General features: G+C 39.3%; 34 protein-coding genes, 2 tRNA genes and 1 pseudogene. 26 read left to right on the top strand and 11 right to left on the bottom strand.

Annotated features, from left to right (window positions below):
- Window positions 1-1,020: 1,020 nt before the first annotated feature.
- The 16 genes from glyQ to lepA all read left to right on the top strand — a co-directional run bounded on the left by glyQ (window position 1,021) and on the right by lepA (window position 16,451).
- On the top strand, window positions 1,021-1,932 hold the full coding sequence (glyQ, locus tag ACWIX0_RS08055; RefSeq protein ID WP_454173472.1) for a glycine--tRNA ligase subunit alpha: 912 nt from the start codon (window positions 1,021-1,023) through the stop codon (window positions 1,930-1,932).
- Window positions 1,933-2,059: 127 nt separating this feature from the next.
- A complete protein-coding gene (locus ACWIX0_RS08050; protein ID WP_454173470.1) occupies window positions 2,060-2,860 on the top strand; it encodes a Nif3-like dinuclear metal center hexameric protein in 801 nt (266 codons plus the stop codon).
- Between the two features lie 10 nt (window positions 2,861-2,870).
- On the top strand, window positions 2,871-3,644 hold the full coding sequence (locus tag ACWIX0_RS08045; protein ID WP_454173469.1) for a zinc ribbon domain-containing protein: 774 nt from the start codon (window positions 2,871-2,873) through the stop codon (window positions 3,642-3,644).
- A gap of 51 nt (window positions 3,645-3,695) precedes the next feature.
- Window positions 3,696-4,157: a hypothetical protein gene (locus tag ACWIX0_RS08040; protein ID WP_454173467.1), complete on the top strand. Its 462-nt coding sequence runs from the start codon at window positions 3,696-3,698 to the stop codon at window positions 4,155-4,157.
- Window positions 4,158-4,228: 71 nt separating this feature from the next.
- Window positions 4,229-5,743 carry a 3-deoxy-D-manno-octulosonic acid transferase gene (locus ACWIX0_RS08035; RefSeq protein ID WP_454173465.1) on the top strand — a complete coding sequence of 505 codons (1,515 nt, stop codon included), beginning with the start codon at window positions 4,229-4,231 and terminating at the stop codon, window positions 5,741-5,743.
- Between the two features lie 39 nt (window positions 5,744-5,782).
- Complete coding sequence (locus ACWIX0_RS08030) at window positions 5,783-6,820, top strand: RluA family pseudouridine synthase (RefSeq protein ID WP_454173463.1); 1,038 nt, start codon at window positions 5,783-5,785, stop codon at window positions 6,818-6,820.
- Window positions 6,774-7,439, top strand: a complete 666-nt coding sequence (locus ACWIX0_RS08025; RefSeq protein ID WP_454173461.1) for a hypothetical protein — start codon at window positions 6,774-6,776, stop codon at window positions 7,437-7,439. The genes ACWIX0_RS08030 and ACWIX0_RS08025 overlap by 47 nt, the downstream gene beginning before the upstream one ends.
- Window positions 7,440-7,447: 8 nt before the next feature.
- Window positions 7,448-7,882, top strand: coding sequence for a hypothetical protein (locus ACWIX0_RS08020; RefSeq protein ID WP_454173459.1), 435 nt, complete (start codon window positions 7,448-7,450; stop codon window positions 7,880-7,882).
- A 69-nt stretch (window positions 7,883-7,951) separates the two neighbouring features.
- The gene (gene lgt / locus ACWIX0_RS08015) at window positions 7,952-8,869 is read left to right on the top strand and encodes a prolipoprotein diacylglyceryl transferase (RefSeq protein ID WP_454173457.1); all 918 of its coding nucleotides are present in this window, start codon (window positions 7,952-7,954) and stop codon (window positions 8,867-8,869) included.
- A 157-nt stretch (window positions 8,870-9,026) separates the two neighbouring features.
- Window positions 9,027-11,267, top strand: a complete 2,241-nt coding sequence (locus ACWIX0_RS08010; protein ID WP_454173455.1) for a polyribonucleotide nucleotidyltransferase — start codon at window positions 9,027-9,029, stop codon at window positions 11,265-11,267.
- Between the two features lie 87 nt (window positions 11,268-11,354).
- Window positions 11,355-11,720 (top strand): F0F1 ATP synthase subunit C, encoded by a 366-nt coding sequence (locus ACWIX0_RS08005; protein ID WP_454173453.1) that lies wholly within the window; start codon window positions 11,355-11,357, stop codon window positions 11,718-11,720.
- Between the two features lie 147 nt (window positions 11,721-11,867).
- A tRNA-Leu gene (locus ACWIX0_RS08000) sits at window positions 11,868-11,952 on the top strand.
- Between the two features lie 120 nt (window positions 11,953-12,072).
- A tRNA-Leu gene (locus tag ACWIX0_RS07995) sits at window positions 12,073-12,159 on the top strand.
- Window positions 12,160-12,238: 79 nt separating this feature from the next.
- Complete coding sequence (locus tag ACWIX0_RS07990; RefSeq protein ID WP_454173451.1) at window positions 12,239-13,300, top strand: methionine ABC transporter ATP-binding protein; 1,062 nt, start codon at window positions 12,239-12,241, stop codon at window positions 13,298-13,300.
- 641 nt (window positions 13,301-13,941) lie between these two features.
- The gene (locus ACWIX0_RS07985) at window positions 13,942-14,619 is read left to right on the top strand and encodes a methionine ABC transporter permease (RefSeq protein WP_454173478.1); all 678 of its coding nucleotides are present in this window, start codon (window positions 13,942-13,944) and stop codon (window positions 14,617-14,619) included.
- Between the two features lie 38 nt (window positions 14,620-14,657).
- Window positions 14,658-16,451 (top strand): translation elongation factor 4, encoded by a 1,794-nt coding sequence (lepA, locus tag ACWIX0_RS07980; RefSeq protein ID WP_454168463.1) that lies wholly within the window; start codon window positions 14,658-14,660, stop codon window positions 16,449-16,451.
- Between the two features lie 334 nt (window positions 16,452-16,785).
- On the opposite strand, the gene ACWIX0_RS07975 is transcribed toward lepA, so the two are convergent.
- The 6 genes and pseudogenes from ACWIX0_RS07975 to ACWIX0_RS07950 form a co-directional block, all read right to left on the bottom strand.
- Window positions 16,786-17,565: a hypothetical protein gene (locus ACWIX0_RS07975; RefSeq protein ID WP_454173449.1), complete on the bottom strand. Its 780-nt coding sequence runs from the start codon at window positions 17,563-17,565 to the stop codon at window positions 16,786-16,788.
- A gap of 90 nt (window positions 17,566-17,655) precedes the next feature.
- Entirely contained in the window at window positions 17,656-20,742 is a 3,087-nt protein-coding gene (locus tag ACWIX0_RS07970; protein WP_454173447.1) for an efflux RND transporter permease subunit, read from the bottom strand.
- Window positions 20,743-21,039: 297 nt separating this feature from the next.
- Window positions 21,040-21,759 (bottom strand): annotated as a pseudogene (locus tag ACWIX0_RS07965) (efflux RND transporter periplasmic adaptor subunit); the annotation flags it as partial.
- Between the two features lie 75 nt (window positions 21,760-21,834).
- Window positions 21,835-23,334 (bottom strand): TolC family protein, encoded by a 1,500-nt coding sequence (locus ACWIX0_RS07960; RefSeq protein WP_454173445.1) that lies wholly within the window; start codon window positions 23,332-23,334, stop codon window positions 21,835-21,837.
- 510 nt (window positions 23,335-23,844) lie between these two features.
- Window positions 23,845-25,125: a citrate synthase gene (locus ACWIX0_RS07955; protein WP_454173443.1), complete on the bottom strand. Its 1,281-nt coding sequence runs from the start codon at window positions 25,123-25,125 to the stop codon at window positions 23,845-23,847.
- Window positions 25,126-25,426: 301 nt separating this feature from the next.
- Window positions 25,427-26,320: a M48 family metallopeptidase gene (locus ACWIX0_RS07950; protein WP_454173441.1), complete on the bottom strand. Its 894-nt coding sequence runs from the start codon at window positions 26,318-26,320 to the stop codon at window positions 25,427-25,429.
- A gap of 179 nt (window positions 26,321-26,499) precedes the next feature.
- Between ACWIX0_RS07950 and rplI the strand changes: the two genes are divergently transcribed.
- From rplI to ACWIX0_RS07900, 10 genes are all read left to right on the top strand, one after another.
- Complete coding sequence (rplI, locus tag ACWIX0_RS07945; protein ID WP_454173440.1) at window positions 26,500-26,949, top strand: 50S ribosomal protein L9; 450 nt, start codon at window positions 26,500-26,502, stop codon at window positions 26,947-26,949.
- Between the two features lie 71 nt (window positions 26,950-27,020).
- Entirely contained in the window at window positions 27,021-27,575 is a 555-nt protein-coding gene (hslV, locus tag ACWIX0_RS07940; protein WP_454173438.1) for an ATP-dependent protease subunit HslV, read from the top strand.
- A 40-nt stretch (window positions 27,576-27,615) separates the two neighbouring features.
- Window positions 27,616-28,938, top strand: coding sequence for an HslU--HslV peptidase ATPase subunit (gene hslU / locus ACWIX0_RS07935; RefSeq protein WP_454173476.1), 1,323 nt, complete (start codon window positions 27,616-27,618; stop codon window positions 28,936-28,938).
- Between the two features lie 137 nt (window positions 28,939-29,075).
- On the top strand, window positions 29,076-29,291 hold the full coding sequence (locus ACWIX0_RS07930) for a hypothetical protein (protein ID WP_454173436.1): 216 nt from the start codon (window positions 29,076-29,078) through the stop codon (window positions 29,289-29,291).
- Window positions 29,284-29,553, top strand: coding sequence for a type II toxin-antitoxin system YafQ family toxin (locus tag ACWIX0_RS07925; RefSeq protein ID WP_454173434.1), 270 nt, complete (start codon window positions 29,284-29,286; stop codon window positions 29,551-29,553). Before ACWIX0_RS07930 ends, ACWIX0_RS07925 begins: the two co-directional genes overlap by 8 nt.
- 54 nt (window positions 29,554-29,607) lie before the next feature.
- A complete protein-coding gene (locus ACWIX0_RS07920) occupies window positions 29,608-32,493 on the top strand; it encodes a hypothetical protein (protein WP_454173433.1) in 2,886 nt (961 codons plus the stop codon).
- Window positions 32,494-32,496: 3 nt separating this feature from the next.
- Window positions 32,497-33,549, top strand: a complete 1,053-nt coding sequence (gene era, locus ACWIX0_RS07915; protein ID WP_454173431.1) for a GTPase Era — start codon at window positions 32,497-32,499, stop codon at window positions 33,547-33,549.
- Between the two features lie 100 nt (window positions 33,550-33,649).
- On the top strand, window positions 33,650-34,801 hold the full coding sequence (locus ACWIX0_RS07910; protein ID WP_454173429.1) for a L,D-transpeptidase family protein: 1,152 nt from the start codon (window positions 33,650-33,652) through the stop codon (window positions 34,799-34,801).
- Window positions 34,802-35,126: 325 nt separating this feature from the next.
- Window positions 35,127-35,831, top strand: a complete 705-nt coding sequence (fliP, locus tag ACWIX0_RS07905; protein WP_454173474.1) for a flagellar type III secretion system pore protein FliP — start codon at window positions 35,127-35,129, stop codon at window positions 35,829-35,831.
- A gap of 141 nt (window positions 35,832-35,972) precedes the next feature.
- A complete protein-coding gene (locus tag ACWIX0_RS07900; RefSeq protein ID WP_454173427.1) occupies window positions 35,973-36,740 on the top strand; it encodes a TSUP family transporter in 768 nt (255 codons plus the stop codon).
- Between the two features lie 348 nt (window positions 36,741-37,088).
- Here ACWIX0_RS07900 and ACWIX0_RS07895 read toward each other — a convergent pair whose 3' ends face one another.
- The 5 genes from ACWIX0_RS07895 to ACWIX0_RS07875 form a co-directional block, all read right to left on the bottom strand.
- Window positions 37,089-37,259 carry a hypothetical protein gene (locus ACWIX0_RS07895; protein ID WP_454173425.1) on the bottom strand — a complete coding sequence of 57 codons (171 nt, stop codon included), beginning with the start codon at window positions 37,257-37,259 and terminating at the stop codon, window positions 37,089-37,091.
- A gap of 92 nt (window positions 37,260-37,351) precedes the next feature.
- Window positions 37,352-39,700 carry a TonB-dependent receptor domain-containing protein gene (locus ACWIX0_RS07890; RefSeq protein ID WP_454173423.1) on the bottom strand — a complete coding sequence of 783 codons (2,349 nt, stop codon included), beginning with the start codon at window positions 39,698-39,700 and terminating at the stop codon, window positions 37,352-37,354.
- Window positions 39,701-39,768: 68 nt separating this feature from the next.
- Window positions 39,769-39,957, bottom strand: a complete 189-nt coding sequence (locus ACWIX0_RS07885) for a hypothetical protein (RefSeq protein ID WP_454173421.1) — start codon at window positions 39,955-39,957, stop codon at window positions 39,769-39,771.
- 403 nt (window positions 39,958-40,360) lie between these two features.
- On the bottom strand, window positions 40,361-40,786 hold the full coding sequence (locus ACWIX0_RS07880; protein WP_454173419.1) for a hypothetical protein: 426 nt from the start codon (window positions 40,784-40,786) through the stop codon (window positions 40,361-40,363).
- A 235-nt stretch (window positions 40,787-41,021) separates the two neighbouring features.
- On the bottom strand, window positions 41,022-42,499 hold a 1,478-nt coding region (locus ACWIX0_RS07875; protein ID WP_454173418.1), incomplete at its 5' end, for an autotransporter outer membrane beta-barrel domain-containing protein.

Genomic DNA, 42,499 nt, shown 5'->3' with positions numbered 1-42,499 from the left:
TATCGTGCTTTGGAGGCTTGTTTGTAGCTTGCCTTTTGTGTAGCGATTTTGCTAAAAGTTTTTGCGTAGTTTTGTGCTAGATTCTTTTTTGTTTTTGTGTCAATTTGTGCAGAGGCATTAAGGATTTTTGCTAAAAATCGCAAGAAAATAAAAAGCCATTAGCTTTTTGATGATTTTGCAGATTTTAGAATAGCTTTTTGCCTAGCTCATAAGCTACTTGTTAAAAAGCGTTTGTGTCAAACTCTTTGCTTTTTGCTATTTTTTTAGCGAGGGCGATGAGTTTTTTTTAGTCGCGTTTGTGTCAAATTTTGTGGCAATTTATGCAAAATCAAAAAATCTTACTCCCCATTTTACGCTTCTTTAACCGCTTAAAAACTTCAAAAAGAAATATCTCTATTGGCGTTTTTAGATTTTATAAAGAAGCTACGCTTTGAGATACTTCGGTTTCTTGCGAAACCTAAGTCCGACAATGGTTAATGTTTTGGATGCTTCGCGCACACGCCCTAAGACCGACAAGGATTTTTTGTATGACAAAGAAACCTACCCCCTTAATCCCCCTCCGCAATGGAGGTGGAAATAATGCTGTCATTGCGAGCGTTGCATTTTATTAAAATACAACGCGTGGTAATCTACTTTCTTTGCATTATGATATGGATTGCCACGAATCTAGTTTTTTTTTAACAAAAGCCTAGATTCTCGCAATGACGATAAAATGTTGGATTGCCACGCTTAACTAGCGTTGCCACGCCTTGTGTTTTGATAAAATGCAAGGCTCGCAATAACTACAAAAACAACAAAAACACAATTCTTAGATTTCAAAGTTTTGTATGTTTCAAGTTTTTACAAAATCTAAAAATAAATATATCAAATAAACACATTTCAAAATCAAAATCAAATATTAAGCATTTTTTTATACAATTTAGGGTTTATTTTTTCAGTGATTTTTTTGCGTTTATATTTTTGCTTTTTTGCATATTTAGGCATTTTTCCGCATTGCAAGTAAGCATACAAGGACATCTCGTGCGAAGTTTTTCAGATATTTTATTGGCGTTGCAAGATTTTTGGGCAAAGCAGGGTTGTTTGATTGTCCAGCCTTATGACATTCCTGCGGGAGCTGGGACATTTCACCCTGCGACTTTGCTTAGGAGTTTGGATTCTAAGCCGTGGAGTGTCGCGTATGTCGCGCCATCGCGCCGTCCTACTGATGGACGCTATGGGGAGAATCCAAATCGCTTAGGGAGCTACTATCAGTTTCAAGTGCTTATAAAGCCAAATCCTAGTAATATCCAAGAGCTGTATTTGGAGTCGCTAAAGCAACTTGGCATCGATACGACTAAGCACGATGTGCGCTTTGTGGAGGATAATTGGGAATCTCCTACGCTTGGTGCGTGGGGGCTAGGCTGGGAGGTGTGGCTAGATGGTATGGAGGTTACGCAATTTACTTATTTTCAGCAAGTGGGTGGGCTACCCTGCGAGCCTGTGTCGGTGGAAATCACTTATGGTGTGGAGCGACTTGCGATGTATATTCAAGGCGTGGAGAGCGTGTTTGATATTTTTTGGGGGCTAGATTCTCTTAAACAGCGCGTGTATTACAAAGATGTGCATAAAGAAAGCGAGTTTGAGTTTAGCAAATATCATTTTGAAGTGGCAGATACTGCTATGCTTTTTGGTGCGTTTGAGAGCGCGCAGGGCGAGGCGAAGCGGTGCTTAGAGGCTAAGTTGCCATTGCCTGCGTATGATTATACTATGCTTTCAAGCCATTATTTTAATGTGCTTGATGCGCGCAAGGCTATTTCAGTCGCACAGCGACAAAACTATATCCTAAAAATCCGCGAGCTTGCCAAAGCGTGCGCTATGCTGTATAAAGAGCAAGAGGACGAACGAGAAGCACGGATAACAAATGCAAAATCTAGCGTGGCAAGTTCTAGCTAAAATCTACATTTAAAAACATAGATTTTTACCAAAATAGATTTTGCTAGCAGAATCGATTTTGTATAAAACGATACCAATAAAACCAAAAAATGAGTAAAAATAGCCCAAAAATTAAAAAGAAGCGACAATGAAACTACAAGAAATATATGAGATTTTAGATAGCATTAGCCCCTTTGCCTTGCAAGAATCGTGGGATAATAGCGGAATCAATCTAGGAAATCATAGCCAAGAAATTAGCGAGATTTTTATAAGCCTTGAAGCGGATTTAGACATTGCTACAAATCTATCGCCAAATAGTCTGCTTATCACGCATCACCCGCTTATTTTTTCCCCTCTTAAATGTTTTGACACTTCAAGTTATCCAGCTAAAATCCTACGCCTACTTATCCAAAAAAACTGCGCCCTAATCGCAATACATACAAATTTTGATAAAACCCACTTAAATGAATATTTTGCAAAAGAGATTTTAGGCTTTAGTAATGCTAGCGTGTGTAGTGATAATCTCACTTATTTTTGCGCCACTGCGCCTACGCCTATCGCCACTCTAGCAAAGCAGGTAAAATCTAAACTAGATTTATCACATATCGCATATAGCGCACCAAAAGAGGATTTTATGGTATCGCAAGTGTATTTTGTCTGTGGCAGTGCGGCTAGCTTTTGGAGCAAAATCGCAAAAGGCGAGATAAAGCCAGATTTTACTCCAAATGCAAAATCCACGCCACAACATACCCAAGATAAAATCTGCCTAATCACTAGCGATATAAAATACCACGATGCGATGAGCGCAAAATGTGCCAATATCGCTTTGATAGACGCTACGCATTATGCTAGTGAGCGACATTTCGCAAAAATATTGCATAATCATTTGCAAAATAAACGCCTTAATTGTATAATGCTAGAGAATTTTTCCCCATTTTCTTATGTATGAAAGGAACACGATGAATAAAAATCTAACCCAGCTTATCGCCATAGCACAAATCGACAAAGAAGCAGACGCGCTAGACCCACAAGTGCAAGAAAGACAGGCAAAACTAGACAAACTACTAACCGACAAAGCAAAGCAAGAAGCTAGACTTCGCGCCATAGATGAAATGCAAGAAGAAGCAAGGCTAACTATCACGCGCAATGAAACCATCATCAGCGATAATTCTAAAAAAATAGAGGACATTCAACAACGACTAATCGAGCCTCGCTCCGATAGAGAAGCACGCACTCTAGCCATAGAGGAAGATTTGGCAAAAGAGCAGATTCGACATTCTAATAACGAAATAGAGCGACTAAACAAAGAAATAACTAGCAGGGAAGCTCAGATAAATGAGATAAATGCCGAGCTTGAAAAACTAAGCGCAAATATCAAAGAAACCAAAGAAGTTTGCGAAAAAGAAATCAGCCAAATCAAAGCCCAACAACAAGAAATTTTTAAGAAAAAAGAGGTGCATATCGCCTCCATCGACCAAAAAGTCATCACTTTTTATGAAAAAATACGCCGATGGGCAAAAGACTCAAGCGTAGTCCCTGTCAAAAAACAAGCCTGCGGAGGATGCTTTATCCGCTTAAATGACAAGCTGTATTCAGATATTTTGCAAAGTAGCGAAATCATAAACTGCCCACATTGTGGCAGGATTTTATACATTACCGAGGGTAGCACAGTATCTGCCCCTGAAGCAAGCAAGAAAAAAACAAAAAGCAAGGCAGAAAAACAAGAAGCATAGCATAATGCGCAATGAAACATTAAAAAAAGATTGCGTTTTAAGAGGGTGGAAATGAGTTTTTTGCGCCTGTTTGGGTATATCATCATTGTTTTAGTGTTTAATTTAGCAGGGTTAATCTTTGTGTGTTTTTTAGAATCTAGGCGAGTGCAAGCGGAGGGTGGAAGTAGTTTTTTAGCAAGTTTATGGCATTTATTTGCGGGGGTAGTGAAATTTATCATCGCTATTTTGCTAATTATTTTGGCATTTTATTCATTTTCGCGGTGGAGTTCTAGCGACAAACCAAACACAGCACAAAGCACAAATAGCGCAAAGCCAAAATCCACACAAAAGCAAACACAAAAGCAAACAGACAAACAAGACGACAAAAAAGCAGACCCGCTTAGCAAGCTAGAATCTAGCGAATTAAGGGCTATGTGGGAGGTAAGCGCACACGATGAGGATTTGCGAAAAAGAATCGATAAGATTTTGATAGAGCGGGCAAGAAAACAAGAAAATGAACAAATAAAAAAATAAGCAATCCAAACAAACAAGCAAAAATCTAAAACCACACCAAATCCATAAAATCCAAAAAATAAGGGGCAACATTGCGCTATTTTTATTTTTTTGCGTGTTTAGTTTTGTATGTTGTTAGTTTGCCCCTGTTAGTTTTGACAAGTTTGAAGCGCAAGCATAGATTGTCGATTCCGCGCAGATTTTTTCCGTTTGTTTTTCCTGTATTGCGATTTTTGGGGCTAAGCTCTGCGCAGAGATTTTGTGAAAATTTCACCCCGCAAGTGTGGCTACACGCCTGCTCCTATGGCGAAGTAAAATCGCTAGAATCCATTATGGCATTTCTTTTGGGCAAAAATCCTAGCCAGCGCGATAAACAAACACAACCAAATTTTACAAACAATGATTCTGTAAAATCTAAAAATCCAACATCACAACACAAAAATTTACAGATTTTGCTTACCACCATCACGCACACAGGCTACACGCTAGCAAAGCAAACCTACGCAGACAAAAAAAATGTGCGTGTGGAATTTTTGCCTTTTGAAATCTTTTTGCCATTTTTTGCTAAATGTTTTTTTAGCAAAAAATCTAGCAAAAAAAACGACATAAAATCTCACAAAGTCGCTAGCAGCCCCATTTCATCACTACAATTACTTTGCGTATTTGAAGCAGAGCTATGGCTAAATCTTTTTGCCCTAGCCAAAAATCTAAGCGCAAAAACAATGCTAATAAATGCTAGAATCTCTTCTCGCTCACTCCCTCGCTATCGTAAGTTTGCCTTTTTTTATCGCCATATTTTTGCACTCATTGATAATGTGTTTGCCCAAAGCGATGAGGATAAATCTCGCTTAGAACTACTAGGGGCAAAAAATATCCACGCCATAGGCAACCTAAAAGCGCACAATCCCCCGCAAATCACTCGTAATTATATGAAGCCAAAGGGGGTGTTATTTTTGGCAGCTTCCACACATAGTGGCGAAGAAGAAATCATCTTGCAAGCCTTTATCAATGCGTTTGGCAAGGATTTTAATGACAAAGATTTTGCAAGCAAGGATTTTAAAGAGGGGGATTTTGAAAATAAAGATTTTGAAGCAAAAAAGGGATTGCAAAATACGCTAGATTCTAAAGAAAATCGAGCAAATGCTCTAAAATCTAGCGATAAATTTCTAGCCATTATCCCGCGCCACCCAGAGCGATTTGGCGAAGTGGCAAAACTGCTAGAATCCAAAAATCTGCATTTTACGCGCTTAAGCGAGGGGTATGAAAAAGCATTCAAAGGGGAGGCAAAAATATTGCTTGTGGATATGCTAGGAGAGCTAAACAACCTCTACAAAATCGCAGATATTAGCATTTTAGGTGGCGCATTTAGCAAAAATGGCGGGCATAACCCATTAGAGCCAGCGTATTTTAAAAATGTGCTAATAAGCGGGGAGCATATTTTTAATCAAAAAGCCCTTTTTTCGCAAGTGAAAAATGCCTATGTCATCGCGCAAGATAGGCTAGAATCCAACCTCAAAAATTATCAATCGTTGCAAAAAAGCTATATTGATGATTCTAAGATTTCATTATCAATCTTGCTAGAGTCCATAAACAACGCGTTGCGCTAAAATCGCGCTAAACAAACAAAAAACTAAAAAGACAAAAAAATGCAAAAAAAAATACCAAAAAAAACCATAAACAAAACAATAAAAAAGGCGACAAAAAAAACTAACACAAAAGCCCAAAAGCAGACAAAAACATTTGCAAAAAAAGCAAAATCTACCCAAATAAATTCACCAAAAAATCCTCAAAAACGCGCACCAAACAGCACGCAAAAAAGCCCTCAAAAATATGTGCAAAACACTTCACAAAATACACGCCAAAATCAAGAACAAAAAGCCTACAAACTCCTAAGCGAGCAATTAAACATTTCCAACGCAAAATCAAAAGCACTCATTGATAGAGGGCTTGTAAGCGCAAATGGAAAAAAGCTAACACTTGCTAGAATCCCCCTGCCAAAAAGCACTAAATTTCACATAGCACAAATCCAAAAAATGCAGATTCTCTACCAAGATAGTCATATTTTGTGTGTGGATAAGCCCGCATTTATGGATAGCTATGAAATCCAAGAGCAATGCCAAGCAATGCAAGATATTTCACAAAATGCTTCAAAAAATAGCCAATGGGTGCTACTTCATAGGCTAGATAAACAAACAAGTGGCTGTTTGCTACTTGTAAAAAGCGGTAGCGATTTTGCTAAAAAAGCCATAGAAGAGTTTGCCAAAAATCGCGTTTATAAACTCTACACCGCCATTGTGAGTGGAATCATCAATGATGAATGCCAAATATCACTGCCCCTGCTAATCAAAAAAGGCAAATCTGCAAAATCCATAGCGATAATCCCAAAATCCACCACAAAAACCCCAAACAAAGACACAAAGCACCATACAGAGCTAAAATCTGCTACCACACGAATAATGCCTAAATTTATACAGGGCAAAAAAACACTGCTTGAAGCACAAATAATCACAGGGCGCACACACCAAATCCGCGCCCATCTACAAGCCATAGGACACCCTATTTTAGGCGATAGCCTCTATGGTGGGCTGAATGCTTCAAGGCTTATGCTACACGCTAGCGAGATTAGGATTTTTGAGTATGTTTTTACCTCTGCGTTGCCTAGTGAATTTGCGCTTAGAAGCTAGCTTTGTAGGGCTAGAAAATGGGCTAGAAACCCTCTCAAACAAACTAAAAACACATAGCCCATCTAATCTATCAAAATCTACAAGCGATGATATATATGCGCTACTTTGGGAGCTAGGGAGCAATGTAGTAAAATATGGACTAAAAAAATCTAGCCAACGAAAAAATCGTGATTTTGCAAACCTTTGTGATTTGACAAACCCCAAAAATGCAAAATCTACAAAATCTAAAAAAATAGATTCTAGCAAAATCTGCTTGCAAGCCTTTGTTTATAGCGACTTTGTAGAAATATCACTGCATTATAAAATAGGCTTTACACTGATAAATATTCGCACCAAAAATGACGCAAAAAATCTCACCAAAAAAAACACAAAAAATGCAAAATCTAATATGCCGATTTTTATTTCTACAAACCCGCCACAAATGTATTTTTTGCGCTACGATGAGCTACTATCACGCACAAAAGATTCTATCCATATAGATTCTAGCCTTCTAGGCAACAAAGTCATTGCCTATCTTGCAGAAAAAATCTGCTATGATACACCCAAAATCTTTTTTAAAAACGCAAGAGAGCGGATTTTGCGCGTGAGGATCCTACCCCCAATTTTAGAGCATATTTAGGAGCAGTAATGGTAAGTGTCGTGCTAAAAGATGAGAGGCTTTATGTATGCTGGGTTGGGCGAGTAAAGAGCCACGAGGAGTTTTTGCTTTTTAAATCCCAACTAAATAACGCATTAGAAAAATTTATCGACAATCCACACACCCTGCCTATGCCAAAAAGCAAAGACACAACTTCTAAACCAAAAGATGAAAAAGAAATAACACCTATCCAAAAATATACATTTTTTAGGCTTATGCTTGTAAATGCCTATCCGTTTAATACCCACGCACTAGGCTTTATTTTAAAGCTAAAATTAAACAACAAATATGATTTTGACATAGCCACTGATCATTATCGTTTGCTAAGTATGCTAGAGTATATCGAGTTTAACAAAGTTTTTACGATAAATATCGACACCGACCCTAGACTTACCACAAAGGGCAAAGTCTTAGATTCGCAGTAGATTTTACGCCAAATCAAAAACTAGCTTTCACACTAGATTTTACGCACAACTACACGATAAGGAGCAACTTTGAACATAGATTTTAATCAAGCAGATTTTAGCTTTTGGAACACGATTTATTCACAATTTGACCCTGTGGCGTTTAGCATTTTAGGGCTAAAAGTGCATTGGTATGGTATCGCTTATGCGTGCGCGCTAATTTTAGCGTTTTTTATCGCAAAATTTTTTATTCGCCGCTATCCTACTCGTTTTAACATTGCAGAATCTACCATTGATAGCTATTTTTTGTGGGCAGAAGTGGGCGTGATTTTGGGTGCTCGTATAGGCTATGTGCTGATTTATGATACAAACACAATGTATTATCTAAGAAATCCGCTAGAGATTTTTAGCCCTTTTGATAGTTATGGCAATTTTGTTGGCATTAGCGGTATGAGTTTTCACGGCGGGGCAGTGGGATTTTTGCTTATGTCGTGGCTTTTTTGTCGCTTCAAAAAACAGGGCTTTTTACCGCTAATGGATTTGTTAGCCATTAGCGTCCCGCTTGCTTATGTTTTTGGTAGGTTAGGCAATTTTTTAAACCAAGAGCTTTATGGCAGAATCGTGCCAAATGATGATAGCTTCGGGCAAATAATAGGCATACTTGTAAATGGCGAACTTCGCTACCCAAGCCAGCTTTTGGAGAGTTTTTTAGAGGGGATTGTGCTATTTTTTGTGGTGGCATTTTTTGCTAGATTTTTGCGCAAAAGTGGTGCGCTTATCGCCATTTATGGCATAGGCTATGGAGTGGCACGATTTATCGCGGAGTATTGGAGAGAGCCAGATGTGCAAATGGGGCTTTATTTTAGCGTAGATGGAGTGTTTAGTGGATTTAGTATGGGGCAGATTTTGTGTGGCATTATGATATTTGCAGGATTTTGCATTTTGTTTTATGTGTATTTATGGGATAGCATAAAAGATAGAATTTGTGCCAAAATTAACAAAAAATAGTAAAAATACATTTTTATATGTAAATAAAATGAAATTTTCAAAATAAAGACAGAATTTATTGTGATTTTTTATGCAATCATAAAATAAATTTAAGTTTATGCTTGCTAAAATAATGCGTTTTTTTGTTGATAAAAATTAGAAGTCAAAAAGGAGCAAAATGCACGCAAAACCTCAAACGCAGGCAAAATCCATAAAAGTATCTCTGCAAAATTTAGATGAAAACTACAAGCTAGATTATGTCGCTAAGCAAGCTTGTGGAAGTGTGTGGTATGAGTCAAAAAAAACCATTATGCTAGCTGTTGTTGCGATAGATGATGAAGCAAGACAAGAAGAATTTTTGCCACTCACAGTGCAATATATCCATAAATCCTATGCCATAGGCAAAATCCCCGGCGGCTTTATGAAGCGTGAGGGCAAGCCTAGTGAGTTTGAGATTTTGACTTCTAGGCTTATAGACCGCTCTTTGCGCCCGCTTTTCCCTAAGGGCTATTATTATCCAACCCAAATTAGCATTTTTGCGCTTAGCTATGAGGGGGAGAGCGATTTGCAAGTGTGTGCTTTGCACGCAGCGGCAAATGCACTGCTAATATCGGGGCTAGATTTTATCCCTGCGGTAAGTAGCGTGAGGGTTGGCAAAATCAATGATAAATTTGTGATAAATCCTAGCAATTCTCAAATGCAAGATTCTAGCCTTGATTTGTATGTATCAGGCAGTGGCAAAGATGTGCTAATGATAGAAATGAAAGGCAAAAAAAATTCTAGCGAATCTAGCCCATACATCGATGAGGATTCCCTCCTTGAAGTTATCGCACTAGCACAAAACACCATACAAAAAGACTGCAAACAATACGAAAAACTCCTAAAACCACACAAAGCCCCTACTTTAGACCTCCCTATAAAACCAACGATTGCAGATGAATCTATTTATGAGCTAATCGCCAAAGATTACCAAAAACCCGTGCTAGAAGCGATAAAGGCGATGAGTAAATCTGAGCGAAGTAGCGAGCTAGAATCTATCGCCAAACAAATCCTAGAATCTAAAATCTTAGAATCCAAAAACGCAGGCAAAGAGCTAAATGAAACCCAAACAAAGGAGCTAAAATCCTGCATAAAAGAAATGCTAAATCTCTACAAAAAACAAGAACTGCGCAAAATGGTGCTAGAGTCTAGTATCCGCGCTGATGGCAGGGGGCTAAAAGATGTGCGACAAATCAGCATTGAGACAAATATTTTGCCCTGCGTGCATTCTAGCGCGCTTTTTACGCGAGGTGAAACACAAGCCCTTGTTACTTGCACGCTAGGTGGCGAAAATGACGCACAAACATTAGATGATTTTAGCGGTGTAAATGCCTCTCATCAACCTCAAAGCACCCCTGCAAAAGAAAAATTTAGCTTTCATTATAATTTCCCTAGCTTTAGCGTAGGCGAGGCAAGTATGATAGGAGGAGTGGGCAGACGCGAGCTAGGACACGGCAACCTTGCCAAAAAAGCATTAGAATCTAGCCTGCCAAGCAATAAAACAAACCGCAATATCATTCGCCTAGTCTCTGAAATCTTAGAATCAAACGGAAGCTCATCTATGGCAAGCGTATGTGGTGGGGCGATGGCACTAAGGGCGTGCGGGATAGAAAATGAGCTAGTCGCAGGTGTGGCTATGGGGCTTATATGCGATGAAGCGCAAACAAAATCTAGCGCAAAATCTAGCAAAAAAGATTCCGCTAAATCCACAAATGCGTCAAAAAAATACGCGATTTTGACAGACATTATGGGACTAGAAGACCACGATGGTGATATGGATTTTAAGGTAGCAGGAAGCATAAATGGCATAAGCGCAATGCAGATGGATATAAAACTAGGTGGATTAGATTTTAGCATTTTAAAAGAAGCATTGTATCAAGCAAAAGAAGCAAGGGAGCATATTTTAGGCATTATGCAAGAGGCGTGCAAATCTATCAAAATCCAAGATGAGATTTTGCCAAAAAGTGAATTATTTGCCGTGCCAAGTGCCAAAATCGCTGATGTCATCGGGCAAGGCGGAAAGACGATAAAAGAAATAACAGAACGATTTGGGGTAAGTATTGATATTTTTAGAGACAAGGGCGAAATCCAAATAAACGCGCTAGATTCTATGGCTATTAGCAATGCAAAAGCGTTTATCTTAGCACTTATCACGCCTAAGGAAACTTATACTCAAGGCGAGATTTTTAATGGCATAATCAAATCTGTGGCAGATTTTGGGCTATTTATCGAGCTACCAAAAGGCGGCGATGGTTTGCTGCATATTAGCAAATTGCCACGCGACAATACGCCACTAAAAGAGCGATACTCTCAAGGGCAGATTCTAAAATGCGTGGTTGTAGAAACTTTTCGTGGCAAAATCGGGCTAGCTTTAGCGTAATTTTAACTTTGTTTTGGCATAATCGCTTTTGCACATTCAAAAAGCGCGAGTAGGGGATAAATCCGAAAGGCTAGAAAGGAGAAACGAATGAAAGCACTTGGAATTTTGTTTTTTGGAATTGTAGGCTTTGCTTTTGCAGGCGATAGCGTATTTAGCGGTAGTGATTTATCATTGCTTATGGCGTTGTCAGTGGCAGGTGGCGTGGTAGGACTTGGTATCGCTGCACTTGGTGGTGCTATCGGTATGGGAAATGCCGCTGCTGCGACTATTTCAGGCACAGCGCGAAATCCGGGAATCGGTGGTAAGCTACTAGGAACAATGTTTATTGCGCTAGCACTTATCGAAGCGCAAGTTATCTACACGCTTGTATTTGCGATTATCGCTATTTATGGTAATCCTTTTTTACCAGAGTCAAGCTTAGTTGTTAATGCGTTTAGCGCGTTGCTAAAATAATTTAGCTTTTGTATGCCCGCTTAAATGTAGCCTTTGGCTTTTTTAAGCGGGTTTTTTATTGACATTTTTAGGCATATTTAGCCGTATTTTAGCCCTGTGGTAAAAGAGTCTTTTTAGATTCTTGTGTTATTTTTTTTTATTTTGGTTGCGCTGGTGGTGGAATTGGTAGACACGCCATCTTGAGGGGGTGGTGGGGCAACTCGTGCGAGTTCAAGTCTCGCTCAGCGCACCATCTAATTTGGCATTTTTGGGATTTGCAAATAAATTGCGATATGTCATCATAAACGCAATCACAAGCAATGCAATAGCGTAGCAAAAGCGTTGTTTTGATTTGCCAAAACGCTATTAAAACGCCGAAGTGGTGAAACTGGTAGACGCGCTAGACTCAAAATCTAGTAGGGGCAACCCTGTGTCGGTTCAAGTCCGACCTTCGGCACCATAATCCATAAAAAAATATTCAAACCTCTCTTAAACTTCCTTATGATTTTTACGCTAAATACCTAAAACAAGGATAAACAATGATTTCCCTCCGCAATGTCTCTAAGGTTTATCCAAATGGATTTTGTGCGATAAAGCCTCTTAGCCTAGAAGTGCAAAAAGGCGATATTATGGGAATCATAGGCTATTCAGGTGCGGGAAAATCAACCCTTATTCGTCTAATAAATCGCCTAGAAAATCCAAGTAGTGGCGAAGTGTTTATCAATGGCGAAAATATCTTAAACCTATCTCAAGCAAAACTCCAAAAAAAACGGCAAAAAATCGGTATGATTTTTCAGCATTTTAATCTTTTGTCTTCGCGCTCCGTGTATGGAAATGTCGCCTTTGGGCTTGAAATAGCGAATTGGGACAAACAAAAAATAGATTCTCGTGTCAGAGAACTGCTTGAAATCGTGGGGCTTAGCGATAAGGCTAGCTTTTATCCAAGTCAGCTTAGTGGCGGGCAAAAACAGCGAGTAGCCATAGCCCGCGCACTTAGCAACTACCCTGATATTTTGCTATGTGATGAGGCGACTAGCGCGCTTGATACCAAGACTACAAAATCTATCCTAGAGTTACTTAAACGCATTCAAGCGGATTTAGGGCTTACTATCGTGCTTATCACTCACCAAATCGAAGTCGTCCAGCAAATCTGCAATAAAGCCTGCGTGATGAGCGCGGGTGAGATCGTGGAGAGGGGGAGTGTGGAGGAGATTTTTAGCGCACCGCAAAACCACATCACACGCGAGCTACTCTCATATATGCCTACTCATCTTTTTGATGCGCAATTTTTCAGTGGCAATCTTAGCAATGGCACAAATTCTCTTATCAAAAATCCTAACAATGTCTATAAAATCTCTTTTGTAGGCGAGCATATCAACGAACCGCTAATCACCGAAGTAATCCAAAAATTTGGCACAACAATCAATATTTTAGCAGGCAATATCGAGCCTCTTAGCACGACTAAGGTTGGGCATTTGCTTGTAGAATTTAGCCAAAAAAATGCAAGCGATTTGCAAAAAATGCAAGATTCTATCAAGTATTTGCAAGAAAAAGGATTGCTTATTACGCATTTAGCAAGTAAAGAGTTTATGGGAATATAGGGGAGTATAGGACATAACCATAAGGAATAACAATGGCAAAAAAAATAGATTTTTTAAGCAACTTTACAAACGCTCTAATAGATTTTGTTACAAATCATTCTGCTAGTTCTATGGCAAAAATTATGCTTAAAAAAACGCTTTTTTTTGTGCGATTTTGCCTTATTGTGTTTGGGATTTTATTGCTATTTGGATTAAGTCTTGCGCCATTTTTGCGTGATATAAGTGCGCTTAGTGGTGTGGCGTATGAAAAATTTGGGCAAGATTTTAGGCATAATTTATCGCTAGATTCTACTTTGCTAGATTCTGCCTCAAATGATGACAAAAAAAGCGCGGAGCAAAATCTACAAATTTTAGAGCAAAATACACAAAATGCAGAGGTAAAAACGCATTTTTTACACGCATTTTCACATTTGCTAGATACAAAAGCACAGGATATAGATTCTGCATTTAGCGATTTTTTGCATTCTTTAAGCCCTGTTATCATCAAATATTTTGGCGACATTTTAGGCGATTTGTTGCTAGATTTGAGTGAGGCAAATTTCGCGCAAGATTTTATAGAATCTAAGATAGATTCCACGCAGCCAACTCAAAATACGCAAGAATCAAAAAATCCACAAAATTCACAAGAATCCACCAATAAGATGTTAGAAAACCTTATTGCTCAAAAGCTAGTTTATAACTACACGCAGATTTCCACGCCCACTTATGACACGATTTATATGGTAAGCATTTCCACGATTATCGCTGTTTTGTTTGGACTGCCTTTGGGAGTGCTACTTTGCCTAACAAAAAGGGGGCGGATTTTTGCTTGCGAGTGGTTAAATTCTATTGTGGGCTCTATGGTAAATATTATCCGCTCTTTTCCTTTTATCATTCTTATTATCTTGCTACTTCCATTGTCTCGGCTAATTGTAGGCACTTCTATTGGCTCTAGTGCTGCGATTATCCCGCTTTCAATCGCGGCGATTCCTTTTATCGCTAGGCTTTTTGAAGGTGCGCTAGATGAGGTGGATAAAGGGCTTATCGAAGCGACTTTAAGTCTAGGAGCTTCTAAAATCGCCGTGATAAAAATGATGATAGCCGAAGCCCTGCCAAGCATTTGTAATGCCGTAGTTATCACTATTATCGGGCTTATAGGCTACTCGGCTATGGGTGGGGCAGTAGGAGCTGGAGGGCTAGGCGATACAGCCATTCGGCTAGGGTTTCAAGGCTATCAGCCCGATATTTTATGCAGCACTGTGGTTGTGATTATTATCTTAGTGCAATGCGTGCAGGGCATAGGGGATTCTCTAGTCGCGCATTTGCGCAAATATCGCTAATTTTTTATTTTTTTCAAACGCACATAAAAAGGCACAAAATGCAAAATCTTATCCGTAATTTCTCTATCATCGCCCATATCGACCACGGCAAATCCACGCTCGCAGATAGAATCCTCCAAGTATGTGGCGCGGTGAGTGAGCGCGAAATGCACGCCCAAATGATGGATACTATGGATATAGAGCAAGAGCGCGGTATCACCATAAAAGCCCAAAGCGTGCGACTAAACTACGCCTACAAGGGCAAGACTTACACACTCAATCTCATCGATACCCCCGGACATGTGGATTTTAGCTATGAAGTTTCACGCTCGCTTAGCTCGTGTGAGGGGGCGTTGCTTGTCGTTGATGCTACACAGGGCGTAGAGGCACAGACTATCGCAAATGTCTATGTCGCGCTGGATAATAATTTGGAGATTCTCCCTGTAATCAACAAAATCGACTTGCCCGCTGCTGACGCGCTCAAAGTCAGCATAGAGATTGAAGAGAGCATAGGGCTAGATTGCACCAACGCCCTGCAAGTGAGTGCCAAAAGCGGAGTGGGAATCCAAACCCTAATCGAAGCAATAATAGAGAAAATCCCCGCCCCAAGCGGGAATCCAAATGCGCCCACAAAGGCGTTAATTTATGATTCGTGGTTTGATAATTATTTAGGCGCGCTAGCACTTGTGCGACTAAAAGATGGGAATCTCACGCAAGGAAGCGAAGTTCTCATAATGAGCACGGGCAAAAAATACGAGGTGCTTAGCCTTTATTATCCCCACCCCGTGCAAAAAATCGCTACCAAGCAAATCTCTTGTGGCGAAATCGGTATCGTGTGTCTAGGGCTAAAATCGCTTAATGACTTGCGCGTTGGCGATACGATTACAGATTCTAGCAACCCCACAGCTAAGGCTGTTGAGGGATTTATGCCTGCTAAGCCATTTGTGTTTGCGGGGCTTTACCCAATCGAAACGGACAAATTTGAGGAGCTACGAGACGCGCTTAATAAACTCGCCCTCAATGATTCCGCGCTTAGCTATGAGCCTGAAACTTCGGTGGCGTTGGGATTTGGATTCCGAGTGGGGTTTTTAGGACTGCTGCATATGGAGGTGGTAAAGGAGCGATTGGAGCGCGAGTTTGGGCTAAGTCTCATCGCCACTGCGCCTACAGTGGTGTATGAGGTGCATTGCACGGACGGGAGTGTGCTAAGCGTGCAAAATCCTAGCGAACTGCCCGAAGTGCAAAAAATCGCATTTATCAAAGAGCCTTTTGTGCGGGCAAATATCATAACCCCCAGTGAGTTTGTCGGCAATATCATAACGCTTCTCTCAAACCGCCGTGGCGTGCAAGAAAAAATGGACTATATCACGCAAAATCGCGTGCTATTGCAATACGCCCTACCGAGCAATGAAATCGTAATGGATTTTTATGACAAGCTAAAATCCTGCACGAAGGGCTATGCGAGCTTTGATTATGAGCCCATAGAATCTAGAGAAGGGGATTTGGTGCGGCTTGATATACGCGTGGCAAACGAAATAGTCGATGCGCTATCAATCATTGTCGATAGGAGCAAGGCACAAGAAAAAGGGCGCGCACTAGTCGAAGCGATGAAAGGACTAATCCCGCGACAACTCTTTGAAGTGGCGATTCAAGCGAGCATTGGGAGCAAAATCATCGCACGCGAGACGGTAAAATCTATGGGCAAAAATGTAACGGCAAAGTGCTACGGAGGCGATATAACCCGCAAGCGCAAACTGCTAGAGAAGCAAAAAGAGGGCAAAAAGCGAATGAAAGCAATCGGCAAGGTGGATTTGCCTCAAGAGGCGTTCCTAGCGGTGCTTAAAATTGATTAAGATTGATTAGGTAGGGTTTTTAGCCGTTTTGTTGTGTTTTGTGATTATTGTTTTGCGTAGATTAAAAAGTATCAAACGCCATATTTTTGCATTTTGATTTTTTTTTAAAATTACCCCAAAATATTGCTATATCAAACATTTGCAAAATTTTTTGTCGTTGAATATTTTGCGATGCCACTTTGCAATATAGTGAGATTTTGCAAAAATACTTGGATATTTTTGGTTTTGGATAAAATCCAAACTATCGCAAAAAAATAAAAACTTAGCTAAACCTAACTCAAACAAAGAAATCTTACGCAAAATAGAGCCAAAAAAACCACCTTAAAAAATCCACCTAAAAAAGATAGTCATACACAAAAAGAACGCTGTAAGGTTTGTAAGTATAAAATCTATCGCCAAATGAGTTAATAGGGATTTTAGAGCTAATCTCTACTCTATGGTGCTTATCAATAATCCCAAAAATCCCCACACTTCCTAGAAAGATACCTTTGCCATCATCAGGGTTTGTATCACCGTTTGACTCATCATTTGTAGATATTTGCTTATCGTGCGTGCCATAGCCTATGCCAACTCCTCCTGCCCAGCCTATCTCTACTCGCTTAAAAGCATAGATTTTGCCTTGCGCATTTAGGTTTGCTAAAAATGTAGAGCTAGTGAGCGTCTCTAGCCCGATAGGACGCACGCCTAAAAAATAGTCCAAATACACGCGCAGCCCCAAAAATCGCCTTAATGCCAAAGGCATATATTCATACCCTGCGCGAAATCCCAAATGTAGCCACTCTTGCTTGCTTTGATTGATTTGTTTTGTATCTAAGCTGCTTGTGCTAGAATTTTTTGGAATTTTCATTTCTATCCCATAGCCCGCCCCCGCTCCTATGAAAATGGTGTGAGGGCTACCTCGTTTAATGTTAGAATTTAAGATGATTTCTTCTTGTGTGAGCGTAACTTTTAGTGATGGATTTATATCATTTTTGCTAGATTTTTTTGTCTTGCTTGATTTTGGATTTTTGTGGTTTGTTTTGGAGTTTGTAGATGGCTTTGCACCCGCGATACTTGCTAGGACAAATACCAAAACAAGATAAAATCTAACATATTTTTTCAAATCAAAATCCATAAAATCCACCATACAAAAAATCTTAACAAATTTTTAAAACTAACCAAATTTTTCAAATTCACAAAAAATCATTGCAAAAAAGCACAAAAACTACTCAATTCTCTGCGTTTTTGAGACGCGATAAAATCGCTTGATTTTATCATCGATAGGGGCTAAAATCCTATAAAAAACAGGCACGATAAGCAAACTTAACAGCATAGAAATGATAAGCCCACCTATCATACAAATGCCAATGGCAGATTTCATAGAGCTACCCTCTCCTGTGGCAAGTGCTAATGGTAGCATACCAAACACCATAGCAATAGTCGTCATAAGTATCGGGCGAAGTCGCAATTCCCCTGCTAGCAAAATCGCTTTTTCGACACTATGCCCTTCCTCGCGTTTTTCATTTGCCACTTCGATTAGCAAAGTGGCGTTTTTGCCTACCATTCCTATAAGCAATATAAGCCCTAGCAATGAAAACATGCTAAATGGTTGCCCTACAATCCCTAGCGCAAAAAACGCCCCCGAAAAACTTAGTGGCATTGTTACCATAATGATGATAGGCTCTAAAATGGATTCATAAAGGGCAGCCAAAATCAAATATATCAGCACAAACGCCGTAGCCACTGCTATGCCAAATGCTTCTTGTGTCTCGGCTAGATTTTCTGCTTCCCCGCTTAGAGAGTATGTCGCACCTTGTGCTAGCCATTCGCCTTTTGTGTCTTCGACAATATCTAGGATTTCACTTAGCGGGTATTTTTTGCCATTTGGCTTTGTGGCGGTATTTGCATAGAGCATTATGCTTCGCTGGCGATTATAGCGATTGATAGTAGTGGGGGTTTTGCCCTCTTCTATTTCTACCAAACCCTCCAAAAACATCATATCGCCGTTTTTATTTGGAATCTGTATGCGCTTCATATCATCTGCGCTTACGCGTTTTTCATCTGGCACACGCAAAGTGATTTTATACTCTTTGCCATTTTCTCTATAATACGCCACTTGTGTTTCGCCTGAAAAAGCCGTGCTAATAGCGCGTCCTATATCTTGCGCGCTTACGCCATATTCATTTGCATTTGCGCGAATCACTCTCAATCGATATTCAGGCTGCCAATCCGAGCTATTTTCGTGATAATCAACTAATTTGCCCTTTAGCCTCTCATCGTGCAATAAAAGATGTTTTAGCTTTGCAGCACTCTCATCGACTAATCGTTGCTCTGGTGCGTATATGGCAACTTGAAATGCGGAATTATCCCCGCCACCCATAAGCGGGACTTCTGCAGGAGTGATAGTAAGCCCGCTAGATTCTGGCAGGGAATCAAGCCTTTTGCCCATTTCACGCATCCATACAAATTGGTCGATTTTGCGCTCTTTGCGCTCTTTTAAGCGGACATAGATTTTAGATTTGTGAGTGTTTTGGGTTTTGCCATAGGCGACTTGTATGGTGGAGTATTCGACATTTGCGCTATCTCTCATTATTTCTTTTTGCAATGCTTCGGTTTTTGCGCGCATTTCATAGATACTTATCCCGGGATTTGTCTGCACCCAAAAATACACTTGACTTCTATCCTCTTTTAGCATAAATTCCATTCCTAGCTTGCCTGCCAAAAAGATAGAGCCTGCAAAAACCACAAACACGCCCAAAGAAACCAAAATCTTTTTTTGCATTACCATTTTTAGCGTGCGAGCATAAAACTCCTGCAATGCCACAAAATATGGCTCGGTATTGGTATAAAAAGCACCTTGTTTTGGATTTGCGATAAGAGAGCTAACCATAGGGATAACACTCATCACCACAATGTATGAAATCCCAATAGCAAGCGCAACAGTAATCCCAAAACTTTGGAAAAATTTGCCAATAATGCCAGACATATTTCCCACAGGGACAAATACTGATAAAAGCATAGCCGAAATGGCAAAAATCGCAAATGCGATTTCGCGCACGCCCTCATAGGCTGCCTCTCTTTTTTGTTTGCCCTCTTCTAGTTTTTTGTAGATATTTTCGATGACTACTATGGCGTCATCAATGATGATTCCAATAGATAGCGTGATAGCCATCATCGTAAGCATATTTAGCGAAAATCCCATAGCCTGCACCAATGCAAATGTCCCTAGCACCGATATAGGAAGCGAGATAGCAGACACAAGCGTAATGGTTAGATTTCGCAAAAATACAAACACCACAAGCACGGCTAAAATCCCACCCAAAATCAAATCAAACTCAATATCGTGGATAGATTCTTTGATAAAATCTGTGGTATCTAAAAAGGGGCGAATATTATATCCCGCGCTTACAGATTCTATGATGGGCAATGCTTTTTTGACGCCATCGGCTATGGCTATGTCATTTGAGCCTGCGATTTTTTGCACTTCCATTATCACGCCTGCTTCGCCATCAAACGCTGCGTGAGTGTTATACTCCTCTAGCCCATCTTCGATTACGGCTATGTCGCTTAGCAAGATATTATCATTTAGGCGGATATTGCCGACTTTTTCGACACTCGGGCTATTGCCATCGATAGTGATTGAGAATTGTTGCGTGGCGTTTATGATTTTACCGCCATCGATTTCGACATTTTCATTTCCTAGCTTTTGAGAGATTTGACTATAAGTAATGTCATATTTTGCCATCAGTGTAGGGTCTGGATATACGCGGATATGTCGCTCTCTATATCCGTTTAGTTGCACGCCACCTACGCCACTGATTTTTTGGAGCTGTGGTTTTATAATCGTATCTGCGTGCTTCATAAGCTCGGGCGCAGAATGCGTAGTCGAGCTAACAAAAAGCGATATGATTGCCTGTCCATTAGTATCGATTTTGTCAATAGATGGCTTTCGTATATCTGCGTCTGTGAAATACACTGAAGAGACTTTGTTTATGACATCATTTACCGCTTCGCTTATGGGTTTTTCTAGCTGAAACTGCACGATTACAAGGCTTGTATTTCTAGCACTTATGGAGGTTACATTTTTGATTCCATCGATTCCTAGCACTTGTTCTTCGACTTTGTCAGTTACCTTGCTTTCAATCGTGGTGGCAGAAGCACCGGGGTATACCGTAGAGATAAGCACGATAGGAAAATCTATATTAGGCCATAGCGCAACGGGGAGTTTTTTTAGTCCCAAAACTCCAAAAAACATAATCCCCAAACTAAACATAATCGTGCTAATGGGGCGATTTATGGCAAATTTATACATTACCGCTTCCTTTTTATGCTTGTTGTTTATGTGTTTGGCGTTTCATTTTGTGCCTTAGCCTTGCTTAGATTTTGGGCTTTTTTATTTGCGCACAAAATCTTAGACATTAAATTATCGTTGAATGCTACTATTTGGGGCATTTTTACTTGGTGGATTTTCATTTGTTTGGGTTAGATTTTGTTTTGGATTTTGCAAGTTTTGCGGGTTTTGGGGATTTTGGGGATTTTGCAAAATCTGTTGTTTTTCTTGTGGATTTTGGGAGTTTTGCATACTTGGTGAATTTTGAGTGTTGATTTTAGTTGTTTTGATAAATCCATCGCCAAAAAGTCCGGGCTTTAGGCTACTTGGTGCGCTAGCTTCTGCGGTAGCTTTGCGGGTAGATTTATCGATTGTGGGGTAGATTTTGTTGATAGTTACAGATTGTTTGCCACCTTTGTTTCCCGCTCCATCGATTGAGTATTCAAAGCTATCGCCCACTTTGATTTTGTCTAAATGTTTAGAATCAAACTGCAAGACTAGCTTTTTTTCCGCACTTACAAGGCGAAATAATGTCGTGGCTGTCCCACCTACTCCATCGCCTACTTCGATTTTTTTTTCGGCGATTACCCCATCAAAAGGGGCGCGCAAAACGGTTTTGTTATACATTGATTGATAGTATTGATAGTCTGCTTCTAGTTTTTTGAAGTTTGATTTTTGTTGGTCTAGGGTATTTTTATCCACTGCGTCCGCGCTTTTGGCGTATCGCTCCCATTGTGCTTTGGCAAAGAGGTATTGCTGTTTTATGGATTCTAGTTGGGCTGCTTTGTCTTTGTTATCTAGCATTAAAAGTTGCGCCCCTTTTTTTACCTCGCTATCCACATCGACAAAGATTTTTTCCACCACGCCACTTACATCTAGGGCTAAATTTGAATCTTTGATTGCCCTTACATTAAACACCGCATATATATCTTCTGCATAGATTTTGCCCCATAGACAAGACGCCACCATAAACAAACTCGCTAATAAAATCCTCATCATCACTCCTTTATATTATGCGACATTTTGCACTGCTTTTTGCGCGATATGTCGCACGCTATTTTGTAGCACACTAGGTTATTTGACATACTCCTCTATTTGCTGTCCGCTATAAAATATATAGTTTGCTTTTTGCAATTCGTAGTTGTTTAGGGCTTGATTGTAAGTGGATTCTGCGTCATACTTGGTGCTAAGCGAGCGAAGATAATCTGTGAAATTTACTAATTGTGAGTTATATCGCTTGCGCACATTTTCAAATGAGATATTTGCAGATTTTAGGCTAGCTTCTGATGAGCGGATTTGACTTTTGGCGATTTCTAATCGTTTGCGATACAACGCTTCATCTTTTTGCTTTTCAGCCTGCTTGTAGGCTAGCTCTTTTTGCTTTGAGAGTTTGTTTAGCTGGTAGCTTTGGCGTTGAAAACCTATGGAGATTTTGTCAAATAGCTGAAAAGTCGCGGTAAGCGAAATGGTATTTGCGTGCGTTGGAAATTGTCTTGCCATAAAATTGCCAAATTGTGGGTCTATTGTTGTTGCATAAGCTGGCTTTTCGATTCTATAAGTATAAGTATCTGCTAGTGTGATAGTAGGGTAGAAATGATATTGTCGTTTTTGAAATTCTAATGCTTTTGTTTGCTCAGCTAAAGCGATAATATCTTGTCTTTGCTCCTCGCTACTAAGTCTAGGTGTGGCAATATCTTGGCGAGATAGCCCATCAAAATCTAAGTTTGTAAGGTAGCGCAACATAAGTAGATTTTGCTCCACGCTTAGCTTCATATCTGCGATTTGATACTCTGTGAGGGATAGTTGAGAGCGCAAGGATTCTAAATCATCAATGGTGGATAGTCCCGCGCTATATAGCTTTTTTACCCTCATTTCATCTGAGCGCACTTCTTCATATTTGCGCTTTAGGGATAAAAGCTGGGATAGGTTATTAAAATAGCTATAATACTCTTGGATTACTTGCAAATAAATGCTTTGCTTTGCATATTCGGCATTTGCCACTGAAGAGCGATATGTCGCAGCCCTCTCTCTTATAAGGTTTATCGTGCTAAATCCGCTAAATAAATCAAGCGAAAATCTAGCGTTTAGATTTTGCGTGCGATAGTTGCCAAACTGCCCAAAATTCATCGCATTTGCATCAAGGCTTTTTAAATCAGCATAATTATGTTGCAAACTATAATCCACATCAAGTTTTGGAATAAAGCCTATTTTTGCTACGCGTGCGATTTGGCGATTGGATTCTACTTGGAGGAGCTGGGCTTGCAAAGAATCATTACTCTTTGCCGCTTCCAAAAGCTCGCTTAGACTTACTTGGTGTTTGGATTCTTTTAGCAGGGATTCTACTTCATCTTGTAGATTTTGAGAGGAATACTCATTTGCTAGTTGCTCTTCTTTAGCAGGCGAGCCAAACGCAGATTTTAGAGTGTTATCCGCATTTTTATCAAAATCTAAGCTAGAATCTAGCGAATTTGAAATGGGATTTTGGATTGGATTTGGAGTGGCACAAAGTGCGCTAATAAAAACGCTAAACAAACTTACAAACGCCACTCCCCTAAAACGCAAAAAAACATACATAGCAATTCTCCTAAAAAAACAATAAAACGATGCAAATATTGCAAATTATGGCAACAAATAGTCGCAGTATAGCACATTTTTGTTTAATCGAGTGCAAAATAGTTGTATATGCAACTATTTTGTATTTTGTATGTTTTGCATATAAAAAAGATTTTGCGTGGTAAATGTGCGTGATAAAAAGTTTGCGATACATATTTGTATGTGGATTTTGTAGATAGCTTTTGTAGTTTGAAGTTGCGTTTATGTCGCATTTATAAGAATAATCTAATGAAATGAAAGGTTTTTGAAATGTCGCAAGTTTGTTGCAAGTTTGTCATAAGTTTGTTGCGAGTTTTAAAAAATAAAACCTACCCAAACATAAAACAAGCAAAAATAAAATCTTAAAAAAGTAAATCCACCCCCTTATCCCTCCACAAAAAAAGGGGGTAAATCAACTAACTGCGTTTATAACAAATCAAAAATCCAAAATCAAAAACGCAATTTAAGGCAAAAAAAATCAAAAACGCGTGATTATTTCCCAAGATACACTTGTCTAGGACGCGTGATTCTAGCACCTGATTTGGTATGCTCGATTAGTTGAGCACACCAGCCCGGCATTCGCCCTAGCACAAAAATCGGTGTAAATAGATTTGTAGGGATTTTTAGCGCGGTTAAAATGATTCCACTATAAAAATCCACATTTGGATACAATCCGCGCTCTTTGAAATAATCATCACTTAGCGCGACTTCTTCTAATCTCTCGGCTATGTCGCTAAGTCTTGCGTCCATTTTTATGCCTTTTTTATCAAGCTCATTTTTTAGGCTTTTTATGGCTTTTGCGCGCGGGTCATAGCTTTTATACACGCGATGCCCAAAGCCCATTAGTCTAAATGGGTCATTTTTGTCTTTTGCTTTTGCGACAAATTTTTCCACATTTTTGACATCGCCGATTTGGGCAAGCTGGGTTAGCACCGCTTCATTTGCTCCGCCGTGTGCTGGTCCCCATAGCGCGTTTATCCCTGAAGCAATCGCAGCATAAGGATGCACGCCTGTTGAGGCGACATTGCGCACGGTAGTCGTGGAGGCGTTTTGCCCGTGGTCAGCGTGCAAAATCAAAATCTTATCCAAAGCCTCTATTTCAAGCGGGGTGGTTTCTATCTCGCCTTTTTTAGATTGCTTAAATCGCCCGTGTGGATACGCTCTAAGCATATATAAAAAATTTTCCACATAGCTTTTGCTAACATCTGGCTCGACAAATGGCGCACCCACAGAATTGAGATAGCAAAACGCTATCATTGTGGGGATTTTTGCCACCATACGATTTGCCATTGTTTGATAGTCATCTTCATCATCCATTTCTTTGTGGTCTTGATATAGCGTGGCTAGCACGGAGGCAAGCGCACAAAGTGTCGCCATAGGATGAGCAGAATCTGGAAATACGCTAAAGATTCCCTTTAATCGCTCGTGCAAAAAGCTCCTATGTCGCAACTCTAAGTCAAATTCTAGTGATTCATCTTTGCCTTTGGGTAGTTCGCCACTAATGAGTAATTTACAAATATCAGTGAATTTGTATTTTTCTACCAAATCCTGTATCGCCTGCCCGCGATAAAGTAATTCGCCATCTTTGCCATTTACATAGCTAATCGTTGAGGTGCAGCCCGCTGTGCTACCATAGCCCGGGTCATAAGCAAAAATCCCCGTAGTCTCAAAAAGTTTAGAGAAATTTACCGCTTTTGGTCCGCGAGTGCATTGAATTAGCTCAAAATCGTAACTTTGCTTGGTTTCGTTGTTGGTAAGAGTAATGTTGCCCATTTGACTTCCTTTTTATGTAGATTTAGAGAATCTCTCTCGTGGAAATTAGCATAACACGATTTTATTATCACAAGTAAATTTTTGTTTAACTTTTTGCAAAGTTTTATGCCAAATGTCCAAAATCGTAACTATTTAGCAAAATCTTAAATGACGCTTAGTGTAAAAATAAAGTTAAGATTTTGCTAAAATCTAGCCACAAACTCTTAATCACAAAATCCAAATCACAAAATCTAGCGACTTCGATTCTAAATAGATTCTAAGATTTTGCAAGATTTTTGAGCAAAAGTTTTTACACAAAGATTTATTCTAATGTTTGCAAAAAATTGCGAAAAAGCGCGTAATCTTGTTTTAATGATTTTCGCAATTCATTCCACTGCGGGCAATAAGTAGCCACAAGATTCCAAAATCTGTTTGAGTGATTTTTATGCACGATATGCGATAGCTCGTGGATTATCACATAATCGATTTGCGCTTTTTTAGCGCACACAAGTAGCAGTGAAAAGCTAAGCCGATTTTCCGTGCAACTCCCAAAGCGACTAACCGTATCTCTAATGATGATTTTTCCATACTCTAGCCCCATTTGCTCAGCCAACTCTCGCGTGCGAAAAGCGACATAAAAAAGTAATTGCTGTGTTAATAATTGCTTTATTGTCATTGTTTTTTTAGGCTTTTTTGGCGGGTTTGATGGATTTTCTAAAGTAGAATTTATCGAATATGGCGAGAGCCTATCCCTGCTAGCAAGCCCTTTGCAAATCGTATATATCCTCTCGCAAGTTTGCGCCCTTTGAAGTAGGGTTTCTTTGCTTATCCACTCGCCAAAAAGTAGGACTTCATCATTATGAGATTCTATGATTTGGCTTGAAGCGAGGATTTCTTTTTCGTAGTTTGCGCAAATTTTTGCTATCCATTTGTTGTGCTTTTGTAAAAATTCCATTATATCTTCGTGTTTTGCCTTTGCAGGGTGGCTTAGCATTATTTTGATTTTGTTTGATATATCGCGTGTTTTTGTTTTTTTTAGCAGTGAAATACCAAGCCTAAACCCTCGCCCCTTTGTTTTACTTTTTAGCAAGATTTTGCGCCCCTCAAATACCAAAAATTCCTCACTAGGAGCAAAATCAATCTCTCCTTTAGAATCCACGCTAAACAAATTGCGTTCATTCCAATTTAATAAAGTTATCGGTTTGTTATAAAGCATCGTTACCCTTTTTTGATATTGACTTAATTTTGATTTTTTTAGTTTTGATTTTTTTTGTTTTGGATTTTGCGTGGCAAATTTTAAGCAATAGATTTTTCATACTTTTGGTAAAATTATCAACTTCAAATCCCAACACTAAACAAACAACAAAACGCAATCCCACAAAATAAGGATATAAAATGAAAGTATTGCTACTAGAGGACATAAAAGGGCTTGGCAAAAAAGGCGAAGTGTGCGAAGTCAAAGACGGCTATGGACAAAATTTTTTAATCGCTAAAAACAAAGCAAAACAAGCCACCAACGAAGTCATAAACAAATACAAAGCCGAGCAAAAAAACCTAGCTGAAAAAAAAGCCTTAGAAACTGCCGAGCGAAAAGGGCTAGCAGATACGCTAAACGCCCTAAAAATCACGATTGAAAAAAAAGCAAATAATGGCGCGCTATTTGGCTCTATCACAAAAGAGGAAATCGCTACCCAGCTAGCAAAACAACACCGCATAGAAATAGACAAAAAACACATAGAAATCAAAAATCCAATCAAACAAATCGGGGATTTTGAAGTAGAAATAAAGCTAGGAGATGGCGTAAATGCAACGCTAAAACTCCAAGTGGTAGAATCTAAGTCATAGATTTTGATTCTACTTAGTTTGAAAAATTGCAACGCAAAAAAAACACAAAACTACAAAATCTAGGAGAAAAAATGTTTCACGCAACGACAATATTAGGCTATTTGGGGCAATACAATGGCAAAAAATGCGCCATCATCGGTGGCGATGGACAGGTAAGCTTTGGCAACTGCGTGCTAAAGGGCAATGCTACCAAAATCCGCACGCTTTATAATGGGCAGATTTTGAGCGGATTTGCAGGGAGCACCGCAGATGCGTTTAGTTTGTTTGATAGTTTTGAGCGGATTTTGGAGGGCAAAAAGGGGGATTTAATGCGCTCGGTGGTGGAGTTTGCAAAGCTATGGAGGAGTGATAAATATTTGCGCAAACTAGAAGCGATGATGATAGTGCTAAACACACAAAAAATCTTTATCCTAAGTGGCAGTGGCGATGTGCTAGAGCCAGAGGATAGCAAAATCGCAGCGATTGGCAGTGGTGGAAACTACGCTCTAAGTGCTGCACGCGCGCTTGATAGACACGCAAACATAGAGCCAAAAATCTTAGTCCAAGAATCCCTAAAAATCGCTAGTGAGATTTGCATATATACAAATGAAAATATCAAAATTTTGGAGCTAGAAAATGACAAATGAGAATCCACAAACAACGAATCTACAAAATCCACATTTGCAAATGACGCCTAAGCAAATCGTAGAGTTTTTAGACGAATACATAATCGGGCAAAATGAAGCTAAAAAAGCCATCGCAATCGCGCTTAGAAATCGCTACCGCCGTATGAATTTACCAAAAGAAGTGCAAGAGGAAATCACGCCTAAAAATATTTTGATGATAGGCTCAACAGGGGTTGGCAAAACCGAAATCGCAAGACGAATGGCAAAAATAATGCACCTGCCATTTGTCAAAGTAGAGGCTAGCAAATACACCGAAGTAGGCTTTGTAGGGAGAGATGTAGAATCTATGGTAAGGGATTTGGTAAATGCTAGTATCGCCCTAGTCCAAAAAGAATACCAAAGCAAAAATGAGCAAAAAATCCAAGATTATATCATCGATAAAATCACGCGCTCCTTGCTCCCGCCACTGCCAAATAGCGTAAGCGAGGATAAAAAGCGCGAGTATGAAACGAGCTTTGCAAAAATGCGACAAAAGGTGATAAAAGGCGAAAATGATCATCTAAAAATCGACATAGAAATATCCAAAAAAGGCGAGCTAAACGAGCTAGAAAACGCAATGCCCCCAGACATCATCAAAGTCCAAGAATCCATAATCAAAGTGCTTAGCAAAAGTGAGAGCGTCAAAAAAACACTTACCATAAAAGAAGCAAAACAAGCCCTAAAATCCGAAGCGCAAGAACACACGCTAGATATGGAAGAAATCAAACTTGAGGGTTTAAAAAGGGCAGAATCTAGCGGAGTGATTTTTATCGATGAGATTGACAAAATCGCCACTTCTAGCAAGGATTCTAGGGCTGATCCTAGCAAAGAGGGCGTGCAGCGCGACTTACTCCCCATAATCGAGGGTAGCAATGTCGCTACCAAATTTGGCAATATAAAAACAGATTATATTTTATTTGTAGCAGCGGGGGCATTTCATCTAAGCAAGCCAAGCGATTTAATCCCAGAGCTTCAGGGGAGATTCCCACTGCGCGTGGAGCTAGATTCGCTTAGTGAAGAAACAATGCTAAAGATTTTAACCCAGCCTAAAAACTCGCTTATCACGCAATATCAGCATTTACTTAGCGTAGAGGGGCTAGAGATTGAGTTTGAAGCGCAAGCCCTGCAGTCTTTAGCGCATTTTGCATATCTTGCAAACCAAAAAACAGAGGACATAGGAGCTAGGAGACTTCACACCGTGCTAGAGCGCGTGCTTGAAGATATTAGCTTTAGCGCAGATGAATACGCAAAAAAAAGCCCCAAAATCAAAATAGACAAATCCCTAATCGAGCAAAAACTCTCAAACCTCGTAGAAAACGCCGATATGTCGCGCTATATTTTGTAAATTTTTGTGGATAGATTTTGGCAAATTTTAGCAAGCAACTTAACACCAACATTGCGTGGCAAAATTATGCAAATATACTTTTGGCTATAATGGCGTTGGCTATAATTTGTGCAAAATAACAATTCAAGGAGCATACAATGACTTTGATTATAGAAAATGCAAATGCCGAGACTTTGAGAGTGATTGAGAGCTTAAAGGGGTTTAACAAAAAACTAAAAGTCCTAAAAAGTCCAAACATTGACACGCTTGAAGCAATTATTGAGAGTGAAAAAATCATAAAAGAAATAAAAAAAGGCAAAAGAAAACCCTATGATTCGTGGAAAGAGGCAAAAAAGGCGTTGTTAAATGTATAAAGTTGATTGGACAACTAAATTTAAAAAAGATTATAAAAAAATCAACAAACAAGGCAAGTCTGAAATTGTAGATAGCGTAATTGAAAAACTAGAGATGGGCGAAAAACTAGAATCTAAATTCCGCGACCACGCATTGCAAGGAATCTATAAAGGCTCAAGAGAATGCCACATAGAGCCAGATTTACTACTGATCTATAAAAAGAGTGATGATATTTTGGTGCTTACTTGCCTGCGTGTAGGCTCACATAGCGAATTATTCTAGGCTACACAAAATTTTACTCACAAGCCTTAATCATCAAAATCCAAAAGGACAAAAATGCAAACATATTTCCCACTTGATATTAGCGAAGAGGCACTCAAAGCACGCGTAGCAAAGGAGTTTTTTGCACCATTTGATTACGAGCCTTTTGGCAAAATCGATTTTTGCATAAGCTACCGATACGACACAGAATCTTTGCATTTTCTCTGGGCAGAAGCAAAAAAGGGCAAAAGCGATATTTACACCTCATTTGTCCAGCTGATTTTGACTATCGGCAAAGCAGATTTGTATGAGGATATGCTACCTCCCGCACTTTTAGGCGCGTTTGATTGTGAGAAAATCGCCTTTATCCAATACCACGAAATAATGAGCATTTTTAGCCAAAATGATTTTAATTGGAATGTAGCTCCAAGCGATTACACCACCAAAGAATTTAAGCAACTCCACGCCAAAATCAAAAGCCTACTAGAATCAAAAAGCCTTATTTTTGATTTTGGGCAAGACAGGGCAGAGCTAGAAAATTTCATCGCTACTAATTTCACGCTAAGCAACAAAAATCTCTCCAAAATCCCCATAACCAAAAACAACTTTATCGCTATTTACACCAAATGGCTAGCGTGCGTAAAACCTAGCATTAGCATTGATTGGGAGGCGGAGAAGCCAGAGATTTTAGATAGCGATTTTTATCTAGCTGATTTGCTAAGCTATGATAATACCACCAAAGCCATCTATGAAAATCTTAGAATCTTGCTTGATAAAGACCATTATCGTATCGCCTTAGAGAAGCTAAAAAGTGGCAGGCTAAATATTAGCGAAGTGTTTTTCAAAGATTCTCAAAAAGCGCATAGCAAGTTTTGGAATATCTATGAGCGACCGCCTAAAGAGGAGTTTTGGGATTATATCATTAAGCGGCGTGATTTGCTCGTGCCTCAAGACATACGCGAGCGCAAGGGAGCATTTTTCACGCCACAAATATGGGTGCAAAAAGCACAGGATTATCTAGCGTTAGCCTTAGGGGAGGATTGGCAGGAGGAGTATTATATTTGGGATTGTGCCGCAGGGACAGGCAATCTGCTTGCAAATCTAAGTGATAAATACAAAATTTACGCAAGCACGATAGATAAAGCCGACATAGACATAATGAAAGAGAGAATCCAAAATGGCGCAAATCTCTGCGAGGAGCATATTTTTGCTTTTGATTTTCTCAATGATGAGTTGTTTGACACGGTGGATAAAAATGGCAAAATCATCGCAGAATCCAAACTCCCAAAATCCCTGCAACATATCATCAAAAATACGCCACAAAAGCTAGTAGTGTTTATCAATCCGCCCTATAGCACAAGTGGCAATGCAAGAACGCAAAGAGGCACAGGTAGCCATAAAGCCGAAGTATCTAAAGATATGATAATAGCAAAAAAATATAAAAAATATCTTGGAGGGTTAAGCGATGAACTTTATGCGCAATTTTTTATAAGAATCTATGAGGAGATTCCAAACTGCATTTTGGGTAGTTTTTCTACACCAAAATATATCAATTCACACACTTCAAGCATATTTAGACAAAGATTTTTAGCTAAATTTTTAAAGGGGTTCATCGTGCCTGCTTGGACTTTTGATAATGTTGCGGGTAAATTTCCTATTGGATTTTGGGTGTGGAATCTAGCTGATAAAAGAGAGATTAAAAAAGTCAAAGTTGATATTTTTAATGAAAGCAACAAAAAAAATGGCAAAAAGATATTTTATGTAGGCAAGCAATATATTACGGCGTGGCTACAAAAATTTTACGACAAAGATAACGAGCAAATTGGTATTTTAATGGCAGATGCACCAGATTTTCAACATAATAATCACATAGCATTTCTAATAAGCAAAGGTAAAGCACATATGATTTACACGCAAGTTACAAAATATAATTTAATCCCATTTTGCGTGTATTTTGCCGTGCGACAAGCCATTAACCCATCGTGGCTAAATAACAAAGATAATTTTTTGCACCCCAATAAAAAATGGCAAAAAGACAAGCAATTTCAAAATGACTGCCTTGCTTTCACACTCTTTCACGGACAAAATCGAATTTCTTGTCATATTGAGCGAAGCGAAATATCTCAAAACAAAAACAATAGAGATACTTCGCTTGCTTCGCAAGCTCAGTATGACAACAATAGCGGATTTATAAACCACTTTATCCCATTTAGCGAAAAAGAAGTCAATGCAAAATCTAGCTTTACTTCGCATTTTTTACACGATTTTATCAATGGCAAATGCGCTTCGTCATTGCGAGCGAGTGAAACGAGCGTGGCAATCCACGACAAAGATTTACAAATAGATCGCCACGAAGTCGTGCCGACTTCTCGCAATGACGCCCCGCATTGTCATACTGAGGGCGAAGCCCGAAGTATCTCAAAGGACAATAAAGGGATTTTTCGTTACGCTCAAAATGACAATAGAGATATTTCGGTTTCTGCGAAACCTCAATATGACAAAAACATAGATTGCCACGCGGATTTTGACAAATCCGCTCGCAATGACAAAGAAGTATATTCACGCAATAACACATTATTTGAGTTAGAATCTACACAAGATTTTATCCCACAAAAGCCCCTAGATTTTAGCAAGGAAGCGCAAGCCGTATTTAACGCAGGGCGAGAGATTTGGAGATATTATCACGCAACTGCAAGTGATAAAAAATCTCCACAAAGTCTAGCAAACCCCTACGCGCCTTACAATCCAAATGCAAGCCTCTATGATATAAAAGAGTTTTTCAAAGGACGCAAAATAAGCGAAAAAGAGGGCGAAAATGGCAAAAACAAAAAAGGCAAGCTAAACGCCACAAGCAAAGATGAGTATTTTAACGCGCTTATGTCTAGCCTAAATGTAGCCCTTGCAAACCTCGCCCAAAAAATCGAACCAAAAATCTATGAATACGAATTTTTAGAGGAATAAACAATGCCTCAAAAAACGCAAAAAAACAACAATAAAACAAACCAAATAGCACAAAATCAAACAAACCAAAATCAAATCCAAATAACCAAAAATAAAACAAATGAAGTAACAAAAGCAGGATTTGTCGCACTTATCGGGCGACCAAATGCGGGAAAATCTAGCCTGCTAAACGCCCTAAGTGGCGAAAATCTAGCTCTAGTCTCACACAAAGCAAATGCCACTCGTAGCACTATGCACTTTATTATCCCACACACAACCAAGACAAAATCTACCAACGCAACTAACGCAAATGATTCTAGTCAAAGCAAAAAAAGCACGCATTGTCAAATCATTTTTATCGATACACCGGGTATTCACAAGCGTGAAAAATTGCTAAATCAGTTTATGCTACAATCCACCATAAAAGCGATAGAGGATTGTGATATTTGCGTCTTTATGTGCGCTTTTGGCGATGATTTGAAGCATTATGAGGAGTTTTTGGCAAGCTATGACAAAAAACATATTGTGGTTATTAGCAAGATTGATTGTGCAAATAATGACAAACTAGCAAAATATATTTCTCTTTTTTCGCGCTTTAGCGATAGATTTTACGCCCTTGTGCCACTAAGCGTAAAAAAGCGTGTAAATTTAGAAATATTATTAGAATCTATTTGTGAGATTTTGCCTTATTCGCCAGCACTTTATGATGATGAATTTCTCACCACTCACACAAGCAGACAAATCGCAAAAGAAGCGATACGAGAAGCGGTTTTTAACCTTTGTAGCGATGAAATCCCTTACCAAAGCGATGTTGAGATTTTATCATTTGCACAGCCAGATGCAAAATCTAGCACCACGCATATCGCCGCTCGCATACTTGTAGAAAAGCAAAGTCAAAAGCTAATCGTAGTTGGCAAAAACGGCAATGCAATCAAGCGCATAAGCATTTGCGCAAGACAAAAAATCGAGCAAATCCTAGCCCAAAAAGTATTTTTGCGCCTTAGCGTAGTAGTCCGCAAAGAGTGGGCAAAAAGCAAAAAAGATTTACAAAGATTAGGTTATAATTTTGACTTGTGATTGCGCAAAACTTAAGACTTAATACGAAGTTTTAGATGATTTGCTACGCGCTAAACCTAAAATCCACAAAAAAACAAAATCGGCAAGACAAAGGACAAAAATGCCCACAAAAAAAACAAGTTATAAATCCACAAAATCTTATGTAATCAAATCTACAAACCCCATAAATATCGCAAACACGACAAAATCCCACCTTGCAAAATCTACAATCTTTTTTCACACTTTTTTTGATTTTATCCCGCATACTTTTTTGGCTAGATTTTTGTGCTTTTGCGTTGCTTTTTTTGCGTTTGATTTTGCACTAGCAATCGACAAAGACACAACCAAACTTATCCAAACATACCGCACGCAAGGCGTAGAAAAAACCGCACTTTTGCTAGAGCAATATTTGCAAAGAAAAGATTTTTGGGCGTCTGTGTTGCAGGATAAAGACACGGATTTTGGGTATTTTGAAGGCTATGAATATTTATTTGTTTCAGATAAATCCGCTCCAAATCTTGCCCTATACAAAATCACAAATGGCAATCTAAGACTTATCAAACAACTCCCAGCACTTGTAGGCAAAGGCAAGGGGGATAAACGCGTGCAGGGGGATTTGACGACACCCATTGGCGCGTATGATTTTACAGGCAAGCTCACAGGACTTCCGCCCTACTATGGTCCCTTAGCCTATGCCACAGACTATCCAAACAACTACGACAAATCCCTAAAGCGCACAGGTGGCGGGATATGGATACACGGACTACCACTTGATGGCAATAGAGAGGAGCTAAATACGCGTGGTTGCATTGCGATTGATAATGCTGTGCTAAGCGATTTTGGCAAAATGGTGGATTATAAAAAAGCCGTGCTTATCACTTATGAAAGCGATTTGACAAAACCTAGCAAAGATGATTTGGCAAATATTTTATCCTCACTTTATCAGTGGCGCGAAGCGTGGAAAAAAAACAATCTAAATGCCTATCTTGCATTTTATCACAAAGATTTTATGAGAATCGATGGAAGCAAGCTAAACGCATTTAAAGCACAAAAAAAGCAAGTCTTTGCCAAAGCCGAGCAAAAAGACATAATCCTTAGCAATATCTCTGTCGTCCCATACCCAAATGACGAAAAGCGCGTAATGTTTCGCGTGAGTTTTCAGCAAGACTACAAAGCCTATAAAAATGGCAAAATCAGCTACGCTTCAAATCACTATAAAATCCTCTATGTAGCCTATGAAAATGGCAAAATGCAAATCCTAACCGAACGATAAAAAGCAATATCTAGCGACACAAAATCCGCCACTTAAAGAAACGCAAATGCAAACAAAATCTATGCAAAATCCACAAATGCAAAATGTGGCACAAAATACTTGCCAAAACTTAATAGATTCTAGCGTCTTAATGGATTTTGCAAAATCTATAAAATCTTGCTTTAATCTTGCCATATTTTTTGCAAAATCGATTTTTTGTGATTTTATAAAGTTTGACAACTTTGCGACATTTAAAAAAAACACAAAATCACAAAATATTTCACACCCAAAATCACACTTAAAACCACGCATTTTTATCCTGCTTTTTTTTAGCATTTTCGCACTTATGCCAAGCCTAATCAACGCCGCACCCACCACCATTCCCACCGTAAATCTATCTCTAAGCGCACCAGATAGTCCTGCACAGCTTGTTACCTCGCTAAATGTTGTAGTTGTCCTAACGCTACTGATTTTAGCCCCCTCACTTATACTTGTGATGACAAGTTTTATGAGGCTTGCGATTGTGTTTTCTTTTCTCCGCACCGCGCTAGGCACACAGCAGTCCCCGCCCACACAGATTTTAATCTCCCTTGCCCTAGTTCTTACATTTTTCATAATGGAGCCTGTGGGCAAAGAAGCGTGGGAAAAGGGCGTAAAGCCATATATCGATGAGAAAATCAGCTATGATGTCGCTTTTGAGCGCGCTAGCGAGCCATTCAAAAACTTTATGCTAAAAAACACACGCGAAAAAGATTTAGCCCTGTTTTATCGTATCCGTTCCTTGCCAAACCCCAAAACCACCGCTGATGTCCCGCTAAGCATTGCGATTCCTGCGTTTATGATTAGCGAGCTAAAGACAGCGTTTATGATAGGATTTTTGCTGTATTTGCCATTTTTAGTCATCGATATGGTGGTAAGCTCTATCCTTATGGCGATGGGTATGATGATGGTGCCTCCTGTGATGATTTCACTGCCTTTTAAGATTTTAGTTTTTGTGCTTGTCGATGGGTTTAATCTACTCATAGGCTCGCTTGTGCAAGGATTTAAGTAGCTTTTTTTGCAAAAGCCTGTTTTGTATCGTTTTTTAAGACTAGATTTTATAATGCTTAAAAACAAAATCTTATAAAAAAATATGCAATCCCAACAAACATACAATAAGCATTTTTTTTGCAACACATAAAAAAGGATAAAAATGGATTTTGACATAAGTATGAGCACGCTCATCTTGCTCGCGTTAGTCGCGCTTGTAGCGGGGTTTGTGGATAGTATCGCGGGTGGCGGGGGAATGATAACAATCCCCGCGCTATATATGGCGGGAATCCCGCCGCACGAAGCACTAGGGACAAACAAATTTCAGGCGGTTTTTGGGAGTTTTAGCGCGGCATTGCATTTTTATAAAAAGGGGCATTTAGATGTGAAAAAATGCGCGTTATTCGCGCTTTTTGCCTTTGTATTTTCGCTGTGTGGGACATTGCTTTTGCAGGTGGTGAGCGCGGATTTTTTGCGTAAAATCATTCCGTTTTTGCTCCTCTTTTTCGCGCTTTATTTTCTCTTTTCGCCCAAAATCAAGCAAGAATCGCACAAAGATTCTATAAATGCGCGTGTTGGCAAAATCGCTCTAGCCTTTATCATCGGTGGCATAGGCTTTTATGATGGGTTTTTTGGTCCGGGCACAGGCTCGTTTCTTATGCTCGCTCTAATCTCGTTAGGAGGCTTTGGGATAAAAGACGCGCTCGCGCAAGCAAAGTTGTATAATTTCGCTACCAATCTCGCTTCCGTGCTTGTATTTTTGGCATTTGGGCATATTTTGTTTGCGGTGGGCGTGGCTATGGCTGTGGGGCAGTTTGTGGGTGCAAATATCGGCGCGAAGCTCGCCCTGCGTTATGGAATTAGCATTATCAAGCCATTAGTAGTCATCGTGTGTGTGGCAATGTGCGTGAAATTGCTCTTTTTTGAGTAGATTTAAGTAGATTTTGCCACTACAAAACATTATAAAACCTACTAAAATCTTATGCAAAATCTAAAAAAAAAAAAACAACAACATTCCAAACCCGCAAATGCCACTTTTTTTCATTGCAAGAAACTGCTACTTTTTGCAAAAATCATAAAATCGTGAGAATCTTTTTTGTCATTATGAGTATTGAATTTTAATGCGATGCGTGGCGGACTTTTTTTTCACAAAAATTGCAAAAACGAGAATTTAGCTAATTTAATAAAATGGATTGCAATGAATCTGCTTTGCTACGCTTTGCAGATTCTCGCAATGACGCAGTTTTTTGTCATATTGAGTGCGTAAGTGCGAAATATCTCAAACGCGCAACAAAATAGCGATATTTTGCTTCACACTACGCACTACGCTAAATCTTACAAATAAAGAATAGATTGCCACGCGGATTTTAGCAAATCCGCTCGCAATGACAATACCCACGCCCTTAGCTCCCTCCGCAAGGGGAGATGGAGGGAGGGATTTTGTATCCATTGTGAGCGCAATTTATTGCAAGTGGTAATTTATTTGAGTGGCAATTTATCATTTTGAGATGCTTTACTTATGGCTAAGTATGACAATATTGCTTAAAAATCATAAGTCAAGCTAAGATAATAGCGTCTGCCCTCGCGGATATAGTTGTAGTTATTGCCCCAAGACATTGTGCCATTTGCGTTTGATTGATATTGCTCATAATCCACAAAGTTGCGATTAAGCAAGTTATACACAGCAAAGGTTAGGCGCATATTTTTGGTAATATTGCCATAGACGCCCAAATGCGTTAGCAAAATCGGCTTGTAATATTCGCCAAGTGTGGCTGCTGCGGTGTTTGGCGTGTTTGGATTCCCGCGATAGAGATGTGTTTTTACCTCTTGTCGTATGTATGCGCCAAAGTAGCGTGTGTCATAGTTTATGCTCGCATTGACAGAGTGAAGCGGGACATTAGTAAGTCTTTGGTCTGTGCTACCTGTCGCGCCTTGTGCGGTGCGAGAGATATAAGTGTGGTTGTATGTATATGCGGCATCCGCACTGATTTCGCCGTAGCCTACGCCGATAGGTTTTAGCCCTAGTGCGACTTCTGCGCCATAAGATTTTGCCTCACCAAGATTTGTATAGTATGAGCAAGTGCCTCCGCCTGTGGTGTTGCAAGTATAGCCCGTGTTTCCTACTGCTGTGCCATTTGCAAATCCTCCCACGCTTGTGATTCTGTCTTTAAAGTCTGTCCAAAATCCCGTAACGCTTAAACTAAAATAATCATTATCGCTCAATGCGCTTAACTCATAAGTTACGCTTGTTTGGGGCGTTAGATTTGGGTTGCCATAAGTTGGATTTTGTCCGCTTGCGCTAAATGATACGATTCCATTTACTAAATTATTTAGTGCAGGGGTTTTATATCCTGTTGATACACCGCCTTTTAGCGTTAGCCATTTGTTAATAGCATTGTATGCGATATATGCACGCGGAGAGAAGTTTGCTCCAAACAAAGAATTAAAATTCCCACGCCCTCCAAGTGTCAAAAACACTCTATCAAAAAGCATAAACTCGCCCTCCGCATACACCGCACCGATATGTTGCTCTTTGAGTGAGCTCGCACCTTGTGCGACTACTTGAAGCAACTTATCATTAAAAGTGTTATACCAATATCTACCACCCACACTTAGATTTAGTCCACCCCACGAGCCAAAGCTAAAAAGCATTCTATCTTTGTGGTCAATGATAATATCTTGGGCGATTAAATCTCTATCATCGCCTGCCCATACACCATTAAACGAATTTGTGCCTAATGTGCCATTTGGGATATTTGTATTGCTTGGGACATTTCGTCCGTCATTTGACATTCTATTGTATTGCAAAGAATTATCTACTTTTAGCGAAGTAAAGACAGAATTTGGACGATACACATAGCTACCACTGTGCGACAAAATTGCATTTGTGCGGAAAATATTATAATTTGTGTCATAGCCATTGTTTGCTCTTAGACTATTAGATGAATTTCCCGGACGCCAATTTTGACTCCAATTTGAGAGGAGCAAGCCATCGCTGTTATCAAAAAGTTGCGCGCCATAATTCAAATCCAAATATACAGAATCTCGAGAGTCATTACCAACTTGGGCGAGTGAATTCCACTGCAAGCGTCCGCCGATATTATACATTTGTCCGGGTGCTATGCCTACAAGCGTGCTAGCTTGCGCTGTATTTGCACTTAAATGTGGCAGGACTAAGTTTTTTAGCGGGACACCAAAACGCGCATATTGACTCCCGCGCAGAGTGAGCCCCCAATTTTTTGCTTCATTTAGCGGTCCTGCGGTATAGAAGCTAAAGCCTTGCTGGTGTCCAAACCGCTTTTCTTCTTGCAAGGTGGTGTTAAGCTGGAGGCTTGCACCCCACTTCTCAAAATTCTTTTTGGTGATGATATTTACCACACCGCCCATAGCATCGCTACCATAGAGTGTGGAGGCAGGACCACGGATTACTTCGATACGCTCAATGGCACTCATCGGCGGGATAAAGTAATTTACCGCACCACCAAAGCCATTGGGGAAAAGCTCGCTTCCACCTGTATTTACGCGATTACCATCGATGAGAGTAAGCACATCGGTTGAGCCACGAATAGAGATATTATACCCGCTCGTTTTTGACACGCCACTATCGATGCTGACACCGGGCACATATTGTATCGCTTCGCCCAAATCCCGCACAGGACGGCTCATCACTTCTTTTGGACTTACTGTGCTGATACTTGCAGGGGCAAGCGTGTAGTCTTGCTCAAAACCACTAGCACTTACGACAACTTTTTCTAGCTGTCTCGCTTCTAAGTTGTCATATTTTTTGTCGTGTTTTAGTTTGTTGTATCTTTGTGTAGAATCGGTGGATTTTGACTCGATGGGATTTGCAAAATCCGTATTGTTTGCAGAATCTAATGATTGAGAATCCACATTATCATATTGAGCAAAGCGAAGTATCTTATTTTGTGCTTTTGTGCTATTTGTAGATTCTTTAGAATCTACAATGCTTGAAATAATGATATTTCGTGAGTTACTCTCTCTCTCTCTCTCTCGTTATCCGCGAAAGTGAGCGAGCTAGCTAGGCTAAGCCCCAACGCACAAGTTGCCATAAACTTACTAGGATTTTTACCAAAACTAGATTCTGTTTTAGAATCTAGTGCATTAAATGCGATATGTGAAAGATTCATAAATGCTCCTTTTAGATTTTGATAGTTTGTCTTAAAAATAAAACAAACGCAGGGCATTATAATCATTTAAAATAAAACTGCGCTTAATTCTTAAAATCTCTCAAAATGAAGTTTATAATGAGAAAGATTCGTTTTTTTGGTAGTTGTGGGGAGATAAAATTTTGAATGTGTATATGCCACTTTTAGTAGATTTTAGGATTTTGATTTGCCTAGAAGTGCGCTATTTAGGCAAGATCGCAATATAAGTAAATGAAAATTTATGTTTGTGAAGCAAAAGTTAAAAAAAAGTAAAAGATTTTGCTAAATCTGTTTAAAAGTGATGACATAAGAGCGACATTACAAGCAAAATCCATATTTTGCACGCAAATATGCTCGCAAGCACGGTTTTGTCATATATTTTGTATCATACAAAAATCCTAAATGTAAAAATAATCGCTCCTAGCAAATCTAGCGCGTATAAAATCTTGCAAAATTTTATGTAGCGCAGCATTTTTGCTTCACTTGTTTTAGCAAGTTTTAGTTTTTTTAGTCGCACGATTTCGCCTGCAAATACAAACACCATAAAGCAACACATAGCCCACACTCGCGCACTCATAGCCCACTGCACACTTGCCAAAATAAACACCCCCGTAAAGCTACCAATGCTTACAAGCAAAAAAATGATAGGCATTACAAACCAGATTTTTGTGATGACTTTTTGGTAGGTTTTGTAAGTGAAAAGTGTGTAGAGATTGATAAGAAATGGGATAGGAAAAAATCCCATAAAAAAGGCGTGAAAAAACACCATATCATTAAATGCTTTTATCACCATTTGTGTTTCATTTGTCATTTTGTTCCTTTTGGTGCGGTTTTGTGCAAAACCCAAATTTTAGCAAGTTTATGCTTAATATAGGGCAAAGCCACGCAAAATCAAATGCAACAAACAAGCAAAATCACAAAAGCAAAATTAAAAACTAAATCAAATCCCCCTCCAAATAAACATTTCTAAAAACAGATAAAATCCTCCCTAAAAAACAAAAACTAAGCCATCCCAAATCTAATCAAACCAAATGCAAGTCAAACGCTTAGAATCTATATTTTATCCCTAGATTGCCTATTGCAAAAGTTTCGTTTTTGTTTTGGATTTTGCCTAAAATGATTTGTTTTACTCCCGCGCTTATGGTGATTGCTAGCCCTTTATACACGCTAATATCAGCACCTATGATTCCTTGAAAATACATTTTTAGCGTATTATTGTTTTTTATGGTAAAAGTCGTAGTAGAGCCTACAAACGCGCCTACAAAATCATTTCCAGCCGAGACAAAATACTGCTCAAATTTGGGCGTGAAATAAAAGAAACTATCTTTGCTCCAATATACGCGCAAATCCGTGCCCAAATCCAAACTCATATTTAGACTATTTATCGCATTTACTGATTGTGCTAAATCGCCTTTTTCATCGTATTTTGGCGTGTGATTATAGTAGAGATTTAGTCCAACAAGTGGTTTTATATACAAGATTTTATGTGGTTTAAATACATATCCATAGCTTGCGTTTAGCCCCATAAACGCCCTTGTGAAATCTGCATCATTTTGTAATGAGGTTACATAGCGATTTTGCTGTGTAATCCCTGCTTGTATAAAGCCTTTTATATCCACTTCATTTGCACCAAATACGAGACGAGAATACGCACCTGCTTGCAAATTATGGCTTATTTGCGTTATGCTTGTATCTTTTAGCGTGGCATAGGCATAGCTTAAATATCCACCTACAAAATGCGCTCCTATCGCCCTATCATAGCCAGCGTTAAATCCATAGATTCCGCCTACATTTTTCCCTATGATATTTGCCCCACCAAAGATATTTGCCCAAAAATTATTTAGCAAATCGCTTTTTTTTACCACAAAGCTAGGCGTATCGCTTTTTGCCTCATCTTGCGCGATTGTCGCGCTAAGATTGGTTTGATTTTGTGCAAATCGCAGGCTAGAAAATGGATTTGAAAATCTAGCCATTCTGCCCAAAGTCGCTATTTCAGTTTGCATATTTTGGGCATTTGTCGCGCTATTTTGAGTGCTATTTTGCGTAGTTTGATTTGCAGAATCGATTGTTTCTTGTATCGCACCTTGCGCGTTATTAAAAAACAAATCGCTCCCTATAATCCCACCTGCAGAATCTTTTATATCTTGATTTGTAGAATGTAGCGCAGATAGGATTATATCGCCTGCTTGGTTATTATACTGCTTATTGTAGTCTTGGGCGATTTGCTCATCGGTTTGATTTTGGATTGTCGTTTTTAGAGATTCTAAGTGTGTTTGTAATTCTTGAAGTTTAGTTTGTTCTGCTTTTGAAAACCTAGAATCACTTGAAGATGTTTGTATCACGCCTATATCCATATCAAGCGTGGCGATTTTTAGCTCTTTTAGCGTTTTGTTGCCCGCGATTTTTTTAGCATATAGATTATTTCCTTCTTGCGTTAGTTTTGTCTCAAATACGATATCTTTCACGCCATCGCCTTCACCCAAAGGTGCGCCTCTCTCCGTGCTATTTTCATCTAAAAATGTAA

This window comes from Helicobacter sp. T3_23-1059, from assembly GCF_053654515.1.
Note: the sequence above shows the minus strand (reverse complement) of the source record. Positions and strands in the feature narration are given on the sequence as shown.

Excerpts from the sequence above, each read along its gene's own strand:
- ACWIX0_RS08050 (WP_454173470.1), top strand. The coding sequence starts at position 2,060 with ATGAAACTACAAGAAATATATGAGATTTTAGATAGCATTAGCCCCTTT.
- ACWIX0_RS08045 (WP_454173469.1), top strand. The coding sequence starts at position 2,871 with ATGAATAAAAATCTAACCCAGCTTATCGCCATAGCACAAATCGACAAA.
- ACWIX0_RS08040 (WP_454173467.1), top strand. The coding sequence starts at position 3,696 with ATGAGTTTTTTGCGCCTGTTTGGGTATATCATCATTGTTTTAGTGTTT.
- ACWIX0_RS08030 (WP_454173463.1), top strand. The coding sequence starts at position 5,783 with ATGCAAAAAAAAATACCAAAAAAAACCATAAACAAAACAATAAAAAAG.
- ACWIX0_RS08025 (WP_454173461.1), top strand. The coding sequence starts at position 6,774 with ATGTTTTTACCTCTGCGTTGCCTAGTGAATTTGCGCTTAGAAGCTAGC.
- ACWIX0_RS08020 (WP_454173459.1), top strand. The coding sequence starts at position 7,448 with ATGGTAAGTGTCGTGCTAAAAGATGAGAGGCTTTATGTATGCTGGGTT.
- ACWIX0_RS08010 (WP_454173455.1), top strand. The coding sequence starts at position 9,027 with ATGCACGCAAAACCTCAAACGCAGGCAAAATCCATAAAAGTATCTCTG.
- ACWIX0_RS08005 (WP_454173453.1), top strand. The coding sequence starts at position 11,355 with ATGAAAGCACTTGGAATTTTGTTTTTTGGAATTGTAGGCTTTGCTTTT.
- ACWIX0_RS07990 (WP_454173451.1), top strand. The coding sequence starts at position 12,239 with ATGATTTCCCTCCGCAATGTCTCTAAGGTTTATCCAAATGGATTTTGT.
- ACWIX0_RS07985 (WP_454173478.1), top strand. The coding sequence starts at position 13,942 with ATGTTAGAAAACCTTATTGCTCAAAAGCTAGTTTATAACTACACGCAG.
- lepA (WP_454168463.1), top strand. The coding sequence starts at position 14,658 with ATGCAAAATCTTATCCGTAATTTCTCTATCATCGCCCATATCGACCAC.
- ACWIX0_RS07975 (WP_454173449.1), bottom strand. The coding sequence starts at position 17,565 with ATGGATTTTGATTTGAAAAAATATGTTAGATTTTATCTTGTTTTGGTA.
- ACWIX0_RS07970 (WP_454173447.1), bottom strand. The coding sequence starts at position 20,742 with ATGTATAAATTTGCCATAAATCGCCCCATTAGCACGATTATGTTTAGT.
- ACWIX0_RS07960 (WP_454173445.1), bottom strand. The coding sequence starts at position 23,334 with ATGTATGTTTTTTTGCGTTTTAGGGGAGTGGCGTTTGTAAGTTTGTTT.
- ACWIX0_RS07955 (WP_454173443.1), bottom strand. The coding sequence starts at position 25,125 with ATGGGCAACATTACTCTTACCAACAACGAAACCAAGCAAAGTTACGAT.
- ACWIX0_RS07950 (WP_454173441.1), bottom strand. The coding sequence starts at position 26,320 with ATGCTTTATAACAAACCGATAACTTTATTAAATTGGAATGAACGCAAT.
- rplI (WP_454173440.1), top strand. The coding sequence starts at position 26,500 with ATGAAAGTATTGCTACTAGAGGACATAAAAGGGCTTGGCAAAAAAGGC.
- hslV (WP_454173438.1), top strand. The coding sequence starts at position 27,021 with ATGTTTCACGCAACGACAATATTAGGCTATTTGGGGCAATACAATGGC.
- hslU (WP_454173476.1), top strand. The coding sequence starts at position 27,616 with ATGACGCCTAAGCAAATCGTAGAGTTTTTAGACGAATACATAATCGGG.
- ACWIX0_RS07930 (WP_454173436.1), top strand. The coding sequence starts at position 29,076 with ATGACTTTGATTATAGAAAATGCAAATGCCGAGACTTTGAGAGTGATT.
- ACWIX0_RS07925 (WP_454173434.1), top strand. The coding sequence starts at position 29,284 with ATGTATAAAGTTGATTGGACAACTAAATTTAAAAAAGATTATAAAAAA.
- ACWIX0_RS07920 (WP_454173433.1), top strand. The coding sequence starts at position 29,608 with ATGCAAACATATTTCCCACTTGATATTAGCGAAGAGGCACTCAAAGCA.
- era (WP_454173431.1), top strand. The coding sequence starts at position 32,497 with ATGCCTCAAAAAACGCAAAAAAACAACAATAAAACAAACCAAATAGCA.
- ACWIX0_RS07910 (WP_454173429.1), top strand. The coding sequence starts at position 33,650 with ATGCCCACAAAAAAAACAAGTTATAAATCCACAAAATCTTATGTAATC.
- fliP (WP_454173474.1), top strand. The coding sequence starts at position 35,127 with ATGCCAAGCCTAATCAACGCCGCACCCACCACCATTCCCACCGTAAAT.
- ACWIX0_RS07900 (WP_454173427.1), top strand. The coding sequence starts at position 35,973 with ATGGATTTTGACATAAGTATGAGCACGCTCATCTTGCTCGCGTTAGTC.
- ACWIX0_RS07895 (WP_454173425.1), bottom strand. The coding sequence starts at position 37,259 with ATGGATACAAAATCCCTCCCTCCATCTCCCCTTGCGGAGGGAGCTAAG.
- ACWIX0_RS07885 (WP_454173421.1), bottom strand. The coding sequence starts at position 39,957 with ATGAATCTTTCACATATCGCATTTAATGCACTAGATTCTAAAACAGAA.
- ACWIX0_RS07880 (WP_454173419.1), bottom strand. The coding sequence starts at position 40,786 with ATGACAAATGAAACACAAATGGTGATAAAAGCATTTAATGATATGGTG.